General features: G+C 61.4%; 47 protein-coding genes. 32 read left to right on the top strand and 15 right to left on the bottom strand.

Going from position 1 to position 57,148, the window contains the following annotated elements; translation table 11 throughout:
• On the top strand, positions 1-223 hold a 223-nt coding region (locus tag E4021_RS18325; RefSeq protein ID WP_211097056.1), incomplete at its 5' end, for a hypothetical protein.
• A gap of 56 nt (positions 224-279) precedes the next feature.
• Here the strand turns inward: E4021_RS18325 and E4021_RS17245 are convergent.
• Positions 280-759, bottom strand: coding sequence for a transposase (locus E4021_RS17245; RefSeq protein ID WP_136460656.1), 480 nt, complete (start codon positions 757-759; stop codon positions 280-282).
• Between the two features lie 145 nt (positions 760-904).
• On the opposite strand from E4021_RS17245, the gene E4021_RS17240 reads away from it, so the two are divergent.
• The 4 genes from E4021_RS17240 to E4021_RS17225 all read left to right on the top strand — a co-directional run bounded on the left by E4021_RS17240 (position 905) and on the right by E4021_RS17225 (position 3,296).
• Positions 905-1,369, top strand: a complete 465-nt coding sequence (locus E4021_RS17240) for a hypothetical protein (RefSeq protein ID WP_136460654.1) — start codon at positions 905-907, stop codon at positions 1,367-1,369.
• 291 nt (positions 1,370-1,660) lie between these two features.
• Entirely contained in the window at positions 1,661-2,131 is a 471-nt protein-coding gene (locus tag E4021_RS17235) for an RHS repeat-associated core domain-containing protein (protein ID WP_136460652.1), read from the top strand.
• 39 nt (positions 2,132-2,170) lie between these two features.
• A complete protein-coding gene (locus E4021_RS17230) occupies positions 2,171-2,815 on the top strand; it encodes a M91 family zinc metallopeptidase (protein ID WP_136460650.1) in 645 nt (214 codons plus the stop codon).
• A gap of 1 nt (position 2,816) precedes the next feature.
• Positions 2,817-3,296 carry a hypothetical protein gene (locus E4021_RS17225; protein ID WP_136460648.1) on the top strand — a complete coding sequence of 160 codons (480 nt, stop codon included), beginning with the start codon at positions 2,817-2,819 and terminating at the stop codon, positions 3,294-3,296.
• A gap of 384 nt (positions 3,297-3,680) precedes the next feature.
• Here E4021_RS17225 and E4021_RS17220 read toward each other — a convergent pair whose 3' ends face one another.
• From E4021_RS17220 to E4021_RS17205, 4 genes are all read right to left on the bottom strand, one after another.
• Complete coding sequence (locus E4021_RS17220; protein WP_136460645.1) at positions 3,681-5,354, bottom strand: FAD-dependent oxidoreductase; 1,674 nt, start codon at positions 5,352-5,354, stop codon at positions 3,681-3,683.
• A 67-nt stretch (positions 5,355-5,421) separates the two neighbouring features.
• Entirely contained in the window at positions 5,422-6,834 is a 1,413-nt protein-coding gene (locus tag E4021_RS17215; protein ID WP_136460644.1) for an ATP-binding protein, read from the bottom strand.
• A 30-nt stretch (positions 6,835-6,864) separates the two neighbouring features.
• Positions 6,865-7,209, bottom strand: coding sequence for a type II toxin-antitoxin system PemK/MazF family toxin (locus E4021_RS17210; RefSeq protein ID WP_136460642.1), 345 nt, complete (start codon positions 7,207-7,209; stop codon positions 6,865-6,867).
• Complete coding sequence (locus E4021_RS17205; protein WP_136460640.1) at positions 7,206-7,433, bottom strand: hypothetical protein; 228 nt, start codon at positions 7,431-7,433, stop codon at positions 7,206-7,208. The genes E4021_RS17210 and E4021_RS17205 overlap by 4 nt, the downstream gene beginning before the upstream one ends.
• Before the next feature lie 201 nt (positions 7,434-7,634).
• Here E4021_RS17205 and E4021_RS17200 point away from each other — a divergent pair, with 201 nt between their 5' ends.
• The 3 genes from E4021_RS17200 to E4021_RS17190 are packed head-to-tail and all read left to right on the top strand — an operon-like array spanning position 7,635 to position 10,161.
• Entirely contained in the window at positions 7,635-7,988 is a 354-nt protein-coding gene (locus E4021_RS17200; RefSeq protein ID WP_136460638.1) for a hypothetical protein, read from the top strand.
• A gap of 47 nt (positions 7,989-8,035) precedes the next feature.
• Positions 8,036-8,635, top strand: coding sequence for a gliding motility lipoprotein GldD (gene gldD, locus E4021_RS17195; protein ID WP_136460636.1), 600 nt, complete (start codon positions 8,036-8,038; stop codon positions 8,633-8,635).
• Positions 8,636-8,688: 53 nt separating this feature from the next.
• Complete coding sequence (locus E4021_RS17190; protein WP_136460634.1) at positions 8,689-10,161, top strand: helix-turn-helix domain-containing protein; 1,473 nt, start codon at positions 8,689-8,691, stop codon at positions 10,159-10,161.
• Between the two features lie 10 nt (positions 10,162-10,171).
• On the opposite strand, the gene E4021_RS17185 is transcribed toward E4021_RS17190, so the two are convergent.
• The 3 genes from E4021_RS17185 to E4021_RS17175 all read right to left on the bottom strand — a co-directional run bounded on the left by E4021_RS17185 (position 10,172) and on the right by E4021_RS17175 (position 16,500).
• Positions 10,172-11,155 carry a glycosyltransferase gene (locus E4021_RS17185; RefSeq protein ID WP_136460633.1) on the bottom strand — a complete coding sequence of 328 codons (984 nt, stop codon included), beginning with the start codon at positions 11,153-11,155 and terminating at the stop codon, positions 10,172-10,174.
• A 69-nt stretch (positions 11,156-11,224) separates the two neighbouring features.
• A complete protein-coding gene (locus E4021_RS17180) occupies positions 11,225-13,441 on the bottom strand; it encodes a TonB-dependent receptor (protein ID WP_136460631.1) in 2,217 nt (738 codons plus the stop codon).
• Complete coding sequence (locus E4021_RS17175; RefSeq protein ID WP_136460629.1) at positions 13,438-16,500, bottom strand: non-ribosomal peptide synthetase; 3,063 nt, start codon at positions 16,498-16,500, stop codon at positions 13,438-13,440. Before E4021_RS17175 ends, E4021_RS17180 begins: the two co-directional genes overlap by 4 nt.
• 602 nt (positions 16,501-17,102) lie before the next feature.
• Between E4021_RS17175 and E4021_RS17170 the strand changes: the two genes are divergently transcribed.
• From E4021_RS17170 to E4021_RS17150, 5 genes are all read left to right on the top strand, one after another.
• Entirely contained in the window at positions 17,103-21,662 is a 4,560-nt protein-coding gene (locus E4021_RS17170) for a non-ribosomal peptide synthetase (protein ID WP_136460628.1), read from the top strand.
• A 3-nt stretch (positions 21,663-21,665) separates the two neighbouring features.
• Positions 21,666-24,068 carry a condensation domain-containing protein gene (locus E4021_RS17165; protein WP_136460627.1) on the top strand — a complete coding sequence of 801 codons (2,403 nt, stop codon included), beginning with the start codon at positions 21,666-21,668 and terminating at the stop codon, positions 24,066-24,068.
• Entirely contained in the window at positions 24,065-24,718 is a 654-nt protein-coding gene (locus tag E4021_RS17160; protein WP_136460625.1) for a 4'-phosphopantetheinyl transferase family protein, read from the top strand. Before E4021_RS17165 ends, E4021_RS17160 begins: the two co-directional genes overlap by 4 nt.
• Positions 24,719-25,151: 433 nt before the next feature.
• Positions 25,152-27,419: an aconitate hydratase gene (locus tag E4021_RS17155; RefSeq protein ID WP_136460623.1), complete on the top strand. Its 2,268-nt coding sequence runs from the start codon at positions 25,152-25,154 to the stop codon at positions 27,417-27,419.
• Between the two features lie 201 nt (positions 27,420-27,620).
• Positions 27,621-28,157 (top strand): hypothetical protein, encoded by a 537-nt coding sequence (locus E4021_RS17150; protein ID WP_136460621.1) that lies wholly within the window; start codon positions 27,621-27,623, stop codon positions 28,155-28,157.
• 1 nt (position 28,158) lies between these two features.
• Here the strand turns inward: E4021_RS17150 and E4021_RS17145 are convergent, their stop codons facing one another.
• Positions 28,159-28,899, bottom strand: a complete 741-nt coding sequence (locus tag E4021_RS17145; protein ID WP_136460619.1) for a DUF6503 family protein — start codon at positions 28,897-28,899, stop codon at positions 28,159-28,161.
• A 666-nt stretch (positions 28,900-29,565) separates the two neighbouring features.
• On the bottom strand, positions 29,566-30,924 hold the full coding sequence (mtaB, locus tag E4021_RS17140; protein ID WP_136460618.1) for a tRNA (N(6)-L-threonylcarbamoyladenosine(37)-C(2))-methylthiotransferase MtaB: 1,359 nt from the start codon (positions 30,922-30,924) through the stop codon (positions 29,566-29,568).
• Between the two features lie 80 nt (positions 30,925-31,004).
• Here mtaB and E4021_RS17135 point away from each other — a divergent pair, with 80 nt between their 5' ends.
• The 8 genes from E4021_RS17135 (at position 31,005) to E4021_RS17100 (ending at position 38,136) form a co-directional block, all read left to right on the top strand.
• A complete protein-coding gene (locus E4021_RS17135) occupies positions 31,005-31,607 on the top strand; it encodes a hypothetical protein (RefSeq protein WP_136460616.1) in 603 nt (200 codons plus the stop codon).
• Positions 31,608-31,684: 77 nt separating this feature from the next.
• Positions 31,685-32,428, top strand: coding sequence for an SDR family oxidoreductase (locus E4021_RS17130; RefSeq protein WP_136460614.1), 744 nt, complete (start codon positions 31,685-31,687; stop codon positions 32,426-32,428).
• Between the two features lie 25 nt (positions 32,429-32,453).
• Entirely contained in the window at positions 32,454-33,218 is a 765-nt protein-coding gene (locus tag E4021_RS17125) for a glycosyltransferase family 2 protein (RefSeq protein WP_136460612.1), read from the top strand.
• 379 nt (positions 33,219-33,597) lie between these two features.
• Positions 33,598-34,284, top strand: coding sequence for an HAD family hydrolase (locus E4021_RS17120; protein ID WP_136460610.1), 687 nt, complete (start codon positions 33,598-33,600; stop codon positions 34,282-34,284).
• Between the two features lie 130 nt (positions 34,285-34,414).
• The gene (xerD, locus tag E4021_RS17115) at positions 34,415-35,323 is read left to right on the top strand and encodes a site-specific tyrosine recombinase XerD (RefSeq protein WP_136460608.1); all 909 of its coding nucleotides are present in this window, start codon (positions 34,415-34,417) and stop codon (positions 35,321-35,323) included.
• A gap of 280 nt (positions 35,324-35,603) precedes the next feature.
• Positions 35,604-36,362, top strand: a complete 759-nt coding sequence (locus tag E4021_RS17110; protein WP_136460607.1) for a DUF4412 domain-containing protein — start codon at positions 35,604-35,606, stop codon at positions 36,360-36,362.
• Between the two features lie 225 nt (positions 36,363-36,587).
• A complete protein-coding gene (locus E4021_RS17105) occupies positions 36,588-37,733 on the top strand; it encodes a DegT/DnrJ/EryC1/StrS family aminotransferase (RefSeq protein ID WP_136460606.1) in 1,146 nt (381 codons plus the stop codon).
• A gap of 130 nt (positions 37,734-37,863) precedes the next feature.
• Positions 37,864-38,136 (top strand): KTSC domain-containing protein, encoded by a 273-nt coding sequence (locus tag E4021_RS17100; RefSeq protein WP_136460605.1) that lies wholly within the window; start codon positions 37,864-37,866, stop codon positions 38,134-38,136.
• Here the strand turns inward: E4021_RS17100 and E4021_RS17095 are convergent.
• Entirely contained in the window at positions 38,133-39,266 is a 1,134-nt protein-coding gene (locus E4021_RS17095; protein ID WP_136460604.1) for a glycoside hydrolase family 130 protein, read from the bottom strand. The two genes, E4021_RS17100 and E4021_RS17095, sit on opposite strands and share 4 nt — an antisense overlap.
• A 754-nt stretch (positions 39,267-40,020) precedes the next feature.
• Between E4021_RS17095 and E4021_RS18210 the strand changes: the two genes are divergently transcribed.
• Both E4021_RS18210 and E4021_RS17085 read left to right on the top strand, forming a co-directional pair.
• Entirely contained in the window at positions 40,021-40,845 is an 825-nt protein-coding gene (locus E4021_RS18210; protein ID WP_168797669.1) for a T9SS type A sorting domain-containing protein, read from the top strand.
• An 81-nt stretch (positions 40,846-40,926) separates the two neighbouring features.
• On the top strand, positions 40,927-41,421 hold the full coding sequence (locus E4021_RS17085; protein WP_136460602.1) for a hypothetical protein: 495 nt from the start codon (positions 40,927-40,929) through the stop codon (positions 41,419-41,421).
• On the opposite strand, the gene ftcD is transcribed toward E4021_RS17085, so the two are convergent.
• Positions 41,351-42,361 carry a glutamate formimidoyltransferase gene (ftcD, locus tag E4021_RS17080; protein WP_136460601.1) on the bottom strand — a complete coding sequence of 337 codons (1,011 nt, stop codon included), beginning with the start codon at positions 42,359-42,361 and terminating at the stop codon, positions 41,351-41,353. The two genes, E4021_RS17085 and ftcD, sit on opposite strands and share 71 nt — an antisense overlap.
• A 48-nt stretch (positions 42,362-42,409) precedes the next feature.
• On the opposite strand from ftcD, the gene E4021_RS17075 reads away from it, so the two are divergent.
• Entirely contained in the window at positions 42,410-43,417 is a 1,008-nt protein-coding gene (locus E4021_RS17075; RefSeq protein WP_136460600.1) for a tetratricopeptide repeat protein, read from the top strand.
• On the opposite strand, the gene E4021_RS17070 is transcribed toward E4021_RS17075, so the two are convergent.
• The gene (locus E4021_RS17070; protein WP_136460599.1) at positions 43,365-44,204 is read right to left on the bottom strand and encodes an alpha/beta hydrolase; all 840 of its coding nucleotides are present in this window, start codon (positions 44,202-44,204) and stop codon (positions 43,365-43,367) included. The genes E4021_RS17075 and E4021_RS17070 overlap by 53 nt on opposite strands.
• Positions 44,205-44,260: 56 nt before the next feature.
• Here E4021_RS17070 and E4021_RS17065 point away from each other — a divergent pair, with 56 nt between their 5' ends.
• From E4021_RS17065 to E4021_RS17050, 4 genes are read left to right on the top strand one after another with little or no spacing between them, the layout of a single operon-like run.
• The gene (locus E4021_RS17065) at positions 44,261-46,756 is read left to right on the top strand and encodes a PIG-L family deacetylase (RefSeq protein WP_136460598.1); all 2,496 of its coding nucleotides are present in this window, start codon (positions 44,261-44,263) and stop codon (positions 46,754-46,756) included.
• 5 nt (positions 46,757-46,761) lie between these two features.
• The gene (locus E4021_RS17060) at positions 46,762-47,676 is read left to right on the top strand and encodes a sugar phosphate isomerase/epimerase family protein (protein WP_136460597.1); all 915 of its coding nucleotides are present in this window, start codon (positions 46,762-46,764) and stop codon (positions 47,674-47,676) included.
• A 58-nt stretch (positions 47,677-47,734) separates the two neighbouring features.
• The gene (gene rlmD / locus E4021_RS17055) at positions 47,735-49,159 is read left to right on the top strand and encodes a 23S rRNA (uracil(1939)-C(5))-methyltransferase RlmD (RefSeq protein WP_136460596.1); all 1,425 of its coding nucleotides are present in this window, start codon (positions 47,735-47,737) and stop codon (positions 49,157-49,159) included.
• 52 nt (positions 49,160-49,211) lie between these two features.
• The gene (locus tag E4021_RS17050; RefSeq protein ID WP_136460595.1) at positions 49,212-49,790 is read left to right on the top strand and encodes a Crp/Fnr family transcriptional regulator; all 579 of its coding nucleotides are present in this window, start codon (positions 49,212-49,214) and stop codon (positions 49,788-49,790) included.
• Between the two features lie 158 nt (positions 49,791-49,948).
• Here the strand turns inward: E4021_RS17050 and E4021_RS17045 are convergent, their stop codons facing one another.
• Positions 49,949-51,097, bottom strand: a complete 1,149-nt coding sequence (locus E4021_RS17045; protein WP_136460594.1) for a M23 family metallopeptidase — start codon at positions 51,095-51,097, stop codon at positions 49,949-49,951.
• 108 nt (positions 51,098-51,205) lie between these two features.
• On the opposite strand from E4021_RS17045, the gene E4021_RS17040 reads away from it, so the two are divergent.
• Together E4021_RS17040 and E4021_RS17035 are read left to right on the top strand one after the other, a co-directional pair.
• A complete protein-coding gene (locus tag E4021_RS17040) occupies positions 51,206-51,667 on the top strand; it encodes a (2Fe-2S)-binding protein (RefSeq protein WP_136460593.1) in 462 nt (153 codons plus the stop codon).
• Between the two features lies 1 nt (position 51,668).
• Entirely contained in the window at positions 51,669-53,864 is a 2,196-nt protein-coding gene (locus E4021_RS17035) for a xanthine dehydrogenase family protein molybdopterin-binding subunit (protein ID WP_136460592.1), read from the top strand.
• Positions 53,865-53,960: 96 nt separating this feature from the next.
• Here the strand turns inward: E4021_RS17035 and E4021_RS17030 are convergent, their stop codons facing one another.
• The gene (locus E4021_RS17030) at positions 53,961-55,607 is read right to left on the bottom strand and encodes a M43 family zinc metalloprotease (protein ID WP_136460591.1); all 1,647 of its coding nucleotides are present in this window, start codon (positions 55,605-55,607) and stop codon (positions 53,961-53,963) included.
• Positions 55,608-55,801: 194 nt separating this feature from the next.
• Between E4021_RS17030 and E4021_RS17025 the strand changes: the two genes are divergently transcribed.
• Together E4021_RS17025 and E4021_RS17020 are read left to right on the top strand one after the other, a co-directional pair.
• Complete coding sequence (locus E4021_RS17025; RefSeq protein ID WP_136460590.1) at positions 55,802-56,653, top strand: histidinol-phosphatase; 852 nt, start codon at positions 55,802-55,804, stop codon at positions 56,651-56,653.
• A gap of 283 nt (positions 56,654-56,936) precedes the next feature.
• On the top strand, positions 56,937-57,148 hold a 212-nt coding region (locus tag E4021_RS17020; RefSeq protein ID WP_136460589.1), incomplete at its 3' end, for a transposase.

The following is a 57,148-nucleotide window of genomic DNA, read 5'->3' as shown; positions in this document are numbered from 1 at the left end:
AAATCAGGTCGTAAGGAGCAGGGATAAGCGCGGTCGCAATATCTTTAAGCTCAAACAACCACGCTACCTGCTATCGGGGAACCTGAAGCAGGAGGCTGCATCTCGCTTAGCCGCTGCTCGGCTCGAAGCCGATGAGCGGGTAGAAAATAAGGTGAACGGGCCCGTCACCAATACACAACCGCAGCTATCGGTAAAACCCTTGCCGTCGGCTGCATTTCGCTGATGCAAAGGTATTAGTGGTAAACTTGATTATTCAACCCGAACTGTACGAAAGTCCGATTAATAAGGGGGCAAACCACCAGCTACTCCATCATGCACATTTGCCGCATGTACCTCGACCCGCCACACCCGTCCCAGCGTATCGGACAGGATACTGCGCTTGCGCCCGTTGACCCATTTACCACCGTCGATACCCCGTTGGTGACCGATCCGTGGCAGAAGTCGAACGCTCTGAGCATCAACTAGTAAGAGACTGGGGGAAGACGGTCGAGCAAAGACGAGTTCGCGTTCCCGCCGGTTGAGCGCGTCGTTCATCGTTTCCAGAGTATGGTCACGCGACCACTTGCTGAAGTAATAGTGGACTACCTGCCAGGGCGGAAATTGTCGGTCCAGGTTACGCCACTGGCAGCCGGTGCGCGTGACCCACAGGATGGCTTCAAAGACGTCGCGCAGGTCGTGTTTACGTTTGCGTCCGATGGGCAGAAAGGATTTAACTTCGTCCCACTGGCTGTCGGTCAACCGAGCGTACTGCTGGGTCATGTTTTGTGTAGTTTGGCGACTTACAAAACACGGCCGGCAGCCATCTTTCGCCTCACATAGAAGAAATCATAATTTTAGACACGCTCTAAGGTACATGCTGCTACCAATCCACCTATCCGGAAGTTTTTACCGATAAAATTTTGAGATGAGAGCTCTAGCTTTCTTTGTACTACTAATTTTATGCATAGGATGTAAAGGACAAAAATCGTCAACGATTAACGTTCATTCGCATCCAGCTAAATCACCTACTTTTCCTTTTGATATTACGTCCTCCCTGGATACGATCATTCAGATTGAGGGCAATCAGAATTATCAACTAGGAGGTAAGGTGTTAGTAAGATTTGCTGTTGATTACAGAGGACAAATTCTTTTTACAAATATCGCAAAAGCGGAGTTGAGTGACCCTGATGGAGTAGTAAAGGTGAGTTTTAGCAAGTTCGTAGTCGAGGAGGCAGGAGAGAACGATTATCTTATAGAGCCAATAATCTTGTTAGATAATAAACTTGATCTTCTATTAAGAGAGCAAATTATCTTCACCCCAAAACCAGATGGTGTAAGGCGAAATCAAACTTACAACCATGCTAGGACTTTGAAAGTGCTAGTCCAGTAATAGCGCCTTATGAATAGCGCCACGACGTCCCGCAGAACTGCGGGATGGACGGGGCGCGAATATTGGGCGGGATCTCCGAGACTGACATTGCGGTCGCGTTGATCCTGACTGCAGCAGGGGCTCAAGGTTACCCGCTTACCCCTTCCGCGGTCCTAGTTCGGGGCGAAAAGCGACCGAGCCAACCTGCGGCCGGAGCATCGGAGACCAGCCCATGGCTTCGCGCGTCCCCTGGATAGCCTGGCTCCGCCGTGCGTGCCCACGCTTCACGTAACTACCGCTAACTTGCAGGGAATGGATGAAACGTTTCGCGCCGAGCACCTGAGTTCCGATACCAGTCTGACTGCCGGCGGGAACTACCGCTTTCTGGGGCAGGAAACGGTAACTTTGGGCATTGGATGGACCGTACCAAAGGGCGCGGAACTGCTGGTCAATACCGTTCCCTGCGCTGAGCCTCGACTGGCCACCTACTATTACTACCTCACCGATCACCTGGGAAATAATCGGGTTGTGTTTGGAGATTTGGGTGATGATGGCTTGGTGGACAGTAGCGACATCGTCCAGGAAAACCACTATTACCCATTCGGACTGGCCATGGACGGAGCGTGGTCGCAGGGCGCTGAAGATGGGGAAAACCGTTACCGCTATAATAGTAAGGAGCTCAATCCAGACTTGGGCTTGTATGACTATGGGGCGCGGCACTATGATCCCACCATCGCTAGGTTCACATCCATAGATAGATTTGCCTCTAAGTACTCTTTTTAAACCCCATATGCTTATGCTGCTAACAATCCTGTAAAGTATATAGATGTTAATGGTGATAGTATTGCTATTCGCGTAGATGGAAGTAACGTTGCCTTTTACGAGAATGGGTCACTGTATAATCGCGATGGATCAGATTACACTGGCGCGGGAGTCAAAACGTTAAAAGACGGATCTACTAAGCTTACTGGTTTTCTCAAAAAAACTGTTTCAGCGTTGGATAAAATCAGGACAGGAGGTGATGCTGGGGATAACTTAATATCTACGCTCCAGTCAGACAGTGACATTTTTGTTGTTAGAGAAGGATATAATTCTACAACTGGCAGATTAGTCAGTTTTGATCCAACTAGCACTGAGGGTGGTTTGAACGAAAAAGGTGGCACATCAAGACCATCTTATTTAGGATTAGCACACGAATTAGCCCACGCTTTAGACTGGGATGATGGGTCTATTGACGCTGGTACGTGGGTGAAATATAGTGACGGTAGAACATCTACTAATGCGGAAAAGTATGCTTCTCATATTGAGAATCAAATAAGGGCTGAAAATGGTGTGCCGCTGAGGGCATACTATGGAATTGACAAAGGGGAAGGAGTGGGTCAATTAGTAGTACCCGGAACACGAGCTAGTGCTAATCAGGGTGTAATGATTAGAGGCATATACATCCCTTTTATCTATAAGAAATAATATGAAAAATGTAGCTGTAACGTTGTTTTTAGTAGTACTTCTTGCGTCTTGTTCTTCACAAAGAACAAGAGCCAGCAGCATTGAGTGTTCCTGGAAGGGGGAGCCAGTAATTTTTAGCAAAGAATACACGTCTCCCATTCAGTTGCCGCCTGGCTCAGAGCTGTTTACAGTTCAAACTGCAGATGTTGAAGAGGCGGAACTACTTCTCAGGGAGAAAAGGGAGCTGATAAACTCGGAGAACAACCACCTAAGTAACAATGAAGAGGATAAATACAAGTGCTACAGTAGACAGTATCTAGGCTATGTCAGCATAACTGGTGAAAAATTTGTTATCATCAATCTTTTAAACATTACCGCAGACAACAAGCAGCGATTTGAGGGATGGCAGAAGCGATTCTTTGTTGGGTTCGGCGATTTCTACGAAAGGAACACAATCAGATATGTGGCAAATATCAGTGACGGAGTTATATCGTTTTTGTAACTGTCATAAGTTGTAATTACATAACGCTAATTATACTCTCAATACGTCAGTGCTTGCCCCCCGCCCAATAAGGCGCACCAAAGCAGCCGCCCCTAAGGCGACTGACTGTGAGGCTTGGAATTACTCCACAACCTTCATCAGACTCTTCGATCTCAGAAAAGTATCCTACCAACCAAGCCCCATATAAACTAAGCAGAATTGGCTAGCAGCATACCTACGCTACCCCCCCCAATCGCACAGGTCAAACCGTACGTAGTAGACGTACAGGACGGTCAGCGGGGTGAAGGTGCGGCACCTGTTGTGCATCGACTGCATCCACCTGGTGGTCACAGCGCACGGGAGAAGAACAATAGGTGAGCTCCGCTGCAGCCCGCGGTGGTACCCCTAAAATCCCCCCAAATACTCATGCACGAACTTAATCGCCATGGCCCCCTCGCCCACGGCGGAGGCCACGCGGTTCATGGCCCCGCTGCGCACGTCGCCGGCGGCGAAGATGCCGGGCTGGCAGGTTTCCAGCAGGTAGGGGTTGCGTTCCAGGGGCCAGCTCTTGCTGCGTTCGGGGGTGGCCAGCAGGTCACGGCCGGTGATCACGAATCCGCGCTGGTCGGTCATGATCTGTCCCTGCTCCAGCCACTCGGTGCGGGGGCGGGCCCCGATGAAGATGAAGAGGGCGTCGGCCTCCACCTCCTCGGTGCTGTCGTCCTCCAGGTTCTGCAGGACGAGCCGCTGTACGCGGTCGTCGTCGCCGCAAACTTTCACCACCTCCCGGTAGCCCTGGACGGTGATGTTGTCGATCGACTCGATCTGCTCGATGAGGTAGCTCGACATACTGGCGGTGAGGTTGGGCTTACGCACCAGGATGGTCACCCGCTGGGCGAACTTGGAGAGGTATACCGCCCCCTGTCCGGCGCTGTTGCCGCCGCCGACGACGAAGACGTTGTGGTTCTCGCAGGCGCGGGCCTCGGTGGTGGCCGCCCCGTAGTACACCCCAGCCCCGTTAAACTTGTCGGCGCCCTCGGCCTCCAGCATGCGGTACTGTACGCCGGTAGTGAGGATGACGGACTTGGTGCGCACCCGGCTATCGTCGTCGAGGGTCAGGATCTTGTAGTTGTCGCGGATTTCGATGCCGGTCACTTCCCGGGGGCTCACCACCTCCACCCCGAAGCGGAGGGTCTGGGCCATGGCGCGGCGGGTGAGCTCCGAGCCCGATAGCCCGCTGGGGAAGCCCAGGTAGTTCTCGATACGGCTGCTGCTGCCGGCCTGTCCGCCCGGCGCCCGCTTTTCGATGACCAGGGTCTTCAGCCCTTCCGAGCCGCCGTAGACCGCCGCGGCCATGCCGGAGGGGCCGCCGCCGATGATGACCACGTCGTAGAGGTCTTCCTGCACCGTGGCGCTCATTCCCAGGGCCTCGGCCACCTCATCCAGTCCGGGGTCGCTGAAGGCCGTGCCGTCCTCCAGGATGACCAGGGGGAGTTCGGTCACCTTGCAGCGGTGGAGCTCCACCAATTCCTCGCCCTGCGGACTGCGGGCGTCGATCCACTCGTAGGGCAGCAGGTTGGCCGCCAGCCAGTCCTTCACGTTGTGCGACTTGGGGGAGTACTGGTAGCCCACCACCCGGATGCCCTCGAAGGCGGGGCGGTGGGTGAGCTTCCAGTCTTCGAGCAGCTCGGTCAGGATGGGGTAGAGCTTTTCTTCCGGCGGGTCCCAGGGCTTGAGCAGGTAGTAGTCAAGCTGCACCTCGTTGATGGCTTTGATGGCGGCGTCGGTATCGCTGTAGGCCGTCAGCAGTACCCGCTTGGCGTTGGGGTAGTGGGGCTTGGCCTTTTCCAGAAAGTCTACGCCGAGCATGTCCGGCATCCGCTGGTCGGAGAGGAAGAGGGCGATGGTTTCCCCTTTTTTCTTGAGGTCCTCCACTGCCTGCAGCGCCTCTTCCACCTGGGTGGTGCTGATGATGCGGTAGTCTTCCTGGTACCGGCTGCGCAGGTCGCGCTTGAGGGATCGGAGAACCTGCTGGTCGTCGTCGACCGACAGAATGATGGGTTTACGGTCTCTGGCCATGGGAATGAAGGTGGAGGTTAAAAATGGTCCGCGTACCCTTTAACGCGGGGAAAGGAAAAACGGACTACTACTGGACCGGAAAGCAAACCTTGAATACGGTGCAGCCCGGCTTACTGCTCAGGCTCACCGACCCGTTGTGGTGGTCGATCACGCGCCGCACGATGTCCAGGCCCATGCCGGTGCCCTCCCCGATACCCTTGGTGGTGAAGAAGGGCTCGAAGATGCGGCTCTGGATATCCTCGGGGATGCCGGGCCCGTTGTCCTCCACTTCCACGCACACACAGTCGCGCTCGTGAAACGTACGGATGACGAGGCGTCCGCCGCTTTGGGGCAGGGCGTCGATGGCGTTGCTGAGCAGGTTGGTCCAAACCTGGTTGAGCTCCCCGGCCAGGGCCTTAACGGGGGGGATGTCCTGGGCCAGTTTCTTTTGCAGGGTGATGTTTTTCTTCTTCAGGACGTGGTTGAGCATAGTCACCGTCGAGCGGATGCCCTCGTGGATGTCCACCGGCTCCAGGCTGGGCTCCTGGTCCATGTGGCTGTAAACCTTGATCGACTGCACCAACTCGGCGATGCGGTTGCTGGCGGCCTGGATTTCGGTGACCAGCGACTCGGTGGTCAGGTTGGTCTCTATCCACTGCAGGACGGGGGAGAGCGCCTCCCGGGGGATGACCTCCGCGATCCGGTCGAGGTGTTCGACGGTGAAGTGCCAGTCGGCAAAGGTGTCGACCAGGGTAGCGATCTCGGCCACGCCGTGGTCCGCCAGCCAGTCGTTGATGTCGTCGCTGCGTTCCTCCCTTTCCATCAGCCCCAGTTCGGGCTCGTCGGGGGCGGCGGCCACCCGCTCGAAGAGGATCTCGTTGATCCGGTCGACGGCCGACTCCTCCACCCGCATGGTGATGGCCGCCTTGAAGCGCTCCGGCGTCTGCACCAGGTGGCGGTGCAGTTCGCGGCTGCTGCGGACCATGGCCGAAGCCGGGTTGTTAAGCTCGTGGGCGAGCCCGGCGCTCATCTTGCCCAGGGCCATGAGCTTTTCGTCCATCAGGCGCATCTGCTGGAAGTCGCGCACCCGATTGGTCATGACGGTCACCAGGGCCTGCGTAAGTTCGTAGCTGATGTTGACCATCTCCACGAAGCAGCCGCGGTGCAGGAGCAGCACGTAGGTGTCTTCGAGGCAGACGCCGTCGGCCTGCGTGTCCTTCATGCGGCTGAACGGGAGCACGCCCCCCACGGCCGGGGCCTTCCACATGCCGAGTTCCTGCTTGCGGCCCTTGTTCTCCCGCCGGACGACGTAGCCGCCCCGCAGCAATACCTGCATGTGGTCCGCTTTCTGCCCCGCCTGGAAGATGGGGGTGTCCTTGGGATACATCACGTAGTCCGACCGGTCAATGAGCCACTGCAGCGCCTCGTCTTCTACCCCTTCGAAGAGGTCGAAGGCGCGCAGCTGGTCCAGCAGATCGGGGGTTTTTTCAATTTTTTTCACGGGGGCTAAGCTTGGTGGAAATTAAGGGGATCAGTCGGACAGGCCCAGTACGGCGCGCAGTCCGTCGGTAGCGTGCACCAACTGCTCTTCGGTGACCTCCCCGATCCGGCGGATCATGCGTTTCTCGCTGATGCTGCGTACCTGGAAGCAGTCGGCGCTGCTGGCCTTTTCCAGCCCGGTGCGGTCGTCGCCCGGCAGGGGCACCATCCAGGGCACGAGCCGGTAGTGTTCCTTCCAGTTGGTGATGGGCGCCACGATGCGCAGGGGCAGCTTGCCCACGCCGTTCGCGCTGACGATCAGGGCCGGGCGCTTCTTCGCGATCTCGGCGCCGATGGTGGGATCCAGGTTGATCAGCCAGATTTCTCCCCGCTTCATTCGCTTTCGCTTTCGTGGTCCAGGCATTGAAAGCACAGCAGGTCGTCGTCTTCCCGGTACTCCAGGTTCATGACGTCGGCGGCTACCGCCATCAGGGTGCTGCGGGGCAGGATGCCGTCGGCGCTCAGTTCGTTGAGTAGCCGTTCCAGCAGGTGCAGTTTTTGGTGGGTGGTCAGGGCGGTGAGGTCGGGCAGCGGGGCTTCCATACTGCGCTTAACGTGCAAAGCGGCCCAAGGTGCGGCTTCCGGCGGCTTTGTCGGCGCGGCCGCGGGTGCCGTAGCCGGCGCAACGGGCCGGGGGGCGTGGTTCGTCGACAATCCGCCTTGGGTGATCGGGAAAAATTGCAGTAGGTGCAACGCCGCCCGCATCTTGACGTCATTCAAGGTAACTACCTCATTTACAACCGTTCATTCAATTATCCAGCCATGTTCACCCTGCTCTTATCCCTCCTCCTCAGCACCGGCGTCCCCGCCCCCGAAATTCCGACGGACGACGCCGCTACTCCACTCATCACCCGCTCCGTCATTGACGACGAAGACCTCGAACTCACCGTGGCCAACCTCGAACGCCAGAAGACACTGGTGCTCATGACCGACCTCAAGACCGACGAAGTGCTCTTCACCAAGCGCGTGATCAACCACAACGGCTACAGCGTCCGCCTGGCACTGGGCGAGCTGCCCGAAGGCCGCTACGTGATCTCCGTCAAGACGGGAGACGTAGTGCGCCAGCAGATCATCATGAAGACCGAGAACGGAATCCTGTGCAGTGCCTGGAAGTAATCCGGCTCACCGGCAATCCACGGGGAGGTAACGGGCGTTAGGGTCGCATGCGAATCCTACTGCTCTGTTGCCTCCCCGTTTTCGTGTTGATCTCCTCCTGCGGCGATGACGTGCCGCCCGTGCCCAAGCCCCGCTCCTATCCCCGCGTCGACTACCCCGAGCGGGCCTACGTACCCCTGGCGGCCGACTACTGCCGCTTCACCTTCGAGCGGCCGTCCTCCACGGAGGTGGTTCAGGAAACCACCTTTTTCGACGAGGCCCCGGCCGACCCCTGCTGGTTCGACCTGCGGCTCGACCCCGCCCTCAACGGCAACATCCACTTCAGTTACTACCCGGTCACCTCCTACGCCCAGTGGGAGGAACTGCGCGACGAGGCCTTCCAGCTCGTGGGCGTACACAACCAGCGCGCCAGCGACATCGAGGAGATCGTGATCCACCGCGACTCCGCCGACGTGCACGGCGTGGCCTTCGACATTGCGGGGCCCGCCGCCAGTCCGTTCCAGTTCTTTCTTACCGACACCACCCGCCACTTCCTGCGCGGTGCCCTGTACTTCGATACCCAGGTGAACCCCGACTCCCTGGCCCCGGTGATTGAGTACGTGAAGGAGGATATCTACCGCATCGTGGAGACGCTGGAGTGGAATTGAGCGCAGGCAGCTAATTAGCGAATCTTCGCCCCTGCTTGCGTAAATTGCCCGCAATGAATGCCAAAACCGCCAATGAGCGCATCATCTTCGGGCTGAAAGTAAAGCAGCTGCGCCTGCAGCAGGGCTTCAGTTTCGACCAGCTGTCGAAGCAGGCGGGGATCTCCCTTTCCTACCTCAACGAGATCGAAAAGGGGAAGAAATTCCCCAAGCGCGATAAGGTCGAACAGCTGGCCGCGGCCCTGGGCACCACCGCCGGCGACCTGACCAACGGTGAGCTGGGGCGCGAGTTGGCCCCCGTGAGCGAACTGCTGCAGTCCAACTTCCTCAACGAGCTGCCCCTCGAGCTTTTCGGCATCGAACTGAGCAAGGTGGCCGAGATCATCGCCGCTGCGCCCCTGCAGGTCGGCGCCTTCATCAGCACCCTGCTGGAGATCAGCCGCAGCTACGCCCTGCGGGAGGAGAACTTCTACTTCGCGGCCCTGCGCTCGTACCTGGAACTGAACGCCAATTACTTTCCCGAACTCGAGCGGGCGGTGGAGACCTTCGCCGAGCAGTTCAACCTGCCGGGCATCCGCCCCCTGCCGCCGCGGGTACTGGCCGAGCTGCTCGAAGACCGCTACGGCTACGAGATCGTACCCCACGGGCTCGACGACCAGCCGGCCCTCTCCGGCCTCCGCTCGGTCTACCTCCCCGAATCCGGCCGCCTGCTGCTCAACGGCAAGCTGAGTCCGGTGCAGCGCAGTTTCCAGTTCGGCAAGGAGATCGCCTTCAACTACCTAAAGCTCAAGGAGCGGGCCAATACCAGCAGCATCCTGCGGGGGCGCGTCTTCAGCGAGGTGCTCAACCACAGCAAGGCCACCTACTTCAGCGTGGCCCTCCACCTGCCGCTGCGGACCTTCACCGAGGCCCTGCGCGGCTTTTTTCAGCGCCCGCGGTGGGAGCCCGCCGCCTTTCTGGAGCTCATGCAGCGCTTCAACGCCACCCCGGAGATGTTCTACCACCGGATGACGAACGTCATCCCGCAGTTTCTTGGACTGCCCGAACTGTTTTTTCTCCGCTTTTCGCACGACCAGGGTACGGACAACTTCGTCATTGACAAGGAACTTCACCTGAGCCGCCGGCACCACCCCCACGAAAGCGGCCTGCTGGAGCATTACTGCCGCCGGTGGATCAGCATCAGTCTGCTGCGTACGCTCAGTGCCGACAGCCGCGATCACCTCCGCATCGAAGCCCAGCGCAGCCGCTACTACGGCACCGACGACGAATACCTCTGCATCACCCTGGCGCGCACGGATTACCCCCGGGCCGGCCAGAACGTCAGCGTCACCCTCGGTATCCTCATCAACGACCGGGTGCGGGAGGAGATCGCCTTCGTCGACGACCCGGCCATCCCCCACGTCGTGGTCAATACGACCTGCGAGCACTGCCCGATCGAGGACTGCCAGGTACGCGCCGCGCCGCCCACGGTGGTACTGGCGCGGGAACGGTACCGCGCGATGAAGGAAGCCCTGGCCCGGCTTTCGTGACCCGGCCGGCCTAACCTATTCCACCGCCCGACAGCCGCTGCAGCGCCCGACTGAGGTCCAATCGGTCCTGATCCATCACCGCCACGGCCCACCCCTGCAACTGCGCGCGCTGGGCGAGGTACTCCTGCTCCGTCTGCCCCGGCGTGGGGATCAGGACGGCCTTTTTGCCCAGCGCGCGCAAGTCCATCAGCGTGGAGTAGCCCGAGCGGGCCACCACGAAGCGGGCGGCGGTAAGGAGGGAGGAAAGGGTATCGGTATCGGCGAAGTTCACGATCTCGAAAGGGTGATCGCCCGCCGGCGGCGGGGCCTCCTCCGGCAGGCCGCGCACCACCTTCACCGTGGCGGACAGCGCCGCCAGCTGGGGCAGCAGGATATTCTCCAGACGGGTACGCATGGGTTCCGGACCGGAGAGCAGCGCGAGCAGGTCGAAAGGCTCCGTGCCGGGCCGCGGACGGAGATGCGGCAGGGGACCGATGAAGCGGACGTTCTCGAAACCGGAGGGGTCGGACAGCTTACCACTCAACCGCCCGTGGTCGGGATCGTCCGGGACCCAGTACTCCGAGAAGCGGCCCAGTTGCCAGCGATACACGGCGGAAGCCGGCGCGAAGTGGGTGATGGGGTGCAACTGATGGGTCAGAAAAATGGAGCGCACCTCCGGGTGGTAGCAACCGAAGCGGCTGTCGGAGACGATCTGGTCGATGCCGAGTTCCTCCACGAGCTGGGCCGTGGCGCGGTGTTCGCGGCGGACGGTCCGCGCCCAGCCCCAGGCCTGGCGGGCCACGTTCCACTTCATGTTCTTGCTGGGGTAGCTGACCTCGTAGGCGGGTAGTTCGTGCACGACCCGGCCGGGCAGTTCGCGCCGCAGCATCTCCGCCGCCGGACCGCTGCTGGCCCAGCTTACCCGTTGCCCCTCCGCTTCCAGGCGGCGGGCCAGGGAGAGGCTGCGGGCGGCGTGGCCGAGCCCCCAGTCGAGGGGAGTAAGTAAGGTATGCATGGCGGCGGAAAGATCGGGGGAAGAAGCCGGCGGACGGCAAAAAAGTTGTGCCCGCCGCGGCCCCTGCGACTAGAAGCGGTACCGCACCACCGCCCGCACGGCGCGCGGCGCGCCCGGGGTAAAGTGGATCTCCTCCACCGGCTCGGTCTCCGTACGGAGGCGGGAGAGCGTGGCAAACTGCGTTTCGTTCCAGTCGACGCCCAGCAGGTTTTCGGCGGTGAGCCCGAGGGAAAGCCGGCGAATGGTATAGTTCACGTTGGCGTCCAGCAGGAAATAGCCCTCCGCGACGATGGAGTTGTCTTCGTTGGCCGGCCGGTCGTTGACGAAGCGGTACCGGAGGCCACCGGACAGGCGGTCGCGCAGCACGTTCAGTCCGCCGGTGCTCGTCAGGTCGGGGGCCAGGGGAATGTAGTTCGCCCCTTCGGGTTCCCCGATGCTGCGCGCCAGGGCGTAGTTGAGGTCCGCGTCAGCGAACAGCCAATCCGTGATCTGGTACCGCAGTCCGAAGTCGACCCCCACTCGCCGGCTTTCCCCGCTCGGCTCCACGATGCCGGCGTCGCCTACGTAGACGAACTCCTGCTCCAGGTACAGGTACCACAGGGCGGCGTTGAGGTGCAGGCGCGGCGTGGGACGGAATATCCCGCCCAGGTCGGCGCCGTAGGCGGCGGGGAGGATGGCGTCCGCGCTGCGGTCGAGCACCACCCGGCTGTCGTTGGCGTGAAATCCGATGCCGGTTTTCAGGAAGACCTGGGTGCGGTCGTTGACGGTGTACAGGAAATTGAGTTTCGGGCTAACGGCCGTTTTCCGCTGCTCCTGCCGGTCGTAGGTGGGCTGCAGCCGGTCCACGTAGTTGAAGACAAAGTGGTCCACGCGCAGCGCGGGGTTGATGAGCAGGTCGCCGATCTCGAAGTCCGCGGCCGCATAGGCGAAGAGGTTAGTCTCGTCGATGTCGCCGTACTGCAGCCGTTCGAGCAGCGTTTCCCGGTTTTTGGTGCGGCTCAGGGCCACTTCGTCGTTGTTGTCATACCGCAGTCCCAGTCCGACCTTAAGGGTGCCTTCCCCGGTGTCGGTACGGAAGGCGTGTTGCAGTTCGGAGTTGACGCCGGCCAGGGCGCGGTCTTCCGATTGGCGGATCTGGTCGCCGTTCACGGGATCGACCAGGAAGAAGGTAAAGTTCGAGTACAGGTCGAAGGCATAGCGGCTGTAGTAGGCTTCCGTTTTGACGAAGGTGTTGCGGTCCACTACCCGCAGGAACTGTCCCGCGACGTTGGTCCGGCTGGTAAAGCCCCCTTCCGTATCGTCGATGGCCCCGAAGCGCCCGATGGTGCCGTCCGCCACGGCCCGCCCGGGGATCTGGCCGGAGGCGTCCCACTTGCTGTCGAAGTGGGAGGCCAGCACCGATACCTTGCTGCCGGAGGCCAGGTCGGCCGTGTAGCGGCCCATCAGGTTGAGCCGACTGAAGTGCTGGCTGGACACGAAGGGGCCGTCGGAGAGCAGGTACTCCGTGGCCAGGTAGGCGTGGCCGGTAGGACCGTCGAGCAGGTCGAAGAGTCCTACTGTGCGCAGGGTATTGAAGGACCCCACCTCGGCGGTGAAGAGGGAGCCGTCCAGCTTTTCCTTCAGCGAGAAGTCGACGTAGCCCGCCGTGGCGAAGTTGCCGTGGTCGGCGTAGTAGGGCCCTTTGCCATAGTCGATCTTTTCGATGGTTTCCGGGATGAGGAAGTGCAGGTCGGCGTAGCCCTGTCCGTGGGCGTGACTGACCATATTGACGGGCATGCCCTCCACCGAGATGGCCACGTCGGTACCGTGGTCGATGTCGAAACCGCGCAGGAAGATCTGCTCCGCCTTGCCGCCGCCGGCGTGCTGTCCGATGATGAGCCCCGGAACGCGCCGCAGGACGTCCTGCGCCGAATTCACCGGCCGCAGCCGCGCGTCGATGTCGGTGGCCACGTTGATCGAGCGCAGGTCGGGCCGCACGGTGATGGCCTCCAGGTCGAAGAACGATTCGCTGAGAACCACCTCCAGTTTCTTGTTGTCGTCCGGCACCGGTACCACCCGGGTGCGGTACCCCAGGTAGGTCACCCGCAGGGAATCGCCCGCCGCCACGCCCTCGAGTTCGAAGTTGCCCAGTTCGTTGCTGTGGGTGTGGTGCTCCGAATTGAGGTGAATGATGTAGGCGCCGATGATCGGGCTCCGGTCGGCGGCCAGTACGCGACCCGTCACGCCCTGGCCGAAGCAGGTAGTCGCCAGGCAGGTCGCCAGCAGGGTCAGTAAACAGGTTCTCATGGGGTGGTATTTACGGACTCGTCCGGGGGTGTGGTTTCCGATTCCGCCAAGAACCGGAGCATCGTCTCCTCCAGATAGGACGCCTGCAGCGCGATGGTGGGCAACTCGAAGATGCGGGGCAGCGGTACCTCCAGGGCGAAGGTATCGCTGATGCGTGCGGCCAGGCGAATGGCGGTCAGACTGTGCCCGCCCAGGTCGAGGAATTTGTCGTGGCGCCCGATCTCCTCGCGCGCCAGTACCTCGCACCAGATACCGGCAAGCAGTTCCTCGATCTCTCCCTCCGGGGCCGCGAAATCGGCGGGCCGCTCCGTCGGCAAGGCCACTTCCATCTCGGCCAGCGCCCGCCGGTTCACCTTTCCGGCTGGGGTGAGCGGCATCTCCCGGAGGGCAATGAAGCGCTGCGGGATGCTGTAGTCGGGCAAGTGGTGTTGGAGGTGCGCCCGCAGTTGCTGGGCGGGCAGGTCCGCAGGGGACGTGTAGTAGGCCACCAATTGCTCGTCGTCGAGCACGACGGCCACCGCCGTGACGTTCGGGTGCCCGGCCACCAGATTCTCTATTTCGTCGAGCTCGATGCGGTGGCCCCGCCACTTTGCTTGCCGGTCCGCCCGCCCCAGGAACTCCAGGTCGCCGGCGCCGTTCCAGCGGGCGCGGTCGCCGGTACGGTACAGGCGTGCGCCGCCCCCGGCCCGCTGCGTCGCGAACCGCTCCGCCGTAAGCTCCTCGCGCTGCAGGTAGCCCTCTGCCAGACAAATGCCGCCGAGAAAAAGCTCGCCCGTCGTTCCCCGTGCGGCCAGGTTCCCCTGGGCATCCAGGACCCAGGCCTCGGTATTGGCAATGGGTCGCCCGATCGGGACGGCGGGTCCTTCGCCCTCTTCGGGTCCCGTATAGGTTTTGATGATGCAGCCTACGGTGGCCTCCGTGGGGCCATATTCGTTGATGATCGCGGCCGTGGGGGGCAGGTGTTCCCGTATTTCGCGGGCGAGGGGGGTGGTCAGTTGTTCGCCGCCCACGATCAAAGTGCGCAGCCGGTGGGCGCGCAGGTCCATTCCCCGCAGCAGGGCCAGGTGGGAGGGGGTCAGCTTCACCACGTCGCAGCGGTCGTCGTGCATCACCTGTACCACCGCCAGGTCCGGGATGCCGGGCGGCGGTTCGGAGTAAATTTCCAGCCGCCCCCCGCACGCCAGCGGCGTGAACAGGCTAGTGACCGTCAGGTCAAACCCGATGGTCGTGAACAGGGGGAACACCGGTTTCGGGCCGGTTACGTAGTGCCGGAGCGCGTGGTCGATGTAGTTGACCAGGGCCGTGTGCCCGATCACCACCCCTTTCGGTTGCCCCGTTGATCCCGAAGTGTACATCACGTAGGCGGGGGCATCGGTGCGGCGGCGCGCGGGTGCCGGGGAAGCGTGGCGGAGCGGCGGGGCTTGGTTCTCGTCGATCAGCATTGTGGCCACGCCACGGTCGCGGAACCGATCCAGGCGATCGGGGTCGGTAATGACCAGCGCCGCGTCCGTTTCGCGCAGTATATGCTCTAACCGGCCGTCGGGCGTGTCCGTGGGCAGGGGAACATAGGTATACCCGGCCTTCCAGCAGCCCAGAATGGCTACCAGGAGCCCGGGGCTCCGCGGCAAGGACAGGCAAATGATGCGCTTGCCGCCCTCCAGATCGTCGTGAAGTCGTTGGGCCAGCCGGTCGGCTCGCTCATTCAGTTCCCGGTAGGTGGTGCTGCCGCCGGGGTAGCTCAGGGCGGGATCATCGGCGTATCGGGCGGCGGCGGCTTCAAAGAGCTGGAGGACGTCCGGGGTGGGAACCGGATAGGTGGGTCCTACCGAGTGACCGGCAATGGCCCGCAACTCGTCGTCATTCCTCCCGTTGACGGACGCCACCGGTCGGGCGGGGTCGGCCAGACAGGCATCCACCAAAGCCAGAAATTGATCGGGGATGCGCTCGATCTCGGCGGGCGTAAATACCACCCGGTTAAGGATGAAATCCAGCCTCAGATCTTGCGTTCCGGCCGGATGATAAGCGCGCAGCGTAAAGTGGTGATCGGGGTCGGCGTGACCGGTGCTATGCCAAGTCGTCCGGCACGTCACATCGGGGGCCAGGTCGTCGAATGCAGCGTCGCAGTACTTTAGGACAACCTGGATTCCGGGGGAGGATAGGGCGGAGGGGTGGAAAGCGGCAAAAGCCTCCCCGTGCCGCGCCAGTAGATCCAGGAAAGTATCCGTAGCCCGTACCAAAGCATTGAATGGCGGGATTTGGCCGAGCCGATTTGGCAGGGTGGTTGGCCAGTGGCCGGTAGGAGTACCGATGGTGATATTCTCTTCCCCCCTTAAGCGGTGGACGTAGGCGGAGAGCAGGGCTGAGAGGGTTACGTCCATCCGGTCGCCCAGGCTACGCAGGCCCTGAACGCGGTCAGCGCCAAGGTGCAGGGAGCGACTTGCCACCGCGGTGTGTCCGGCGGGGTTTTGACGGCCGGACTCGAGCGGGGGTTCATTTCCCGAGGGGGAAGCCGGATAATCAGGCTGTTCCCCTTCGGATTCCGAAGAAGGCCGGGGCGCGGGAGCCCCGAAACCTGGCTTTGGGGGAGTTCCTCCGGCACCGGCGCGTGCCGCATACAAAGAAGCCAGACGGCGGTACTGCGCGGCCACTCCCCAGGGGTCGGCGATGAGTTGGTGCTGGTTCAGGTAAAACAGGTGGTTATCCGGAGCCAGGCACAGCAGGGCGGCGTCGTAGCAGCAGCGGTCCAAGGGAATAAGGCGGGCACTGCGTTGGCTCACCCAATCCTCGGAATCCACTACCGAACCGGTGAGGACATCGAGGCCGGGGCGTTGGTCGGCCGGAATAGTGCCCTGGCGTACCCCCCCCCGAACCGGCACGAATACCGTGGCCATGCGGTCGTCTTCCCGAGCCAAAGCCGCAAAAGCCGCCGCGAAACGCTCTCGGTCCAGGGGGCCTTGCAGCTCAAACGTATAGGCACATTGGTACGCGGGCGAATCCGGCGTGCGTTGCTGCCACATATACAGTGCGGATTGAGCCGGGGTGAGGGGGGATAAAGTCATGGTAGATCAGCCGTTAACCAACAGTGGAGGCGGTAATATTTTGCCGGGTGGGTGCTCATAACCAGGGGCGTTCATGAAGACGTGCGTTCCTGGTACAGTTACGGTGTACTGCCGCATTTTGGGTTTGATCGTCTCCCGGAAGTAGAAGAAGGACAACTTCAGCGTATCCTGCATAGGCAGGTTGGAAGCGTTAATGCCCAATATAATGCGGTGGGGGAACAGTTATACCCGGGAAAGGGGACCATGGCGACAAGTTAGAGCCGTGGAATCACTTTTTACGTTGGGTTTCGGGAATGACGGATAGACGCACCACGTTCTTTTTGAGGTCCTGAAAGATCAGCCGGATAAATCCGGGGATACGCTATTTTCCGTATTGATTTACGTACACCCATGCTTTTGATCCGGACGGCCTTCGCTTTTTATTGCCGGCTACCCACCCTTACCTGACCTGGGCCGGGACTCGCGTTATTCCGCGACCGGCCACCTTAGGGAGGCCTGCAAAGGGCCTGCTTTTGCGTGGGATATTAGGGGTGCTTTCAATTGCCGCCGGTCCGGGTTGCCGGCGCACGGGTGCAGCCTGCTTTTTTTTTGAATCACGAATTATGTCGCAAGGGTCTTTACTAAGCAAATGGCTGAACCGCAGCAAGGTCACCGATCCACCCGCCGCCGCGGAGGAAAAAGGAGGGGGCGGCATCTATCCGCTTTCCCGGGGACAGGAACGCCTGTACTTTCTGGCGCAGGCCTACCCCGGCAACCCCTTTTACAACTACGCCGAACGCGTGGTGATCGACGGGCGGCTGGACCGCGATCTGCTGCGTACGTGCTTCGAAGCGGTAGCCACCCGACAGGAAATGCTGCGGACCACCTTCACCGAGGGCGACGACGGGCCCCGGCAGGTCGTAGGCCCCGATCCGCTGCTTTCCTGGGAAGTGCGGGAGATGCCCGACAGTGAGGAAGCCGCCCGGTCCGTCATGCTCGAAAATGCCCGGCAGCCCTTCGATCTGGCACACGGCCCACTGACCCGCCTGTTGCTGCTCCGCAAGACGGACAGCTCCCACGTATTGATCATTACCCAGCACCATATCCTGACCGATAAAACTTCCATGCAGATCCTGCTGGAGGAGGTTGCCCGGGAATACGATCGCCGCATCGCAGGGAGGGAGCAACAGTCCGCCCCCCTGAAGGTGTCGTACGGCGCCTACGCCCTGCGCCAGCGGGAGCGCGCGGCCGATCGGGCCCTGGACTACTGGAAGACCCAACTGCAGGACGTGCCGACCGTGCTGGCCCTGCCCACCGACCGTCCGCGGCCCCGCGAACAGCGGTACCGGGGAGCCTACGCAAGCGGTAAACTGACCGCCGAACTTAGCGCACGCGTCCGGGAATCTTGCCGGGAAAGCGGGGTGACCCCCTACGTTTACCTACTCTCCGCCTACCTGCTGATGCTGCACCGGTACGGCGGACAGGCCGATCTGCTGGTGGGCACCCCCGTCACCAACCGCGATACCCTGGAGCTGGAGCGCCTGATCGGCTTCTTCAACGAAACGGTCCTGATCCGCTCCCGCCTCAAGGAAACGGTTACTTTCACCGACTGGGTGGCGGAGGTAAAGGCCACAATGCTCGACGCCCTGGAGCACAGAAATGCCCCTTTCGAGGCCATCGTGCGTGAACTCAATCCGGTCCGCCTGCCGGGTACCAATCCCCTCTTCCAGGCGATGTTCATCCTGCACCACGGCCCCGGGGACCTGAGCCTGACGGAAGGCGTAAGAATGCGGCTGGAACCCCTCGACCTGGGTGTGTCGAAATTCGACCTGACGCTCTTCGTGGCCGATTCCGGTGAAGAATTTTCGACCATTTTTGAATACGCCACGGATCTATTCGAGGCCGACCGCATCGAAAGGTTGACGGGCCACCTCACCCGCATCCTGGAACAGGTGACCCGCGATCCCAGGCTCCGGGTAGGCGAGATCGATCTGGTGCCGGCCCCGGAACTTGAGTTGCTGCGTCACGTGAGTGGCTCCGCGGAAGCTGCCGCGCTCCCCCCCGCACGGTTTCTGGATGACCGGATAGCGGAAGTCGCCCGGCACCATCCCACTGCCCCCGCGGTAGCCTGCGGCACGGAACAGCTTACCTACGCGGAACTCGAACGAAGAGCCAACGCGCTGGCCTTTACGCTACAACAGCGGGGCATGGTCGCCGGAGCGGTGGTAGCCCTGCACGTCGGGCGCGGGATAGATACCGTCGTCGGCCTGCTGGGCATCCTCCGGGCCGGCGGCGCCTATCTGCCCCTGGATCCTGAATACCCCGCCGAGCGCAGGAGCTATATGCTCGACGACAGCGGGGCGCGGTGGCTGGTGGGAGACGGATCGCTGTCGGATTTCGCGCCGGGCCCTGACGTCGACGTAATTCGGCTCGACGCGCTGGACGGGGCGGAAGTACAGGTCAATTCCCGGGTAGAAGGCCGGTCACTTGATGATCCCGCCTACCTCATCTACACCTCCGGCAGCTCGGGCAGGCCCAAGGGTATCGCGATCACCCACCACCAACTCGCCTCCAGCACGGACGCGCGAGCGGAGGTGTATGGCGGCGGCCCCGCGGCCTTCCTGCTGTTGTCTTCCTTTTCCTTCGACAGTTCCGTGGCGGGGATCTTCTGGACCCTCACCACCGGCGGAAAACTCGTGGTGGCCCCCGCGCGGGCCGAGCAGGACATGGAAGGACTGGCCCGCCTCATCGCTCGGGAAGGAATCACACACTCTCTGCTGTTGCCTACCCTTTACGACCATCTGGTCGACCTGGCGGACCCTGAGCTGCTGCAGAGCCTGGAGACCGTCATCGTAGCCGGGGAAGCCTGCGCGGGCACCGTGGTGGAACGGCATTTCGCCCGCTTGCCGGCCACAGCACTGTACAACGAGTACGGCCCCACCGAAGCCACCGTCTGGGCTACGGTTCACCGCCTCACCGCCGGGGATGCCGCCGGCGGGGTGCCCATCGGGCGACCCATTCCCGGCGCCGAAGTTCACCTCATCACGCCAAACGGGCGGCTGGCCCCCCTTGGGGTGCCCGGCGAGCTCTGTATTGCGGGTGCCGGGGTAGCCGACGGGTACTGGCACCGGCCCGCCCTCACCGCGGAGAAGTTTACCCCGCTGCAACTGCCGGATGGTGCCTCCGTCCGCGTCTATCGTACCGGAGACCGGGCCACTTACCGCGCCGATGGTAATCTGCTATACCTGGGCCGTATGGACCGGCAGGTCAAGATCCGGGGCCACCGCGTGGAACTGGAGGAGATCCGTAACCACCTGTTACAGCTGGATGGGGTGGGTGACGCCGAAGTCAGAATCAGCGACGGGGGACAGCTGCTGGGCTACCTGTTGACGGAAACCGACCCGGACCTCTCCGCCCTGCGGCAGGAGTTGCTGGAGCAGCTGCCGGCTTACCTGGTGCCGGCGCGCCTGCTGCGCCTGGAGGCCTTCCCCCGACTGCCCAACGGCAAGGTAGATATACAAGCCCTCCCCGATATTACGCCGGACGATGCGGCCCCGGTAAGTGAAGACAAATTCGCAGCACCGGCCACCGCCACGGAGACTACCCTCCTCGAGATCTGGCGGGAGTTGCTGGGCACCCGGCAGATGGGCGTAACCGACAACTTTTTTTCCCTCGGCGGAGACTCCATTCTCAGCATCCAACTGCTGGCGCGGGCCCGCCGCGCCGGACTGCAATTTTCGCCCACCGCCGTATTCGACCGGCAGACCATCCGCGCGCTTGCCGCCGTGGCCCGTCCGACGGGGCCGGAAACGGAGACCGAGGCCTTCTCCGGCCCCGTGCCCCTGACGCCCATCCAGGAATGGTTTTTCGAAGAGCACCAGGCCGCTCCCCACCACTGGAATCACGCCTGGCGTCTGCAATTGCCCGGCCCCGTAGACCCCGCCGGGATAGCCGACGCGATCGAAGCGATTGCGTCCGCGCACGGCGGCCTGCGGCAGAATTTCAGCCGGGAGTCATTGGGTTGGCGGGCTACGATCCGGCCCTACCACCGCGGAGAGGCCTTCCAGCATTTCTCGGAACGGGAAGGGGGTGAGGCGGCCCAACTGGCGCGTATCCAGACGGAATGGAAGCTGGAAAGCGACCCGCTGTTCCGGGCGCTGCTGTTCACGCGGTCTGAAACGGGCGATGGAGCTACGCTTTATCTTCTTGCGCACCACCTGGTCATCGATATGGTGTCGTGGCAGACCATCCTGCACGACCTGGCCGGCCACCTCCGTGGCGAAGCGGGAAGCGGCCAACCCACCGGCGCCTCGTTCCACCGGTGGCCCCAGCAACTCGATAAGTGGGCCTCGGAGAAGAAATTTGAGGAGGACCTGAGCTTTTGGCAGCAGCAGGCTACCACTGCCTTGCCGACCGAGCTGCCCGGCAGTCTACCCGTCAAACAGGCTACGGTAGCTACTGTATCGGGGAGGCTGGGGGAAGCGGCTACCCGCGACTTCCTGCAGTCGGCCAACGAAGCCTACGGAACCCGCCCCGAAGAGTTACTGCTTGCCGCGCTGTTGCGCACCCTCGCTTCCTACACCGGCAGCGGCCGGCAGTGCCTGAACCTCGAACGGCACGGCCGCGAACCCCTTGACAGCGGGCTGCCGATTGAGGAAACGCCGGGCTGGTTCACCGTTTCCTATCCGCTGACCTTCGCTCCGGGATCGGACGCCGACCCGCGGGAAGCCATCGTTGCCGTCAAGGAACAGCTGCGGGCCGTCCCCAACAAGGGCCTGGGCTACGGCGTGCTGCGGTACCTGGCTCGGCAGCCGGGACTGGAGCAGTCGCCCGCCGTTTATTTCAACTACCTCGGCCAGCAGGACAATGCTTTCGATGCCCGGCTCGGGACGGTTAAGTTTGTCCGCGACGGGCTCCGGCATCCGAACGGAGAAGTCAACCGCGTATGGGAGATCAACGCGGCGGTAGAGGAAGGACAGCTGACGATCTATTGGTCGTATAGCACTTCACTGCACTACCCGGCGACGGTGGCCGGCCTGGTCGACGCCTGCCTGCGTGAACTGACCGAACTGCTGGACCATTGCCGTACCGTTGACGAGCCGGTACTGACCCCTTCCGATTTTCCCGATTCCGGACTCGACCAAAGCGACCTCGAAGGTTTGCTCGGCGAATTAAACCTGTAACAGATGTCCGCGACCAAGCCCAAGATAGAGGCCATATATCCCCTGAACCACCTCCAACGGGCCTTGCTGTTCCATCATTTGTCGTCTCCCACCGACGATGAGGGGCTGATCCAGACCCGCTGCCGGCTCCGCGGCCCGCTCGACCGCGATGCCCTGAACGCGGCCTGGGAAAAGACCTGTCTGCGCCACCCGCCCCTGCGGGCGTCGGTACACTGGGAAAAGGTCTCCCGGCCGGTATGGGTGGTGCACCCCCGGGTGGAGGGGGCGGTGGAATACCACGACTGGAGCGACCGGGGCGACACCGAGCAGCGCCGGGCCATCGCGGACTATCTGCTGGAGGATCGTCGTCGCGGACTCACGCTCGACAAACCGCCCGCCGCCCGCCTCGCGCTCGTGCGCCTGGGGCCGGAAGAGCACTTTTTCAACTGGACGAGTCACCACTTGCTACTGGACGGCTGGTCATCCGGGGTCGTCCTCCGGGATTTCCTGGCGTACTATGCCGCGGAGCGTGGTGACGGCCCCGGAGAACTCACCCCTATCCCCGATCTGAAACCTTACCTCCGTCACGTGCAGGCGCAGGACGCCGGGGCCCGCGAACGGTACTGGCGCGAACGCCTCTCCCGGATGGAAAAGCCCAGTTTGCTGCCCGCCGCCGAGGGGGAGCAACGCAGCCTCTCCACCACCTTGGAACCGGACGTCCGGGATGGTTTCGTGGCCTACTGCAAGCGGCAGGAGGCGACGCAGAACGCCGTTCTGCAGGGCCTTTGGGCCATGATGCTGGGCCGGTACCTGCAGACCGAAACCGTCTGCTTCGGGATCTCGGTAAATGGCCGGCCACCGGAGGTCGCGGGGATGGACGGCGTCGCCGGCATGTTCGCCCGCATCCTGCCGAAGGTGGTGCAGCTGGGGACAGACGACCTCTTCCAGCGCATCCAGGGGCAGAGCGCCCGGGACAGCGCGCAGCAATACGTGGAGCTGGACCAGATCGCGGAGTGGAGCGGCGGCGACGGACTACCCTTCAACTCCCTGCTGGCCGTGCAGAACTACCCCTGGACCGAACTGGCCGGCGGTGGTCTCCGCGTGGCGGAGTTCGGCGGAGACCTGACATCCCGGTACCCCGTTACCTGCATGGTGCTGCCCCGCGAAGATTGGGAGGTGAGCCTTCGCTACCGGGAAGGCGTGCCGGAGGACTTGGCCCGGTGGCTGCTCAATGGCTTCCTGGACCTGATTCGGGCGGTCGCCGGACTGTCCGACCGAAGTCTGCCCGATCCTGAAGACCTGCCCCCGCCCCCGCTGGTCACTACGACCCCGGCCGCGGCGGCCCAACGACCGCCCTACGTGGCCCCCTCCAACGGGACGCAATTGCGGCTGGCGGGCTTGTGGGAACAGTTGTTGCCGGTGGATACGGTGGGCATCGACGACAATTTTTTCCACTGCGGCGGGACTTCCCTGGCGGCCCTCCGGCTCTTTGCGCGGCTGGAACGATTGACCGGCAACAACATCCCGCCCAGCAGCCTGCTGCTGCACCCGACCATCCGCCAGCTGGCCCGCTTCCTCGACGCCGGCGAGGCGGCCTCCGAGTGGAACAACCTCGTACCCCAGCGCGTAAGTGGCACCCTGCCCCCGCTGTTCTGCTTCCACGGTGGCCTGGGCTACGTGCTGATGTACCAGTCGCTGACCCGCCATCTACACCCCCAGCGGCCGGTGTATGCCCTGCAGCCCAACGGCATCGACGGCCGCTCCGAGCTCGACGGCAGCATCCAGGAGATGGCCGCCCACTACCTGGCGGAGATCGACAAGGTGGGGGCCCCCGACCCACTCATCCTGCTGTCCTACTGCTACAGCGGTGCAATTTGCGTGGCCATCGGACGCCTCCTGCTTGACGCCGGCCGTCCGGCACCCGTCATCATCGGCGCCGACATCGACCCGCCCGGCATCCTAGATCAGGGCGGTCAAAAGAACTGGCGCAAGCCGGGGTCGCTGGCCTGGTACTGGGGCCACCTGCGGCTTGGGCGGTGGACGGACATCCAAGAGCAGCTGGCCGGCGAGGTTCTGCCCGAGCGAGTCATGGGAGAAAACCTGCGCCTGCGCCTGCGCGCCCGCCGCCTGAAGGACGGACTGGTCGCTGCATTCCGCAGCTACCGCGCTCCCGACTACGGCCACCCGATCTGTCTGCTGCGAAGCCAGGAACTGCGGCAGTGGCCCAGCCACTCTTTCGTGATCGAAACCTGGCGGCGGATCTCCGGGGACCAGCTCACCATCCAGGACGTGCCCGCCGGGCACGCCGAACTATTCCAGGAGCCGGCGGTAGCCGAAACCGCGCGCCTGGTCGAGTCCTACATCGAGAGCCGCACCGCCACCGCCACCGCACCACCCGCGCGGGCCACCAGCGACCCCGCCAAGTGATCCGTGTGTTCCACATCCGCAACGATGTCCGCCTGCCGGAGCAGGAGTGGACGCGACGCTGCCGGACCCTGCCCAAAGAAATACAACGGGACCTGAACCGTTACCGGCGCTGGCAGGACCGGCAGGCGGGCTTGCTGGGTAAATTGCTCCTGCGCTACGCCGCAAAGAAAATTGACGCTGCGCTCCCTGAACTGTCGACGCTGGCCACTGGCGCGTACCGGCGACCCTATTTCCCCTATCGGCCCGATTTTGATTTTAATATCTCCCACACCGACGGCCTGGTGGTGTGCTGCTCCGCGGTGGGGATGGGCCGCCTGGGCGTGGACGTAGAAAGGGTAGGGGAGGTGGACCTGGGGGAATTCCGCCGGGTCTTCACCGCTGAAGAATACGCCCAGCTGCAAAGCTCACCCGACCAGGTGACGGACTTTTACCGCCTCTGGACGCGCAAGGAGGCCGTGATGAAGGCCGACGGGCGGGGTTTTTCGCTGGACCCGGCGGACATCAATTGCCTGCCGGAGCGCATCGGGGTGGACGGTACACACTATACGGTGCGCGAGCTGCACCTTCGGCCCGGATACGCCGCTCACCTGGCCGCGCGTACCCTTCCCGAGGTGACGGTGCATGAAGTATCGCTGGCGGAACTGCATTAGGGCGCGCCCGCGGGTGCCGTGCTTCGTAACCCAACCGCCGGGCCGGTCGGCACCACTACGGCACCCGCTGCAACAGCCACCAGAGCCATGAAGGTGTTATTTTGTGCGGAAAAGCGAATCCATGCGCCTGGCTACCGTACTCTTTTGGTTGATCTGCTTGTTGCTGCTGGCCGGGTGCCGGGCGGGCAACTGCGGCTGCCCCATGTACTAGGCGGCGGTGGGCACTCCGGTGTAAAACCTGGCGTAGCTTCGGCCGGGATTGATTTGTGCCGGCCTGTCTAACAGTATGCTGACGGCAAAATGGCTACGCCCGCCAGCGGTTTGCGGCCACTAGTTGGCGTAATCCGCTTACATTTGTCGACTTTTCCCGGTGGTGAGGCGTTCACCCAGTAAGCACGAAAAGACGAAGTCGAATCTAAAACTACAGCTGACTATGGCATTTGATATTGACCTGATCAAAAAAGTATACGAAGACCTGCCCGGTAAAGTCGCCGAGGCACGCAACAAACTGGGTAAGCCCCTGACCCTCACCGAGAAGATCCTTTATACCCACCTGCACCCCGAAAGCCCGCTGCAACAGTACGGCCGGGGCAGGGACTACGTCTTCTTCCAGCCCGATCGGGTCGCCATGCAGGACGCCACCGCACAGATGGCCCTGTTGCAGTTCATGATGGCCGGCCGCGATAAAGTAGCCGTGCCGTCCACCGTCCACTGCGACCACCTGATCCTGGCCGAGACCGGGGCCGACGAGGACCTGGCCCGCGCCAACGACCAGAACAAGGAGGTGTACGACTTCCTCTCCACCGTTTCGGATAAGTACGGTATCGGCTTCTGGAAGCCCGGCGCCGGTATCATCCACCAGATCGTACTCGAGAACTACGCCTTCCCCGGCGGTATGATGATCGGTACCGACAGCCACACCCCCAACGCCGGCGGCCTCGGAATGGTCGCCATCGGTGTCGGTGGTGCCGACGCCGTGGACGTCATGGCTGGTATGCCCTGGGAACTCAAAATGCCCAAGGTGATCGGCGTGAAGCTGACCGGCAAACTCAGCGGCTGGACGAGCCCCAAGGACGTTATCCTCAAGGTAGCCGGTATCCTTACCGTAAAGGGTGGTACCGGAGCCATTGTCGAGTACTTCGGCGAGGGCGCCCGCAGCATGAGCTGTACCGGTAAAGGCACCATCTGCAACATGGGTGCCGAGATCGGCGCCACCACCTCTACCTTCGGCTACGACGAAAGCATGAGCCGCTACCTGAAGGCCACCGACCGCGCCGACGTGGCCGCCCTGGCCGACCAGGTGGCCGAGCACCTTACCGGCGACGCCGAGGTGTACGCGAATCCCGAACAGTACTTCGACCGGGTGATCGAGATCGACCTGAGCACCCTGGAGCCCCACATCAACGGACCTTACACCCCGGACCGTGCCTTCCCCATCAGCGAGTTCGCCGCAGCCGTCGACAAGTTTGAGTTCCCCCCCGTCCTGGAAGTGGGCCTCATCGGCAGCTGTACCAACTCCAGCTATGAGGACCTCGACCGCGCCGCCAGCCTGGCCCGGCAGGCCAAGCAGAAAGGACTGAAGGTGAAATCTGAATTCACCGTAACCCCTGGCTCGGAGCAGATCCGCTTCACCGTACAGCGCGACGGCATCCTCGACGCCTTCGAGGAGATTGGCGGCGTAGTGCTGGCCAACGCTTGCGGACCGTGTATCGGTCAGTGGGCCCGCCACACCGACGACCCCAACCGCGCCAACTCGATCATCACCAGCTTCAACCGCAACTTCGCCAAGCGCAACGACGGTAACCCCCAGACCCGCGGCTTCGTAGCCAGTCCGGAGATCGTCACCGCCATGTCCATCAGCGGCAGCATGAAGTTCAACCCCCTCACCGATACCCTGACCAACGAGCAGGGCGAGGAGGTGCGGCTCGATCCGCCCACCGGCGTGGAGCTGCCCCCCAAGGGCTTCGCCGTGGAAGACGCCGGCTACCAGGAGCCCGCCGCAGACGGCAGCGGGATCGAGGTGAGCGTGGACCCCACCAGCGATCGCTTGCAACTGCTTGAGCCTTTCCAGCCCATCCGGCCGGAGCAGGTCCAGGACATGCGCGTGCTCATCAAGGCCAAGGGCAAGTGTACCACCGATCACATTTCCATGGCCGGCCCCTGGCTTACCTACCGCGGTCACCTGGAGAACATCAGCCAGAACTGCCTCATCGGCGCCATCAACGCCTACAATGAGAAGACGAACTCGGTGATCAACTTCGTGACCAACGACTACATGGCCGTGCCCGACAGCGCCACCACCTACCGCGACAACGGCATCGGCCAGATCGTGGTCGGGGAGGAAAACTACGGCGAAGGCTCCAGCCGTGAGCACGCCGCCATGGAACCCCGCTTCCTGGGCGTCCACGCCGTGCTGGTGAAGAGCTTCGCCCGCATCCACGAGACCAACCTGAAAAAGCAGGGTATGCTGGCCCTGACCTTCGTCAACCCCGACGATTACGAGAAGGTGCGCCAGGACGATAAGGTGAGCATCACCGACTTCGCCGCCATGGCCCCCAACCGTAACCTGACCGTAGTGCTGGAGCACGCCGATGGAACCAAAGATTCCTTCGAAGTGGCCCACACCTACAACCTGGCCCAGATCGACTGGGTACGGGCCGGCAGCGCGCTAAACAAGATCCGCGAGGAGCTGACCGCCTGATACCGGTCAGGCTGAAGAATGAAAGCCTCCGACGCGCATCAGGCGGGTCGGAGGCTTTTTTTCATTCGCGCATACCACTTTTGTACATATACTTGTTATAGGGGGAGGGAGCGGTTCATACACCCAGACTAAGGACAACACACCAGATTAAACCTCAGTTCCGACGGCCATCAATTGACGGCTGGCTCCAATTGCGTGTATATGAGTAAATTTTTACCCTTCCTTTTTCTTTTTGTGCTGGGCGTTTCCGCCTGCCAAAAGGATGAACCAGATAACTACACCATCACCGAGGCCGACTTTGTAGGCAGCTGGGGGATCCGTGAGTTCAGCGGCGACTTTCGTGTACAGGGTAACTTCTCCGGAAATCCCGTAGACGAAGAAGGCGTCAGCTCGATCTCCGAAAGCGACCTGATGATCTTTCTCGAAGACGATGGCCGCTGGACCTCCAGCGGAGATTACCTGATGACCGTGGAAACCTCCTCCGACCGCCAGCAAACCCGTGAAAGCGGCGTGGGCAGCGGCAAATGGAGCTTCCGCGACGGCAGCTTGCTGCTCTCCGGCCTCCGGAACCCCAACGGCAACGGCTACTTCACCGACCCCCAGCGTTTCCCGGTGCTGGACTTCGTTCGCCAGAAACAAATCAGCCTGACGACCGAAATGGACGTGACGGAGTCGGACGCCGACTACGGCATTAGCCTGCGCACGCAGGGTAACTTTGTGCTGCAGTTGGTGCGCTAACCTACTGTCGGATCGTCTCCGCCGTAAACCCGTTATTGAAGCGAAAGCCGTCGCGGTGGCTTACCCGCCACTCCCCGTCGGCGCTTAATTCGCCTTCCCAATCGCTCGCGGGATGGCTCCGGCTTACCTCCGGCAGCCTCACGCCCTCCGGGAAACAGCCGTAAGTCACCTGCATCAGCGTCGGCGTCAATCGGTCGGCGGCCGCCACGGTGTACAGGAAGCGATCGACCAAATGGGTATAGGGATTGACGAACAATCGGTAGCGGTCGCGCGCCAGACCCACGCCTTCCCCGAAGGTCATGTCCACCACCTCGTATGGAATCCCCTCGATCGTGCGGGTACCGACGTAGGTGTGCTCCACGCCCGGGTCGCGGAGCTTGTGCATCATCATTAGCCAGTAGTAGTTTGTCTTGCGGCGGAAGAGTGCCCGGCTCACTTCCGTGGGCTCCCGGGTGAGTTGTCCGTCCACGATCACGGTGGTCGTACGGCCGTTGTGGTACTGCTCCACGATTCGTCCGCTGTCGGTCCGCGTGCGTCCGTAGCTCACTTCCCCGTCGAAGATGTAACGCTCCAGGCTTTTCGTATCGCCGGAATGATAGAGGTACTCTACATCGTGAAGAGACTGCATCGCTTCCAGTCCTACTGCATTCATAACTTGCTCAATGAGTTCCGCCGCCCGCTGTCCGATTACTTGGGCGGGGACGCAGGTGCAAAGGAACAGGACAAAAAGCATGGTTTTCATGGCGGGGGCGGTTGCCGATGAAGTTAAGACTTTGATGGGAACCCCATTCGGCACGGTTACGGTTCCTCCGCCCGGCGCGGCTTTCAATACCTCCACCCGGTGGGTGGAGCAGGCGTATTCCTTGCAAACTATTGTGCAGGCCCACGCGGCGCGTGGGTCGTCCGGCCGGTGTCCACGCCCGGTAGCATTACCGGAGCCTCCACCCGCCGGGTGGAGCGGATGTATTTCGTTTTGAGTATCGTGCTGGCCCACGTGGCGCGTGGGTGGTCCGGCAGGTTTCCGGCTTGGTGGTTTTACCGGAGCCTCCACCCGCCGGGTGGAGCGATTTTACTTCCACCTGGTTAACGTGCTGGCCCACGTGGCGCGTGGGCTGTCCGGCTTGTGCCCACGCCCGGTAGTGTCATCGGAGCCTCCACCCGCCGGGTGGAGCGATTGTACTTCCACCTGGCTGACGTGCTGGCCCACGCGACATGTGGATGGTCCGTTAGGTTTCCACGCTTGGTGGTTTCACCGGAACCTCCACCCGCCGGGTGGAGCAGCGGTATTTCCGTCTTACTGTCGTGCTGCCCACGCGGCGCGTGGGCTGTCCGGCCGGTGCCTCCACCCGCCGGGTGGAGCGGGTATCGGTTAGGTCAGGCGTCAACAGTAAGCAGATAGTCTCCTACCTCAGCTTTCCACCAGCAAGCGCCCTGGCAGGATCATCTCGGTGCCGCTGCCGTCGGGTGGGGCGGCGGGGTCGAGTTCGAGGTCGACGAGGTGGTTGATCCAGCTGTCATCGGCTGCGAAGGAAACCTTGATGTAGTTATCGGTAAAGCCCTGAAGCAGTCCTTCTTCCTTGCCCTTTTCCAGCAGTACGGGGCGGGTCTGACCAAGGTGGCGCTCGTAAAAGGCGCGGCGTTTTTTGTCGCTCAGGATCTGCAGCATCCGGTTGCGGCGGCGGCGTTCGGCAAGGGGAACGGCCCCGTCCATTTCCGCGGCCGGGGTATTGGCCCGCTCACTGTAGGTGAAGACGTGCAGGTAGGTGACGTCCAGCTCCTGCACGAACCGGTAGGTCTCCAGGAAGTCCTCCTCCGTTTCCCCCGGAAAGCCGACAATCAAGTCGACGCCGATGCAGCAGTGGGGCATGACGCTGCGGATGTGCGCCACCCGCTCGGCGAAGAGTTCGCGACGGTAGCGGCGGCGCATTTGGGCCAGTTGCTTGTTGTTGCCGCTCTGCAGGGGCATGTGGAAGTGGGGGGCGAAGCGCTTGCTGTTGGCCACGAAGTCGATCACTTCGTCGGTGCACAGGTTGGGTTCGATGCTGGAGATGCGGAAGCGGTTGATGCCTTCCACCTCATCCAGGGCGCGGGCCAGGTCGACGAACAGCGCCTCCTTGCGGGGCCGCGTACCCTCGATCACCTGGGTGCCGTTGCCAAAGTCGCCGATGTTGACACCCGTCAGGACGATCTCCTTGACACCCCGGGCGGCAATGGCCTCGGCGTCGCCGACGATCTGCTCTACGGTGCTGCTGCGGCTGGCGCCCCGCGCCAGGGGAATGGTGCAAAAGGTACACTTGTAATCGCAGCCGTCCTGCACCTTGAGGAAGGAGCGCGTTCGGTCGCCGAAACTGAAACTGGAGACAAAGCTGTCGGCCTCCTTCACCTCGCCGGCCCGGACCATGCCCTTGCCGCTGCCCATCCCGATGCCGTCGATGAAATCGAGGATGCGGAACTTTTCCGCCGCCCCGAGTACCAAATCGACCCCCTCTATGTTGGCAATCTCCTCCGGTTTCAGTTGGGCGTAGCAGCCCACCACGACCACTTTTGCGTCGGGGTTCTTCTTCAGGGCCCGGCGGACAACGTTGCGGCACTTTCGGTCGGCGAACTCCGTCACCGAGCAGGTATTGATCACCACCACGTCGGCCCCCTCCGCAAACGGTACCTCACGATAGCCCACCCCCTCAAACTGCCGGCCGATGGCGGATGTCTCGCTGTAGTTGAGCTTGCAACCCAGGGTGTAAAAGGAAACGGTACCGATGGTGGACATGGGGGCAAAATTACGAAGGGAAGTCCATAAACACCGGATGACCGCCAGGTGTTTCACGTTAGCTCAATGCCCACCTTTCCATGCGTCAGTTTGTCGCAACCCTGTTTTTCGCCGCCCTCTTCCTCTTGGCCGGCTGCACGGGTGACCCCCGAGACCCCACCATCGGTAAGTCTGAAATGGCCAATTCCGCCGCCGATACGGTGCCCAACGCACCGCCGAAGTACGTGATCCGCAAGGCTACCTTTTACGGTATTACCCCGGGTCTCGAATTTACTGAGGTAAGCGACCGACTGGAAAAGGGGATGCTGGATACCCCGGACGGACCACTGCCCGTGTACTTCATCCGCGGCCGCAGCGGGGAACGACTGGGCTACGTGCTGCCCTCCGTGCGGGATTCCACCTTGGTGGGCGATATCCACATTACCACCGCTACGGCGGCCACCGAGGGCGATATCCGGGTCGGACACACCTTTGCCCGCCTGTGTATTGCGTATCCTAAAATCATGATCCGGGGCTCCGAAATTCCGGGGCGCACCTACGCCTATTCGACAAATAAGGCCTTCGGCTTGCGGGACTTCACTTCAACAGAGACGACCATCGACACCAGCGGGGTACCTCCGACCACGCGGATTAGTGAAATCGTGCTTATTGACCGCACCCCGGCCCCGCCCCTCGCTATTTAGGTTCATCACCGGCATCGGATACTTGTGAATTCCCGGAACCAGAATCGCGCCTTTCGGGTTGCACCCGAAAAGGAACTATGCAATTACAGGGAAAAGTAGCCATCATCACCGGCGCCAGCAGCGGCATCGGCGAAGCCACCGCGAAAAAACTCGCCGCCGACGGCGTCAAGGTCGTACTCGCCGCCCGCCGGGCCTCCCGTCTCAATGAGCTGAAAAAGGAAATTGAGAAGGCAGGAGGCGAGGCACTGGTGGTGGAAACCGACGTCACAAAACCCAAGGACGTAAAGCAACTCGTGGAGCAAACCAAGGCCGCCTTCGGCCCTTGCGACATCCTGGTCAACAATGCTGGAATCATGCCCCTCAGCTACATGAAGAACCTGCACGTGGACGAGTGGCTCAAGATGGTGGACGTTAACGTTAACGGCGTACTGCACTGTCTGGCCGAAACCCTCCCCGACATGGTGGAGCGCAAGCAGGGCCATATCGTAAACATCTCCAGCGTAGCTGGCCGGGAGGTCATGGTGGGCAGTGCCGTCTATTCCGCCACGAAGTTCGCCGTGCGAGCCCTCAGCGATGGTCTGCGGCAGGAACTCGCCCCCAAGCACGGGATACGCGTGACCTGCATCGAGCCCGGTGCGGTGGAAACCGAGCTGACCGAAACCATCACCGACGACGAATTGATGAACGACATCCAGGATTTTTTCAAGGACCTGAAGTTTCTCGCCAGCGAAGACATCGCCAACGCCATCCACTACGCCATCAGTCAGCCCGATAGCGTACACATCAACGAACTGCAGGTAAGGCCCACTTCGCAGGGGTAGGGGATGTTGCCTACTTTTGGGCCCCATGTATAAGGACAAGAAGGTAGTAGTAGTGATGCCGGCCTACAACGCCGCCCTCACCCTGGAACGGACCTACCGTGAGGTGCCCCGCGACCTGGTCGATGAGGTCATCCTCTGCGACGACGCCAGCGCCGACGAAACCTCTGCCCTGGCCCGACAGCTGGGCGTGGAGTACGTGATCACCCACCCCCGCAACCGCGGCTACGGCGGCAACCAGAAAAGCCTTTACCGCAAGGCCCTGGAGGTCGGTGCCGACATCGTGGTGATGCTGCATCCCGACTACCAGTACACCCCCAAACTCATCCCCACCATGTGCAACATCATCGGCGAGGGGATCTACCCGGTAGTCCTCGGCTCCCGCATCCTGGGCATGGGCGCGCTGCGCGGGGGGATGCCACTGTATAAGTACGTCGCCAACCGCTTCCTGACGGCCGTCCAGAACTTCCTGGTCAACTACAAGCTCAGCGAATACCACACCGGTTACCGCGCCTTCAGCCGGGAGGTGCTCGAGACCATTAATTTCGAAGCCAACGACGACGACTTCGTCTTCGACAACGAGATGCTCTCCCAGATCATCTACCACCGCTTCGACATTGCCGAAGTCACCTGTCCCACCAAGTACTTCGAAGAGGCCAGCAGCATCAACTTCCTGCGCAGCAGCAAGTACGGTCTGGGCGTCCTGCGCGTATCGATTGTCCATCGCCTCACCCGCTGGGGACTGGCCCAACCGGCGATCTACGCGGGGAGGAGCCCCGCGCAAACGGGTTGAGCGCTTTCAAGCGCGATTGGTGAGCGGCGATCATAAGAAAGTACGCGGTCACGAAACCCACCGTGATTTGGTCGATCCATTCCGCGATCTCCACCTCCGTGGTTAGGCTAAATCGGCCTGGAGGCCCTCCGCCCGGCCGTGCTAGCGGGTTGAGCGCTTTCAAGCGCGATACGAGCGAAGCGAGCTGTCTCGCAAAATTGTAAATGGTACATGACCAAATGGTAAATCGAAAGCCCCTCGGCGCACAGCGCCTCAACCTGCATGCGCAAACCGGGTCCAGTCCAAAACACCGTAATTTTGCCCAACCCGGGGAAGTGCACCCACCAGCGGGCAGGAGCAGCCAATTGTAAATACCAAATCAAACAATCGCAAATCCATCATGACGCCCATCCCCTTTTCCGGCATTCTCTTCGACCTCGACGGCACGCTGGTCGACAATATGATGGTCCACCACCGGGCCTGGCAGCGTAAGCTGGGGGAACTGGGGCTGGACTACACCATCGACCGCGTAAAGGAGGAGATTCACGGCGTCAACACGGAGATACTGGAGCGCCTCTTCGGTGACCGCTACACGCCGGAAGAGCGGCAGGCCATCTCGCGCGAGAAGGAATCGGCCTACCGCGAGATCTTCGCCCCGGAACTGGAGGCCAATACGGTAGGCGGGGCCCTCGAATTCATCCAGCAGGCCTACGCCCAGGACGTACCCATGGCAGTCGGTACGGCCGGTCCGGAAGAGAATGCCTTCTTCGTCATCGACGCCCTGAAAATCCGCTCGCTGTTCGGCCACGTGGTGCATTCCGGGATGGTCAAAAGCGGCAAGCCCGATCCGGAGGTATTCCGGCAGGCCGCCGAGGGCATCGGGGTGCCGCTGAACGAGTGCCTCATCTTCGAGGACAGCGTGACCGGCGCACGGGCCGCCAACAACGCGGGTTGCCCCGTGGTGGTGCTCACGACCACCCACGCGCGGGAGGAGTTCGAAGGACTGGAAGTGGCCGCATTCCGCGAGGATTTCCGTGGCCTGATCATTGAGCGGCAGCCCGAAGGGGGATTCCTGCTGGCCCAGTAGCCGCGGCCGCGGGTGCTGTAGTACTGCCGCAATTGCCGTGTGGAGTTGGTTCCCAGCCAATGGCGGTACCCGCTTTTACGGCTTTCCCCGTGTTACCTTGCACCGGCGCGCCGCCGCCCTACCGACAACTATGCAGAACCGCTGGCAGCCCCTCTTCCGGTCTTTCGAAGCCTACCTGAAGCTCACCCGCGGCTACAGCGAACACACGCTCACGGCCTACCGCAGCGACCTGGAGAAGCTGCCCGCCTACCTCGACCTGCGCGGCTGGAACATCGGCGTGGGGGAGATCGAATGCCTGCACCTCGACGGCTTCCTGCAGCAACTGGCGGAACTTGGACTGGCCGCCCGCTCCCAGGCCCGGCTGGTTTCGGCGCTCAAGACCTTTTTCGCCTTTCTGGTGGACGAGCGGGTGATCGACCGCGACCCCACCGAACTGCTGCGGGCCCCGAAACTCGGAAGGAAAATCCCCGAAGTCCTCACTTACCCAGAGATACGGGCACTGCTCGGGGCCATCGACCTGAGCACCGACCACGGAATGCGCGACCGTGCCCTGCTGGAAACGCTTTACGCCTGCGGACTGCGGGTGAGCGAAGCGACCGGGCTACGCCTCTCGGATCTGTACCTGGAACAGGAATTTGTGCGGGTAACGGGCAAGGGGAATAAGGAGCGACTGGTACCAATCGGGCCTACGGCGGTCAAGCACCTGGAAATCTATTTGCGGCACGTTCGGGAGGCCCTGCCGGTCATTCGGGACAAGAACATCGTTTTCCTGAACCGTCGGGGCGGGGCGCTGAGCCGGGTGTCGGTCTTCACGGCGGTAAAAAAATATGCGGCGGAGGCGGGGATCGACAAGCGGGTAAGCCCCCATACCTTCCGGCATTCCTTCGCTACCCACCTGATCGAGGGGGGCGCGGACCTGCGGGCGGTGCAGGAATTACTTGGTCATGAGTCGATCCTCACCACGGAAATCTATACCCATCTGGATACGGATTTTCTGCGGGAGACGATACTGTCGTTCCATCCGGCTAACCGGAATTAAAGAAGCTGGGCCAGGCTGGGCAGGAAGAAAAGGGCCAGGAACACCAGCGAAAGGAAGACGAGAAAGAGGACGCGGGCAAGGTCGCCGCGCACGGCTACTGACTGTTTCATGGGGTTTCAATTGGGGGTAATGATCACAAAGATGTACCTACGTTAAAACCCCGGTTTTGGATCGGAAGTTTGGTCGCCATGGACAGTAGGGCGGGTATAGTGATAGCGGGTGTGTAACGCAAGGGTGCGACGGCGGCATAAAGGGCCGCAACATCAGAACACACAACGCCATGAAGTACCGCATCATTTTCTGCTTGCTTTTATTAGGATTGTTAACAACTACTGCTACCGGGCAGTCGGCCCTCACCTACGCCGCCGTGGACCACGGCAACCCCGGTGTGCTAGCGGCGCCGGTCCAGGACAACACCGCGTTCAGTCTCACCATGCACGTAACCGAGCAAAAGCGCAACAAGACGGAAGAATCTAACGTACACCTCGGCATGACCGGCGATAAAGTGGCCATGCGGATGGAGGATACGGGAGAGGGCATGGTGCGGATGATCTTCGACGGTGCCGATGGGAAAACGACCATGATCACCACCGATAAAAAAGGTGAAACCCAGGCCGTGCGGATAAAAATTCCCAAGCTGGGTAACCTCTTCGCCAAGTCCGTCGACGAAACCACCGACCACCTGCGCATCGAAAGGACGGGCGAGCGCCGCACCATCGACGGCTACGACTGCGAACTCGTGATCGTCGAGAACACCAAGGACAATACCACTACCCGCTCGTGGATCACCAAAGACATCGGTCTGAATACCCAGGAAGTATTCGGGAGTTTCTCCCGCGTGATGGGTGGCCCGGGGTCCAAAAAGATGGCGCTGCCCCCCGGCCTGGAAGACCTGTCCGAAGGATTTCCCATCCAATCCACCACCGTGGACGGCAAAACTACCTACGAAACCCGCTTCACCGACATCAAGACCGGCAACAACATCGATCACTCTCTCTTCAAGACCGACGGTCTGGAGATTAGGGAAATGGGTTTTTAGTACTTCCCTGAGCCCCGGGCCGCAAGTCAGGTAATACACCACCACGATCCCGCAGGCGGAGATCGACCACCCACCCGTGCCCGGTAAGGAACGAACGTGAACCGGAAGGAGTAAAACCGCAGGCCCCGATAGGAGTTAATAGAGGAACCCGGCACCCTCCGCCACGAAGCCCTGAAGGAATAACTCCCAAAAGGACTTAAGTACCCAACCCCGAAATCCCCCCCAATGACCTCCCCCCCTCCCACCAACATTCAAATGGTCGACCTCAAGACCCAGTACGAAGCGATGCAGGAGGAGGTGGACCGGGCGGTGTTGGAAGTGATCCGTAGCGGGGCGTTCATCAACGGGCCGGCGGTGCAGGAGTTTCGGACCGGACTGGAAGAGTACCTCGGGTGCAAACACGTGATCCCCTGCGCCAACGGAACGGATGCCCTGCAGATCGCCCTGATGGCACTCGGACTCAAACCCGGAGATGAGGTGATCGTACCGGCCTTTACTTACGTAGCCTCCGCTGAAGTGATCGCCTTGTTGGGACTTAGCCCAGTCATGGTGGACGTGGACCCCTTCACTTACAACGTGACTGCGGAACTCATCGAGCCGGCCATCACCCCCCGGACGCGCGCGATCATTCCGGTGCACCTCTTCGGTCAAAGCTGCGACATGGAGCCCATCCGTAGCTTGGCAGAAATGCACGACCTGCGCATCGTGGAGGACAACGCGCAAGCCATCGGGGCGGCCTATACCTTCTCCGACGGCCGGGTAGGGCGCACCGGTACTTTGGGCGATATTGGTTGTACCAGCTTTTACCCCAGCAAGAACCTGGGCGCATACGGCGACGGCGGGGCCCTGAATACCGACGACGATGATCTCGCCGCCCGCCTGCGGACTGTGGCCAACCACGGACAGAATCGTCGCTACTACCACGATGTAGTAGGTTGCAACAGTCGATTGGACTCGGTGCAGGCCGCCATCCTCAACTGCAAATTGCCGCGCCTTGACGACTACAACGCCCGCCGTCAGGAGGCCGCCCGCTATTACGACCGGCAGCTCGCCGGAATCAAGGGTCTGCTCCCTCCGGCCCGCCTGCCCAACAGCACCCATGTCTACCACCAGTATACCCTGCGCGTCACCAATGGGCAACGCGACGCCCTGCAACAACACCTTCAGGAAGCCGGTATCCCCAGCATGATCTATTACCCGGTGCCTCTCTACGACCAGGGTGCCTTCCGCGGGACCGCCGCCAATAAGATCGATTTCCTGCCCGTAACGGATACCCTCTGCAAGGAGGTCATCTCTCTGCCGATGCACAGCGAAATGGACGAATCTATTCTGGCTTACATCACCGAGCGGGTGCAAGATTTCTTCAACTGAGCCGTTTTCGCATTTACAAAAAGGGGCGGATTCTGGAAGCGTTAAAACAAACAAAAAGTTTTAAAACAGCAACTATTTGGGGGTGCGGGGTGTTTTCTTTTTGCAACAGCAAGCTGAAAATCATTCGATTATGGCACTTCCCATCGTAATGCAAAAGGTCAACTCCCAGATGCTCTCGGAGATGGGGTATTTGCGGGCCGCCAACACCCTTTTCGTCAAGTTCCGCAACAACGGGGCGGTCTACGCCTACTTCGGCGTGCCCTCCGAGCACTGGCAGCGCCTGCGCGCGGTAGCCAGCATCGGACGCTACATGCAGCGTCACATCTTCAAGAAGTACGCCGCCGCCCGCATCTCGGAAGGGGAGAAGTCTACCTCCTCCGCTACCGCCGCCGAGGCGGCCTAATCGCGCACGGCCACCCCGATCATGGAATCGGCCGTACCGTAGTACAGGTACCATTTGCCCTTGAAATAGACCAGCCCCTCGATGAAGGTCGTGCCCGAGGCGTATTGCCCGCTGACCTCGTGGGGCAGGGACGGGCAGATAAAGGGCTCATCCATCCGGTCCAGCAGCACGGTCGGATCCTCCGCACTGAAGAGGGCCTGTCCGCCGCAGTAGGCCCCCGGGCCCATGGCCATGGAGCGGAGTGAATCCACCTCCTCGTTCTTTCCGTTGTAGAGCACCAGAATGCCCGCGTCGGTGAGCAGGGCGGGTGGACCGGGTTCGCTCAGGCCGCTGTCGAAGGTGCCGCGCCGCCGCGGCAGGGGGTCGTAGAGGGTGCTGTCGGGGTTCAGCACGGGCGTCCAGTCGAGCAGGTCGTCGCTGTAGGCCAGTCCCACGACCGCGTCACCCCAGTACATCCAGTACTTTCCGTTGATGGATACGGCCTCCAGTTGACCTTCATCGTTCAGTTCGCAGACCACCGACCCGGATTTGGACCAGGTGTCGTGAAACTTGCCCCCGTAGGCTTCCTGGAATACCGGTCCGTGTTTCGTCCAGTTGACCAGGTCGGTGGAGGTGGCCGAGCACAGACGAGCCACGTCCTGGTTCCAGCCGGTATAGAGCATGAGGTAGCGGCCGTCTTCCAGGGCCACTACGCGGGGGTCTTCGCAGCCACCCGGCTCTTCGAATTCCCGGTTGTTATCGGGGGCGGGGTAGAGCACGGGTTCCGGCCGGCGGGTGAAGTTTATGCCGTCGGCACTTGCAGCCAGGCCGATACGACTGGTGCGCCGCCCGAGGATGGCGCGGGGGTTGTCTTCGGCCCGGAAAAAGAGGTAAACGCTGTCGCCTCGCACCACAGCCCCCGGATTGAATACGTCGGCTCGCTGCCATTTGACCGATTTCCCGGTCAGGGGATCAGTGAACCGGTAGTTGCTGTCGGCCCGCATGATCGGATTGGTGGCGGGCTTCTCAAAGCCCGTAAGCCAGGGAGAGTCCCCGGCTCCGGTAGCTTCTGAAGTGGGTAGGGGCGCGGTTTGCCGGCAACCGGTTGCGGTCAGGATCGCCGTTGCCAGCAGGTAGATTATTATTCGCATAAGGGTAGAAGGTAGCCTTTTTGAGTATGCCGTTAACCGGCTTTAACTTTTCGCGGCCAAACCGGTGGGGGGCTAACCGTGTACTAATGTGTAATTTACACCCGCATTCGCCGCCCCGCGAACTGGTGTTTCAGTGCGCGCTTTTGCGTGGCACGCTTCTTTTGCCTGATAGACTATGAACAAACTACACAACCTCCGCCAGCTATTGGTAGCCGGCGCCCTCCTGCTTCCTTTTCTCGTGTCCGCCCAGAGTGGGTCCTGCCAGACGGTGATTAACCGCGTCGGGACCAATGACTTTATTTTGGGTGGTGAGGCCGGCACCTCGGAAACACAACTCGCGGTGTACCCTCTGACTGGGAACGAGATAACTTCATTCAGCGGAGTTTTGCAGTCGACTGATCCAGCTACAAAAAATTTCCGCGCCAATACAGCGGGAAGCCCCGAGGCTCCGGAGTCCTGTGTTGCTACCAATACGAACGTCAAATACGATCTGTACACCTTCCAACCCGATCGGAGCGGAACAGTGAGCCTCAATAAGTCCAATCCTTCGAATATAAACACTACATTTTCTGTATTTCGGGGCACGACCATAGTTGATGCCAATTGCGATAACTGGGTTGCATCGAGTGCCACAGTTGATGGTAGGAGCCGGCCCGGTATCACCTTTGAAGTGACCGGCGGTCAGAAGTATTTTATTTTCGTGGGGATCCAAAATAGTCTCATTCCAGGATCGGGCCAGAATTATACGCTTTCTATGGATCCGGCCGATCCCATACTCTATCAGGGCACCCCCCTCGCCACCAATCACGCCTATACGTTTTTGGCGACTGATTTCGGTACGGAGAACATTGTTGCCCAGTCCCCCGCCGCTGATTTTCGCACCTTGAACGCCGGGGAATACCAGGTGTACGGCGTCGACTACAATACCACTACCGTTACCCCCTCCACTTTTGTGGGCAACACGCTCACCGGGATCAAAACCAGCGGAGGAAGCCCGACCTGCCTGCGGGTCAGCGAAAACAATCAATTCTTCGTAGTATCCGACGCCCCAGCCCCGGTAGACTGGCTAGACTTCCGCGCCGTCACTAAGGCAACGGGCGTGGAACTCCACTGGGAGGTGGCTTCCGAAACGGAGAACGACTACTTCCGCGTGGAGCGCTCTATCGACGGCACCAACTGGGAAGCCCTGGACGAAGTGGCCGGCAACGGCACGCGTAACCTCTACGCCGCCTTCTCTTCGCTGGACCGCACACCCGTCCCGGGCAGCAATTTTTACCGGGTGGCGCAGGTAGACTTCGACGGCACCGTTAACTACTCCGCCGTAGTCACCGCTACCTGGGAAGCTCCGGCAACCGGACTGTCCACCTTCCCCAATCCGTTCACCAACCGCCTTACGGTGCGCAGCAACGCCGAACTGCCCGGCCAGCCCCGCATTTTCGACCTGCAGGGCCGCGACGTGAGCCAGCAACTGAACATCACCGTCCAGGGGCAGCAGGCCATTCTGGAAGTAGAGTCACTGCCGGTAGGGGTCTATGTAGTGCACTGGGGGGATGAGCAACTGAGGGTGGTGAAGAATTAATCCAATGTTAACTTAATGTAAACTCAGGGTAAACTAAAGTTTAAGCTGCGTCGTTTAATCTATTCATTAGACGACCTCACCATGCCTAAAACCTATTTCAAAGAAGAGCAACGCTTCCGTAACCCCGGGTTCATAGCCCTGCTCCTCCTGATGTCTGTCCTGGTACTCTACCGGATCGTCATCACCTTCTTCAACGGGATCACTACCTACGACGCGGCCATTACCGGGTGCATCGCCCTGCTGCTCGCTCTCGGCTGGTACGGGGTCTACAGTTCAAGGCTGCGCATCAAGATCAACAAGAAATACCTCAAGGTGCGGACCAAGGGCATCATCGGCAGCCGCGTGAAATTGTCCACCGCGGAGATGGCCGACTGTTCCTTCGTGGACGTCACCCCCTCGGCCCGGTGGTCCGGCGCGCTCATTGACCCCTCTTCCCGTTTTCGCTGCATCGACTTCGGTGGTCGCCGTGGCGTCTGCATCCGTATGCGCGACGGCCGGTCTTACTTCATCGGCTCCGACGATCTGTTTGCGCGGCGGCACGATATACCTCTTCCAACACACGCTCACGCCAATTAAAGGGCCGCAGGTCGTTCAGTCCGAGCACGGTGACGGCCGTGTCCATCTCTTCCTCGTATCCCCCCTCAAAGCAGAAGCCGCGGGCGGCGGCGCGCAGGTGCCGTGCCGGGATCAGTCCGATCAGCTCTGAACCGGTTACGCGTACCCCCATCCCCTCAGCCAGACTTACCGCGGTGAGGTACACACGGGCAAGGGCCGTATTATCCGGTTCCACCACGTTGCAGCTCACCTGGCACCGGCCATACTCCTCGATGTGCCAGCCGATGGCCTTCAGTCCAGGAAAGAGTCCGGGTCTCCCTTTCACTCCGCTGCCCCTAAGGCGACCGGCCAGTTGGCGGGCCTGGGCCAGGGTGGCTTCCGGTGCGAGATTGATGTTCCAGGCAATGAGAAAGGGGCGAGCTCCCATTATCGTGGCCCCGAGCCGGGGGTGGGGCACTGCCGGACCGAAGTCGGGCTGCCAGTCGGGAAGCTGAAGTTTCGCGGCCAAACCTTCATACTCCCCCCGCCGCACCTCGGCCAGGTTTGACCGCCCGGGAACCGAAGCACTGGAGGCATAAAGGAATACCGGCAGATCATAGCGCTCGGCAACCACTTGGGCGAGCACCCGCGTCCGCGCCCTGAGTTCCTCCATGTCCACGCCGGAAATCGGCACGAAGGGGCAGACGTCCACTGCCCCGCTGCGCGGATGACTCCCCCGGTGCTGCCGCATATCAATGCGCTCCGCGGCTACGCTGTAGACTTTCTCGGCTGCCGAAAAGACCGCCTCCGGTGTCCCGGCGAAAGTGAAAACGGTGCGGTGGGCTCCGGGGCCTACATCCCGGTGCAGCAGATGGCAACCCTCCACCGCGCTCACGGCCGCCACGATCGCGTCAAGGGTAGTGGCGTCGCGGCCTTCGCTGACGTTGACGACACATTCGACTAGGGGCGGTTGGTCCGGCATAGGAATTTCGGGGACTTGGGTGTTATATACCCCCCACAAAGAAAACCAATGTTGCGTTACTGCCTTCCCCTGCTGCTGATCGGTCTGCTCGCCTGCGGGCCGGACACCCCCGAGGAAGCCCCCAATGCCGCCGCGGCCGGTGACCCCGGCATCGAGCGCCTCACGGCGGCCATCGCCCGCCAGCCCGATGAGCCAGAACTCTACCGCCAGCGGGCCAGTATGTATTACGACCTGGAAAACTACGACGGGGCAATCAACGACCTGACCACCGCCCTGTCGCTCGACAGTACCAACGTGGATTACCACTACGAGCTGGCCGACGTTTACCTCGACTATTACCGCAGCCGACTGGCCCTGCGCACCTTGGAACGCGCCGTCCGCCTTGACCCCGAACGCCTCGAAACCCACCTTCGGCTGGCCGAAACCCAGTTAATCCTGAAGCAGTACGACGATGCCCTGGCCTCCCTCAACGAAGCCGTCCGACTTGATCCGCGCAATCCCGAGGCCTATTACCTGTTGGGGCAGGTTTTTGAAGAAACTGGCGACACCACCCGCGCCATCAACGCCGCCGAGGAGGCCACGCAGATCGACCCCGATATGACCGACGCCTACCTCCTGCTCGGAGACCTGCTGGCCGCCCAGGGCAATGCGCGGGCCGGGGAGTACTTCGACGCGGCAGTGGCCATCAACCCCCAAGACGTCATCGCCCTGCACGCGCGGGCTGACTACTACCGCGACCGCGGCGACCTGGACCGGGCTATAGCCGAATACCGGCGTGCCAGCATCATCGACCGGCAGTACGTGGCCGGTAATTTTAACGCGGGACTCCTGCTCATGGAGTTGGACAGCGTGGAACGCGCCTACGACGAATTCAACATCGTGATCAAGAACGATCCCATCCACATTCGCGCCTTCTTCTACCGCGGCTACGCCAGCGAGTTGCTGGGCAATACGGATGCCGCCCGCCGGGATTACGAGACGGCCCTGCGCATGGCCCCCGAATTTACCCTGGCCCGCGAGGGGCTGGACCGGCTGGACGGACAAATTCCGCAATAAGCTCCGCGGTAGGGTGACGGTCGTCGTACGTCCACCGGCCCGCGTCAAGGTGTCCCCCTCCCGGCAGGGTGATCAGGCGGGCGTCGGCTCCCGCTACCGACAGGCCGTCCACGAACGCACGGGAGTGGCCGAACGCCACCAGCCCGTCGTGCGTGCCGTGCAGGAGAAGCCATTGGGTGCCTACGGCGGTGGATAGATCGGCGAGCGGACTCAAAGTGCGGTGGCGGTGAAAGAGAAAGGAAGGGCGCAGCAGGCCCAGGTCAAGTGGCGCGGCGCACAGCAGCGCCTTGTCCGGTCCGGCATGCCACCCGGCCTTGGTCCACCAGTCGGGACGCAGCGCCAACAGGGCAGCCAGGTGCCCCCCCGCGCTGATGCCGCCTACCTGCGGGGTGGAGAGCGGCCGGCCGGTCTCGCGGGCCCATTGGGCGGTAAAGGCCACCGCGGCCCGGCAATCCGAGGCGATTTCGGGGAGCCAGTACCGGGGCGGCCGCCGGTAGCTGGGCAGCACCACGCGGAAGCCCGCCGCCAGCCAGGGGCGGGCGGCGGGAGAGAAGGCCTCAGGGGTGCCAAAGGTCCAGCCCCCACCGTGGAAGTAGAATGCCCAGGGTAGGGGATCGGTGGGCCTGGTGCCCGGTGGTTCGAGCAGCAGGAGGTATTGGCGGCGGTGGGGCCCGTAGGCGTGACGACTGACGGAGCAGTCCATGGCCTGGCGGCTGGCGGCGCTTTGCCGCCAGTAGTCCGGCAATCCGCTACCGTCGCTCAGGGCCCTGCATATCTGGTCCAGCATCAACTACCTTTACCATTGAGCTGTCTTTATTGTTTTAGTACCCAACCTCCCGACGCGTGAGAATACTCCCCACCCTGGCCGCCCTCCTTGCCCTGAGTTCCCTGTTCGCCCAGTCGCCACCGCGGCCCTCCTCCGGTGAACTCCACGCGGCCATCCAGAAGCTGGGCGTGGTCGGCTCCGCGCTCTACGTGGCCGCCCACCCCGACGACGAGAATACCCGCATGATCGCCTACCTGGCTAACGTGGACAAGGTGGAAACGGCTTACCTGAGCCTGACCCGCGGCGACGGCGGACAAAACCTCATCGCCCCGGACATCAGCGAACTCCTCGGCCTGACCCGCACGCAGGAACTCCTGGCCGCGCGCCGCATCGACGGGGGCAAGCAGTTCTTTACCCGGGCCAACGACTTCGGCTACTCCAAGCACCCCGATGAAACCTTTACGATCTGGGACAAGCAGCAGGTGCTGGCCGATGCCGTGTGGGTGATCCGGCAGTGGCGCCCCGACGTCGTAATCCTACGCTTCGACCCCCGCGCGCCCGGATCCACCCACGGTCACCATACGGCCTCGGCCCTCATCGGCCGCGAAGCCTTCGACCTGGCCGGTGACCCCACAGCCTTTCCCGAGCAACTGGAGTTTGTCGAGCCCTGGCAGCCGCGGCGACTGTACTGGAACGCCTACAGCTGGGGGGATTCCAAACTGCCCGACTACGTTGACAGCACCGACGTCATCACCGTCGACATCGGTACCTACCTGCCAAAACGGGGAGAAAGCGTGTCCGAGATTGCCGCCCGCAGCCGCAGTCAGCACAAAAGCCAGGGCTTCGGCAGCGCGGGTAGCCGCGATAACCAGCAGGAAAAACTCGAACTCCTCAAGGGGGAAGCCACCGGAACGGAGCACGACCCCTTCGCCGGAATCGATACTGGGTGGAGCCGCGTGCGCGGCGGACGGGCCGTAGCCGAGCAGATCGAAAGTATCGAGGCCGATTTTGACTTCGACCACCCTGCCGCCTCCGTACCGGCCCTCCTGGCGCTACGGTCGACGATCGCGCAGCTCGAGGACGGATACTGGAAAACGACCAAACTCGCCGAACTGGATGAGATCATCGTCGGATCGCTGGGCCTGTACCTGAGTCCGACGACGGAAAAAGCCTACGCGGCCGTCGGCGACAGTGTGACCGTGGCCGTGGAAGCTACCAACCGCAGCGATATTCCCGTAACCCTGCGCGGCCTGCGGCTGGCCGATCGCGATACCACCCCCGCCGCGAAACTGGCCAAGGCCGAGCCCTTCATCACCGATCTGACCTACATCGTCCCGGCCGGCGTGTCGAGCAGTCCGTACTGGCTGCAAGAGGACTGGAAGTTGGGCATGTACACCGTCACCGACCAACGGCAGCGGGGCAAGGCGGAGTCCGACGACGCCCTGGAGGTCACTTTCGACCTGGCCATCGGCAATGAAGTGATTTCCATCAAGCGGCCCGTGCGGCACCACTTTACCGATCCGGTTGATGGTGAGCAATTCCAGCCCTTCGAGTTACTGCCCCCCGTATTCGTCGAAGTGGGGGAGTCGAGCTACCTTTTTACCAGTGCCGAGCCGGCTCCGGTCACCGTCAAGGTCACCGCCGCCGCCGCTGAACTCAAGGGGGAACTGCAACTTCAGGTACCGCAGGGTTGGTCGGTGGAACCCGCCACCCAGTCGGTTCAGCTCGACCGCCGCGGGCAGGAAAGGTTCTACACCTTCCAGCTGACGCCGCCCGCCGGGCAATCGCAAGGCCGGATATCTCCCCGACTGCAACTCGTGGACCAGCCCGGGGAAGCGTATTCCCGGCGACTGGTTACCATCGATCACCCCCACATACCCACCCAGCGGGCCACGCTTGACGGCGGTGCGGCCGTTGCCCGCGTGGAACTCGCTACCGCCGGCCGCACCGTGGGTTACCTGCCCGGCGCCGGGGATGCCATCCCCGAAGCCCTGAACGCGATCGGCCTGGACGTAAGCATCATCGACGACGCCGAAGCCTCCGTAGGTGACCTGAGTCGCTACGACGCCATCGTGGTAGGGGTGCGGGCCTACAATACCCTCGACCGGATGCCGGTGTACCAGCCCCGTCTGCTCAACTACGTGAAGCAGGGCGGTACGCTCATCGTGCAGTACAATACCAACCGCCGCCTAAAGATCGACGAAAAGGACCTCGGGCCCTATCCCCTGCAACTGAGCCGTGACCGCGTCACGGTAGAGAACGCCCCCGTGCGCATCCTCGCTCCCGATCACCCGGCCCTGAACTTCCCGAACAAGATCACCGCCGCCGATTTTGACGGTTGGGTACAGGAGCGTGGTCTTTATTTCCCCGACGAATGGGCACCGGAATATACCCCCCTGCTGAGCAGCCACGATCCCGACGAGCCCGAACGGGAGGGCGGATTGCTGGTGGCCCAATACGGCTCCGGCCACTTCGTGTATACCGGCTACAGCTTCTTCCGGGAATTGCCCGCGGGCGTCCCCGGTGCCTACCGCCTTTTTGCTAACTTGGTTGCCCTCGGTCAAACGAAATAGACAATATGCAACTCGGTTTTGTTACCGCCATCCTCCCCGACTATACCCTCGAAGAAGTACTGCGCACCGCCGCCGACATCGGCTACGACTGCGTGGAAGCCATGTGCTGGCCCCCCGGAAAGGCCGAGCGCCGGTACGCGGGCGTCACGCACGTCGATGTGTCCCGATTGGACGAGGCGGGCATCGCTGAGATCAAGTCCCTGCAGGAGAAGTACGGCGTTTTCATCTCTTCCCTGGGGTACTACCCCAATCCCCTGGGCGGCGACACCGCCGGCCGGGAAGCGGCGGTAGCCCACCTTCACGACCTCATCGACGCCAGCGCCGCCCTGGGTATCGGTACGGTGACCACTTTCGTGGGCCGCGACAAGGACCGGACCATTGAGGCGCAATGGGGCGACTTTCTGTCCACCTGGCGCCCCCTTGTGGATCACGCGGCGGTAAAGGACGTTCGGATCGGCATTGAAAATTGCCCGATGCGCTTCACCGCCGACGAATGGCCCGGGGGAAATAACCTGGCGGTGAGTCCGGCCGTATGGGAGCGCATGTGGACTGACATCCCCAGCGCGCAGTGGGGCCTCAATTACGACCCCAGTCATCTGGTACTGATGCAGATGGATTACACGCGGCCGTTCCGCGATTATCCGGACCGGATGATACACGTTCACGCCAAGGACCTGCGGATCGACCGCGAGCAACTCGATCGCCACGGCGTATTCTCGCATCCGGGGCAGTGGCATACGCCGAAGTTGCCCGGACTGGGGGATGTCGACTGGGGCCGCTTCTTCGGTCACCTGACGGACGCTGGCTACGACGGGCCCGTCTGCGTGGAAGTTGAAGACCGGGCTTATGAAGGCAGCGAAGAACTGCGCCTCCGCTCATTGAGGCAGAGCCACGATTACCTCCGACAGTTCATTGTCTAGCCCCTAACCGGGGAATGGTCACCTGCGGCTTACCTTCGCCGCCCCTAAACCTACCCCCATGGCACGCCATAGAAAGAACCGTTTCCCCGCCCGCATCGATCAGGTGACGATCACCGGCCTGGCCGACAAGGGGTTTTGCGTGGGCAAGACTGAGGAAGGTATGACTGTATTCGTGGAGGATGTGGCCCCGGGCGACGTTGTCGACGTACGCCCTTTCCGCAAGAAAAAGAAGGTGCTTTTCGCCGCACCCCTGCATTTTCACAAGCGATCGGACGAGCGGGTAGAGCCCTTCTGCCAGCACTTCGGCGTGTGCGGAGGCTGCAAATGGCAGCACTTCGCCTATTCCGGCCAATTGCGGGAGAAAGAACGCATGGTCCACGATGCCTTCCGCCGCCTCGGCAAGGTGGAGGTAAAGGAATGGCAACCGATCCTCGGCAGCGAAGACATCCGCTTCTACCGCAACAAGCTGGAATTCGGCTGCGCCAACCGCCGTTGGCTTACCACTGAGGAGATCGGGACCGACATCAACAACGAGGAACCCGTGATCGGTTTCCACAAAGCCGGTGCCTACGACAAACTAATCCAGATCGAGGAGTGCCACTTGCAGCACGGACCCAGCAACGAACTGCGCAACGGCCTGCGGGCCCTGGCCACGGAATTGGGGATTCCCTTCTTCGATATGCGGGAACGGCACGGACTCCTGCGGCAGATGATGGTACGCACCACCACCACAGAGGAATGCATGGTCGTGATCGCCTTTTTCGAAGACGATCAGCCCGCCATACAGGGGTTCCTGGAAGCGGCACTAGAACGCTACGGGCAGCACATCAGCAGCCTTTTTTACTGCATTAACCCCAAGATCAATGAATACCTCATGGACCTGGAAATGGTCCATTACGCCGGACTGGAATACATCACCGAACGGCTCGACCACGTTTCTTTCCGTATTGGGCCCAAGTCGTTCTTCCAGACCAACACGCGGCAGGCCGAACGCCTTTACGCCATCGCCCGCGATTTCGCCGGATTGACCGGCACGGAGAACGTGTACGACCTGTATACCGGACTGGGTTCCATTGCTCTCTACGTTGCCGACCGGTGCCGGAAAGTAGTGGGGATAGAAGAGATCAGCGCGGCCATCGACGACGCCCGCGAAAACGCCCGCCTGAATAGTGTCGGGAACGCGACCTTCTATGCCGGGCAGGTGCAGGACATCCTGACCGACGCCTTCGCCGCGGAACACGGGCGGCCCGACGTACTGATTACCGACCCGCCCCGCGCCGGCATGCACCCCAAAGTGCTGAATATGCTATTGGAACTACAGGTTCCGCGGATCGTGTACGTCAGCTGCAACCCCGCTACCCAGGCCCGCGACCTCTCCCTACTCGACGAACGCTACGAGATCCTCAAGGCCCGACCGGTGGATATGTTTCCGCACACCAGTCACGTGGAGAACGTCGTTCTGTTGGCGTTGCGTAACTTGTAAATCGAATAAGGGCTAGATCCAGCTATCGCTGGGCGCATCAGGATACATTAAAATGCAATCGGAAACCCTCAGGCCGATCGTTGATACCTTACTGGAGAATGGTGTCGACGTCGAGTCTGCAGAACGGCTCGTGAGCTACGTAGGCCACCGGACCTATCAGGCAAAAGCGCACATTTTCGGAGAGGGCGACCCGCTTCCCCCTACCCTGTTCTTGCTGTCCGGTTACGTCAGACTTTACGTTACCGACGATGAGGGCAACATCTGCACGCAACTGGTGGCCGGCCCCGGGGAATTCGTGGCTTGCGTGTACGCCACGCTCTACGACCAGTTGGCGCATTTCACTTGTGAGTGTATTTCGGACTGCCACGTGGCCGTCATCGATCATCACGTGATGCGTGAAATCAAACAACAAGACCGAAGCAGGTCGATGATGCAGGCGATTTTCATCGATCGGCTCACCGATATGATGCAGGAAAAATCCCAGATGCTTCCACTCAAAGCTACGGAACGGTATCTCTTTTTTAGGGAACGGTACCCTGAGCTCATCGAGCGGATTCCCTCCGGCATCGTAGCCAATTACATCGGCGTGCGGCCCCAATCCCTTAGCCGAATCAAACAAGGACTGAAATAATTACACTATTTATTGGAATTTTTAACCGATGTGAACTCACTATCGGATAATTTGACCGTTCTTTGTGTAAGATTTTATAGGCTACATTTTGACACTTTGAACAAATCTCGGTTTTGAACTTGTACGCCCGTCTCCACTTGGAGGCGGGCGTATTTTTTTTAGTCGAAGTTGACGTAGCCCGTTTCTCCCGCCGCGGTAGCCACCCGGTGGTACCGGCCCGTAGTGGCCAGATCCCGAATCCTCTCGCCGCCCAATAATTGCCGGATCACGGTCCCTTCCCGCTCCGGGGTTACGCGCAGATAATGCCGTCCCCGCTCCGGAACCTGGATGACCGTTCCGGGCTGTGCGGCGGGCGCCTCGGGGGCTCCATCGGCGGCCCGGAGATAGGGCAGGGGATCACGCGCGCCGTTGGCGTAGATGCCGAAGTGCAGGTGGGGCGGGGTCGTGCGGGCATTGCCGGTGTTGCCCACCCAGCCGATGGTGTCGCCGCGCGCCACCGCCTGTCCGCGGTAGACAAACTGGCTATCGAGGTGCGCATAGTAATAGTTCAGCCGGCGCTCCCGGTCGCGTAACCAGACCGTTTTGCCCCCTAGTCCTCCATTTTGCACCCGCGCTACGCGCCCGTCAGCAACCGCCAGCAGAGGCGTACCGCGCGGGGCAAAGATGTCGTTCCCCTCATGCCGGCGCCGCCCCCCGTCGCGCCGGTCGCCCCAGAAACTGCCGATGCTACCCGCGTTGCGGCCTGCCACGGGAAAGAGCAGGGCGGGTTCGCTCACCAGCGTCAGGGTATACGGTCCGGCAGGGTAGGGGCGGGACTGTACGATCAGCAGCAGGTCGGCGGGGCCGGGGCCGTGACCTTCGTACGAAAGGTAAGCGCTCAGGGTATCCCAGTAGGCCACGCGTTCGCGCTCGCCGTCGGGCGTCACTTCGAAGAGTTCACCGAAGGGCGGGGTGCCCTCGGCTTGTACCGTCAATCTTCTTCCGGGCGGGAGCCGCAGGTTCAGTGAATGGGCGGAAAAGCGCATGGCCGTATCGGCACCAAAGACCTCCTGATGCGGCAAGTCAACGCGGAGGGTATCGTCCAGGGCTCGCTGGTAGGCGGAGTCCCACCTGGCCAGGGTAATCTTATCGAAGGGGCGGCTCCAGCGGTAGGTGTCGCGCGGGGTGGCCTCCCCGAAGGTGCGATCGGCCCAATACTTCAGTCGTTGCCCCAGTTCCGAGCAGCCCCCGCTGACGTAGAGGAGCAGGACGGACAAGGGCAGCAAGAGGCGCCAGAGGGAACGCGTATGGTGTTGGCGGGCGGACATGCGTACCGGAAAAACAGCATCCGCGAGGGAATAGATCGGGCCACTCCGTTAGCCGGGGGACACGGTGGAATTTTTCCCTTACCTTTAATGGATTACAACAATAGAATCATGGCAACTTTCAACCTTACCGTAAATGGTCAGCCCCGCAGCGTGGAAGCTGAACCGGAAATGCCGCTGCTCTGGGTCCTGCGGGACGAGCTCGGTCTGGTGGGCACCAAATACGGCTGCGGCATCGGTGCCTGCGGTGCCTGTACCGTACACCTGGACGGTGCCGCCATCCGCTCCTGCTCCCTGCCGGTGAGCCAGGTCGGAGAGCAACCCGTCACGACCATTGAAGGACTGAGCGCCGACGGCGACCACCCCGTGCAACTGGCCTGGCTGGAACACGACGTGCCCCAGTGCGGCTATTGTCAGGCCGGTCAGATCATGAGCGCCGCGGCCCTGCTCGACGGCATCCCCAATCCCGACGAGGCCGAGATCAGCGCCGGCATGAGCGGCAATATTTGTCGCTGCGGAACCTACACCCGTATTCACGCCGCCGTCAAATCCGCGGCAGAAAAACTAAGCTAAGATGTCACATAATCAACCCTCCCGCCGCTCCTTCCTCAAAGTGACGGCCGCCACCGGCGGCGGTTTGCTGCTCGGCTTCAGCTGGCTGACGTCCTGTGAGAGTGAAAAGGCCGAAAAAGCCCGCCCCGAACTCGTCATGCCCGAAAAATGGGTGGCCGTCAATGCCTTTCTGAAGATCGGCGACAACGGCGTAGTGACCATCATGTCGCCGAACCCCGAAATCGGACAGAACGTGAAGACCGCCATGCCCATGCTGGTGGCCGAAGAGCTGGACGTAGACTGGAAAAACGTAATCGTGGAACAGGCCGGGCTGGACACCGACAACTACGAACGGCAGCTGGCCGGCGGCAGCCAGTCGATCCGCCACGGCTGGGAACCCCTCCGCAAGGCCGGAGCCACGGCCCGCTATATGCTGCTGCAAGCCGCCGCCCAGCAACTGGACGTCGACGCCGGTAGCCTGCGTACCGAGAATGGCATGATCTTCCACGATGGCAGTGACCGGAAGCTTGGTTACGGTGAAGTGGCCAGTCTGGCCGCCACCCTTCCGCTGCCGGAAGAGGTCACCTTGAAGGATCCGGCCGATTTCAAGATTATCGGTCACGCCACCAAGAACGTGGATGCCCGTAAGATTACCACGGGGCAGCCGCTCTTCGGACTCGACCTGCAAAGGGAAGGGATGAAGTACGCCGCTATCGTTCACCCCCCGGCTTTCGGCCTCAAACTGAAGTCGGTCGATGACAGCGCTGTACGCGGGCTGCCCGGAATCCACGACGTGGTCACCATCGACGCCGCGCCCGAAGGCGTGGAGATGCAGTGGAGCGACGTGAACGCCTTCCCCCAACTCGTGGCCGTCATCGGCGACAATACCTGGCGGGTACTGCAGGCGAAGAAAAAACTGAAGATCGAATGGGAGCAGACCAGCCCCCTGGAATCGACCGCCGACCAGCTGGAAAACCTGCGGCTCACCCTCCAGGAGGGTAAGGCGGAAGAAGCCCGCCGCGACGGCAATCCGGAAGCGGCCTTCGCACGCGCGGCCACGATCATCGACCGCACCTATTCGGCCCCCTTCCTGCCGCACAATACGATGGAACCGATGAACTTCTTCGCCGACGTCTGGGAGGACCGGGCGGAACTGGTGGGGCCGATCCAGACCCCTGAGTTCCTGCGCAAGACCGTCAGTGCCCTGCTTGATATGCCGGAGGCCAACATCGACATCATGATGACCCGCATGGGCGGTGGCTTTGGCCGCCGGCTCTACGGCAACTTCGGAGTCGAGGCAGCCCTCATCAGCAAGGCCGCCGGCGTACCCGTTAAACTGGTCTACAGCCGCGAAGACGATATGACACAGGGCACCTACCGCCCCGAGTATCTGGTCCGCTACCGGGCCGGTCTCGACGAGGAAGGCCGCTTGATCGCTTTCCACGTACGGGGAACCGGAGCCGGGGAAAGCCCCGTATTTGCCAACCGCTACCCGGCGGGCACGGTAGAAAACTACCTGGCCGAGAATATCTCCACCGAATCCAACGTCTCTACCGGTGCGTGGCGGGCGCCGCGTTCCAACTTCATCGCCGGAGCCGAGCAGGCTTTCCTGGATGAGGTGGCCGAAGCCGCGGGCAAGGACCCCATTGAGTTCCGCCTGGAGCTGTTCGACCGCGCCATTAAGGATCCGGTCGGTGAGGAAAACGATTACGACCCCGAGCGTTACGCCGGCGTGCTGAAGCTGGTCCGCGACAAATCCGGATGGAAAACGGGCGAAGACCAGCGAGGGGTTGCCGCCTACTACTGCCACAACTCCTACGTAGCCCAGGTACTGGAAGCCCGGCTCGATGCCGGTGAGCCCCGCGTGAACGAGGTACACTGCGCCGTCGACTGCGGCATTGTGGTCAACCCCGAAGGGGCCCACAACCAGATCGAAGGTGGCATCATCGATGGGGTAGGCCATGCCCTTTTCGGTGCCGTCACCTTCACCGACGGTAAGCCCGACCAACAGAACTTCGATACTTACCGCCTCATCCGCCACATCGAGGCGCCCCGTGCCATCCATACCCACTTCGTGGAGAACAACATCGACCCTACGGGGCTCGGTGAGCCCTCCCTGCCACCCGTGATCGGCGCGCTGGCCAATGCGATCTACCGCGTGACGGGCGAGCGCGTCTACGACCAGCCCTTCGTGCAGCGTCGCGAACTTCGTGGCTAGGACGGATTGATCGATCCGCCCCGGCGGCGGACAAAAACAAAGCCCGGTGGTGCAGCTGCACCACCGGGCTTTTACGTTGGGGGCTTTAGTAGCCGCCTACAGTTTGACCAGTTTCGTACTGACCGAGTAGCCATCCTGGTCGCGGACGTTGATCAGGTATACGCCGGCGCTCAGGTCGGATATGTCCAGATCGGTGCTGCCACTGTCGTTCACCGAAAGCTGGCGGAGGACCCGGCCAGTCAGGTCGCGCAGTTCCAGTTGTACTTCCTGCATGACCGACTCAACGATGCGGGGAGCGGCGGTGAGTTGGGTGGTGGGGTTGAGGTTCCAGGTCACGGTAACGGCGCTCCGGTCGCTGGGGTTGGGATAAACGCCCAGTTCCTGCGTGGAGGTGATGGTAGTGCGACGACCGGAAACGGAGGTTTCGGCAAAGGTCGATACTGCGCCGTTGGCGCAATTCGAGCGGACTTTCCAGCTGTAGCTGCTGCCCTTGTTGATGCTCACGGTAGCCGAGGTGCCACTGATGGTACCGGAGGCGTAGAGGGAGGTTCCTTCGTAAACTTCCACGTAGTAGCTGAGGGCTCCGTTGGCGGCCGACCACGACATGGTCAGTTCGCGTCCACCTTTACCGGTGTTGCTCGTCAGTCCGGTGGGTGGTACACATTCACCGGGAGGAGGAGCACAGCTAGCGAAGGAAGCACAGTCGGGGTCGGCACAATCGGTAAGGCCGTCGCCGTCGTCGTCGATTCCGTTGTCGCAGATTTCCTGGGGCGTGGGCGGCGGGGGGGTGCCGTCGCAGGCAGCGGTGATCAGTTCGGGGCGGGAAGCGTTAACGGCGGCCCACATACGGTCTTTCTGACCGATGGTGAACAGATTCATGCATCCGTCGTCGGAGTAGTCCATATAGTTCTGGAACATATCGGGCAGGTCCTCACCTCCTTTCTTGCCACGGGGTACGCAACTGTTGGGGCCGGGGTAGGTACAGGCTCCCCCGGTGTAGTTGGGGCCGCCCGCAGTGGGGGTATCGTTTACGAAGTCGTCGACGCTGCAGCCACCGTCGCCCCAGATGTGGCGCAGGTTGAGCCAGTGGCCCACCTCATGGGTAGCCGTGCGGCCCAGGTTGAAGGGTGCCGTTGCGGTACCGGTGGTACCTACGTAGCGGTAATCGAGTACAACACCGTCGGTCGATTCAGCGCCGCCGGGAAACTGGGCGTAGCCGAGAATGCCGCCACCGATCTCGCAGATCCAAATGTTGAGCGCCTGCCGGGGGGTAACGGCGTCGGAGCCACCGGTAGCGGATGACTTGACGGCGTCGTTGGTGCCGAAACTGGCGCGGGTGGTGGACTTCCGAATGACGGAGGTCAAACAGAATTCGATCTCCGAATCCGCCGCCACGTTCGCGAAATCGGCGGGTGTGTTGCTGCGGTCAGCGTTGAGGCGCCGGAAATCCTCGTTCAGCACGGTGATCTGGCTGGCGATCTGGGCGTCGGAGATGTTCTCGGTGCTGTTCTCGTACACTACGTGAACGATGACCGGAATGGTGAGGATGCCACCGGCCATTGCTTTCGCGAGGCCGGGGTCGAAGGTCTCAGTGAAGCGCTCCAGCTGCTGCAGTTGCAACTCACGGGCGGGATCCTGACGAATTTGCTCCTCCAGGTACGCCATCGATCCGCAGTTTCGCTGGGCGGATACCAGGCCGGAAAGGGCAAATAAAAGGAAAAAGAGTAAAAGTCTACATTCCATAAGAGCGCAATTAGGTTTGTGAAAAATCATCGCAACGGTTCACAAAGTAAGCCTTCGACAGTTGAATTCTCTTTACTAATCCTAATTTTGTTCTTTTACGTCTGTACGGCTTCGAATTTAACGGTGGTTCTGCAGATAAAAAGCAGAATCGTCCAGATTATGTACGTACGAAGCACATTTCAACCCTGAAACCCATGATCACCAACCACCACGCCCATACCCGCTTCAGCGACGGTATCGGCGAACCCTATGAATACGTAAAGCAAGCCTTGCAACAGGGGGTAAGTGCCTATGCCTTTAGCGATCACGCGCCGATCCCGCTTGACGGCATAGGGTCGATGCCGGTAAGCATACTGGAAGAGTACAGTAGCACGATCGCCGGGCTGCAGGAGGAGTTTTCGGGCCGCATTCAACTGTACAAAAGTCTGGAAGTCGATTACTTGCCCGGCCTGATGAGCGTCGAAAGTCCGCACATCGTAGCGGCGGAACTTGATTTTACCGTCGGTGCCGTCCACTACGTCGATCGCCTGCCCGACGGTACGCCGTGGAGTTTCCAGCGTCCGGAACCCGTTTTCGGCGAAGGTATCCGTACGATCTTCGGAAACGACGCCCGCAAAATGGTGGAGCGATACTACGGCCTGGTGCGAGAGATGGTCACCATGCATCCGCCGCACATCGTGGCCCACCTTGACCGCATCAAGAAGCGTAACGTGCGCCAGACCTACTGGGACGAAGGGGCCGATTGGTACATACGCGCGGTCGAAGAAACTCTGGAAGCCATTCAGGGGGCCGGCTGCATCCTGGAAGTAAATACGCGCGGACTTTACCTGGGAGAGTGGGAAGATACCTACCCCAGCGCGTGGATCGTAGAGCGCGCGCACCGCAGGGGCATCCGACTACAGGTAAATTCAGACGCCCACCGCTCTGAGCACATTACCGGAGGCTTCGCGCGTGCTTACCGGATCCTGCAGGACGCCGGTGCGGAAGCAGTGTGGATCTACAATGGCGAGAACTTTACCGCTATACCGCTTCCTGGGTGGGACTAGGGGGATTTACGATTGGCAAATTACCATTTGGAATTTTCAATTTGCCGGCGTTGGAGGCGAGTAGATTTACAATTGGCAAATTACCATTTACAAAGTACCATTTGCCGTCGTCGGAGGCGGGTAGATTTACGATTGACAATTTCAGATTTACAATATGTGGTAATAGGAGGCAGCGTCAGGTGACGGCCAAATGGTAAGAGCATGTCTAAAATTATGATTTTCCAGATATGATTTAGCAAAAGGCTGCCAGTCGTGTTTTGTAAGTCGCCAAACTATACGAAACATGACCCAGCAGTTCGCTCGGTTGACTGACAGCCAGTGGGACGAAGTTAAAGCATTGCTGCCCATTGGGCGCAGGCGCAAACACCATCTGCGTGACGTCTTCGACGCCATTCTCTGGCTGACCCGCACGGGCTGCCAGTGGCGCAATCTCGACTCTCAGTTTCCACCCTGGAAGATCGTCCATTACTACTTCAATAAATGGTCGCGGGATGG

Origin of the sequence: Neolewinella litorea (assembly GCF_004803465.1) — a bacterium.
In the GTDB taxonomy this organism is placed as follows: Bacteria; Bacteroidota; Bacteroidia; order Chitinophagales; family Saprospiraceae; genus Neolewinella; species Neolewinella litorea.
Note: the sequence above shows the minus strand (reverse complement) of the source record. Positions and strands in the feature narration are given on the sequence as shown.

Excerpts from the sequence above, each read along its gene's own strand:
- E4021_RS17245 (WP_136460656.1), bottom strand. The coding sequence starts at position 759 with ATGACCCAGCAGTACGCTCGGTTGACCGACAGCCAGTGGGACGAAGTT.
- E4021_RS17240 (WP_136460654.1), top strand. The coding sequence starts at position 905 with ATGAGAGCTCTAGCTTTCTTTGTACTACTAATTTTATGCATAGGATGT.
- E4021_RS17235 (WP_136460652.1), top strand. The coding sequence starts at position 1,661 with ATGGATGAAACGTTTCGCGCCGAGCACCTGAGTTCCGATACCAGTCTG.
- E4021_RS17225 (WP_136460648.1), top strand. The coding sequence starts at position 2,817 with ATGAAAAATGTAGCTGTAACGTTGTTTTTAGTAGTACTTCTTGCGTCT.
- E4021_RS17220 (WP_136460645.1), bottom strand. The coding sequence starts at position 5,354 with ATGGCCAGAGACCGTAAACCCATCATTCTGTCGGTCGACGACGACCAG.
- E4021_RS17210 (WP_136460642.1), bottom strand. The coding sequence starts at position 7,209 with ATGAAGCGGGGAGAAATCTGGCTGATCAACCTGGATCCCACCATCGGC.
- E4021_RS17200 (WP_136460638.1), top strand. The coding sequence starts at position 7,635 with ATGTTCACCCTGCTCTTATCCCTCCTCCTCAGCACCGGCGTCCCCGCC.
- gldD (WP_136460636.1), top strand. The coding sequence starts at position 8,036 with ATGCGAATCCTACTGCTCTGTTGCCTCCCCGTTTTCGTGTTGATCTCC.
- E4021_RS17190 (WP_136460634.1), top strand. The coding sequence starts at position 8,689 with ATGAATGCCAAAACCGCCAATGAGCGCATCATCTTCGGGCTGAAAGTA.
- E4021_RS17185 (WP_136460633.1), bottom strand. The coding sequence starts at position 11,155 with ATGCATACCTTACTTACTCCCCTCGACTGGGGGCTCGGCCACGCCGCC.
- E4021_RS17180 (WP_136460631.1), bottom strand. The coding sequence starts at position 13,441 with ATGAGAACCTGTTTACTGACCCTGCTGGCGACCTGCCTGGCGACTACC.
- E4021_RS17175 (WP_136460629.1), bottom strand. The coding sequence starts at position 16,500 with ATGACTTTATCCCCCCTCACCCCGGCTCAATCCGCACTGTATATGTGG.
- E4021_RS17170 (WP_136460628.1), top strand. The coding sequence starts at position 17,103 with ATGTCGCAAGGGTCTTTACTAAGCAAATGGCTGAACCGCAGCAAGGTC.
- E4021_RS17165 (WP_136460627.1), top strand. The coding sequence starts at position 21,666 with ATGTCCGCGACCAAGCCCAAGATAGAGGCCATATATCCCCTGAACCAC.
- E4021_RS17155 (WP_136460623.1), top strand. The coding sequence starts at position 25,152 with ATGGCATTTGATATTGACCTGATCAAAAAAGTATACGAAGACCTGCCC.
- E4021_RS17150 (WP_136460621.1), top strand. The coding sequence starts at position 27,621 with ATGAGTAAATTTTTACCCTTCCTTTTTCTTTTTGTGCTGGGCGTTTCC.
- E4021_RS17145 (WP_136460619.1), bottom strand. The coding sequence starts at position 28,899 with ATGAAAACCATGCTTTTTGTCCTGTTCCTTTGCACCTGCGTCCCCGCC.
- mtaB (WP_136460618.1), bottom strand. The coding sequence starts at position 30,924 with ATGTCCACCATCGGTACCGTTTCCTTTTACACCCTGGGTTGCAAGCTC.
- E4021_RS17135 (WP_136460616.1), top strand. The coding sequence starts at position 31,005 with ATGCGTCAGTTTGTCGCAACCCTGTTTTTCGCCGCCCTCTTCCTCTTG.
- E4021_RS17130 (WP_136460614.1), top strand. The coding sequence starts at position 31,685 with ATGCAATTACAGGGAAAAGTAGCCATCATCACCGGCGCCAGCAGCGGC.
- E4021_RS17125 (WP_136460612.1), top strand. The coding sequence starts at position 32,454 with ATGTATAAGGACAAGAAGGTAGTAGTAGTGATGCCGGCCTACAACGCC.
- E4021_RS17120 (WP_136460610.1), top strand. The coding sequence starts at position 33,598 with ATGACGCCCATCCCCTTTTCCGGCATTCTCTTCGACCTCGACGGCACG.
- xerD (WP_136460608.1), top strand. The coding sequence starts at position 34,415 with ATGCAGAACCGCTGGCAGCCCCTCTTCCGGTCTTTCGAAGCCTACCTG.
- E4021_RS17110 (WP_136460607.1), top strand. The coding sequence starts at position 35,604 with ATGAAGTACCGCATCATTTTCTGCTTGCTTTTATTAGGATTGTTAACA.
- E4021_RS17105 (WP_136460606.1), top strand. The coding sequence starts at position 36,588 with ATGACCTCCCCCCCTCCCACCAACATTCAAATGGTCGACCTCAAGACC.
- E4021_RS17100 (WP_136460605.1), top strand. The coding sequence starts at position 37,864 with ATGGCACTTCCCATCGTAATGCAAAAGGTCAACTCCCAGATGCTCTCG.
- E4021_RS17095 (WP_136460604.1), bottom strand. The coding sequence starts at position 39,266 with ATGCGAATAATAATCTACCTGCTGGCAACGGCGATCCTGACCGCAACC.
- E4021_RS18210 (WP_168797669.1), top strand. The coding sequence starts at position 40,021 with ATGGATCCGGCCGATCCCATACTCTATCAGGGCACCCCCCTCGCCACC.
- E4021_RS17085 (WP_136460602.1), top strand. The coding sequence starts at position 40,927 with ATGCCTAAAACCTATTTCAAAGAAGAGCAACGCTTCCGTAACCCCGGG.
- ftcD (WP_136460601.1), bottom strand. The coding sequence starts at position 42,361 with ATGCCGGACCAACCGCCCCTAGTCGAATGTGTCGTCAACGTCAGCGAA.
- E4021_RS17075 (WP_136460600.1), top strand. The coding sequence starts at position 42,410 with ATGTTGCGTTACTGCCTTCCCCTGCTGCTGATCGGTCTGCTCGCCTGC.
- E4021_RS17070 (WP_136460599.1), bottom strand. The coding sequence starts at position 44,204 with ATGCTGGACCAGATATGCAGGGCCCTGAGCGACGGTAGCGGATTGCCG.
- E4021_RS17060 (WP_136460597.1), top strand. The coding sequence starts at position 46,762 with ATGCAACTCGGTTTTGTTACCGCCATCCTCCCCGACTATACCCTCGAA.
- rlmD (WP_136460596.1), top strand. The coding sequence starts at position 47,735 with ATGGCACGCCATAGAAAGAACCGTTTCCCCGCCCGCATCGATCAGGTG.
- E4021_RS17050 (WP_136460595.1), top strand. The coding sequence starts at position 49,212 with ATGCAATCGGAAACCCTCAGGCCGATCGTTGATACCTTACTGGAGAAT.
- E4021_RS17045 (WP_136460594.1), bottom strand. The coding sequence starts at position 51,097 with ATGTCCGCCCGCCAACACCATACGCGTTCCCTCTGGCGCCTCTTGCTG.
- E4021_RS17040 (WP_136460593.1), top strand. The coding sequence starts at position 51,206 with ATGGCAACTTTCAACCTTACCGTAAATGGTCAGCCCCGCAGCGTGGAA.
- E4021_RS17035 (WP_136460592.1), top strand. The coding sequence starts at position 51,669 with ATGTCACATAATCAACCCTCCCGCCGCTCCTTCCTCAAAGTGACGGCC.
- E4021_RS17030 (WP_136460591.1), bottom strand. The coding sequence starts at position 55,607 with ATGGAATGTAGACTTTTACTCTTTTTCCTTTTATTTGCCCTTTCCGGC.
- E4021_RS17025 (WP_136460590.1), top strand. The coding sequence starts at position 55,802 with ATGATCACCAACCACCACGCCCATACCCGCTTCAGCGACGGTATCGGC.